General features: G+C 35.9%; 56 protein-coding genes and 1 pseudogene (1 of these 57 running past the window's edge). 17 read left to right on the top strand and 40 right to left on the bottom strand.

The features are described 5' to 3' along the window. Positions 1 to 198 precede the first annotated feature (198 nt). The 7 genes from J4P91_RS19770 to J4P91_RS19800 all read right to left on the bottom strand — a co-directional run bounded on the left by J4P91_RS19770 (position 199) and on the right by J4P91_RS19800 (position 6749). A complete protein-coding gene (locus J4P91_RS19770; protein WP_207995507.1) occupies positions 199 to 420 on the bottom strand; it encodes an asparaginase in 222 nt (73 codons plus the stop codon). Positions 421 to 464: 44 nt separating this feature from the next. Then, on the bottom strand, positions 465 to 1373 hold the full coding sequence (locus tag J4P91_RS19775; RefSeq protein ID WP_207995508.1) for an AraC family transcriptional regulator: 909 nt from the start codon (positions 1371 to 1373) through the stop codon (positions 465 to 467). A 155-nt stretch (positions 1374 to 1528) separates the two neighbouring features. After that, positions 1529 to 2638: a metallophosphoesterase gene (locus tag J4P91_RS19780; protein ID WP_207995509.1), complete on the bottom strand. Its 1110-nt coding sequence runs from the start codon at positions 2636 to 2638 to the stop codon at positions 1529 to 1531. A gap of 146 nt (positions 2639 to 2784) precedes the next feature. Next, complete coding sequence (locus tag J4P91_RS19785) at positions 2785 to 3033, bottom strand: hypothetical protein (RefSeq protein ID WP_207995510.1); 249 nt, start codon at positions 3031 to 3033, stop codon at positions 2785 to 2787. Positions 3034 to 3272: 239 nt separating this feature from the next. Further along, positions 3273 to 4805 (bottom strand): fatty acid--CoA ligase family protein, encoded by a 1533-nt coding sequence (locus J4P91_RS19790; protein WP_207995511.1) that lies wholly within the window; start codon positions 4803 to 4805, stop codon positions 3273 to 3275. A gap of 210 nt (positions 4806 to 5015) precedes the next feature. Beyond that, on the bottom strand, positions 5016 to 6005 hold the full coding sequence (gene lplA, locus J4P91_RS19795; RefSeq protein WP_207995512.1) for a lipoate--protein ligase: 990 nt from the start codon (positions 6003 to 6005) through the stop codon (positions 5016 to 5018). 9 nt (positions 6006 to 6014) lie between these two features. Beyond that, positions 6015 to 6749, bottom strand: a complete 735-nt coding sequence (locus tag J4P91_RS19800) for an MBL fold metallo-hydrolase (RefSeq protein ID WP_207995513.1) — start codon at positions 6747 to 6749, stop codon at positions 6015 to 6017. Between the two features lie 200 nt (positions 6750 to 6949). Between J4P91_RS19800 and yhfH the strand changes: the two genes are divergently transcribed. Beyond that, entirely contained in the window at positions 6950 to 7078 is a 129-nt protein-coding gene (yhfH, locus tag J4P91_RS19805) for a protein YhfH (RefSeq protein ID WP_000567010.1), read from the top strand. 40 nt (positions 7079 to 7118) lie between these two features. On the opposite strand, the gene J4P91_RS19810 is transcribed toward yhfH, so the two are convergent. Next, the gene (locus J4P91_RS19810) at positions 7119 to 8132 is read right to left on the bottom strand and encodes a LacI family DNA-binding transcriptional regulator (protein ID WP_207995514.1); all 1014 of its coding nucleotides are present in this window, start codon (positions 8130 to 8132) and stop codon (positions 7119 to 7121) included. A gap of 198 nt (positions 8133 to 8330) precedes the next feature. On the opposite strand from J4P91_RS19810, the gene J4P91_RS19815 reads away from it, so the two are divergent. The 3 genes from J4P91_RS19815 (at position 8331) to J4P91_RS19825 (ending at position 10333) form a co-directional block, all read left to right on the top strand. Further along, entirely contained in the window at positions 8331 to 9272 is a 942-nt protein-coding gene (locus J4P91_RS19815) for a helix-turn-helix transcriptional regulator (RefSeq protein WP_207995515.1), read from the top strand. Between the two features lie 94 nt (positions 9273 to 9366). Next, a complete protein-coding gene (locus J4P91_RS19820) occupies positions 9367 to 9891 on the top strand; it encodes a DinB family protein (RefSeq protein ID WP_207995516.1) in 525 nt (174 codons plus the stop codon). Positions 9892 to 9967: 76 nt separating this feature from the next. Next, on the top strand, positions 9968 to 10333 hold the full coding sequence (locus J4P91_RS19825) for a hypothetical protein (protein ID WP_207995517.1): 366 nt from the start codon (positions 9968 to 9970) through the stop codon (positions 10331 to 10333). A 132-nt stretch (positions 10334 to 10465) separates the two neighbouring features. Here the strand turns inward: J4P91_RS19825 and J4P91_RS19830 are convergent, their stop codons facing one another. The 4 genes from J4P91_RS19830 to J4P91_RS19845 all read right to left on the bottom strand — a co-directional run bounded on the left by J4P91_RS19830 (position 10466) and on the right by J4P91_RS19845 (position 16831). Beyond that, complete coding sequence (locus J4P91_RS19830) at positions 10466 to 13234, bottom strand: YhgE/Pip domain-containing protein (RefSeq protein WP_207995518.1); 2769 nt, start codon at positions 13232 to 13234, stop codon at positions 10466 to 10468. Positions 13235 to 13529: 295 nt separating this feature from the next. Then, a complete protein-coding gene (locus J4P91_RS19835; RefSeq protein WP_017152921.1) occupies positions 13530 to 14102 on the bottom strand; it encodes a TetR/AcrR family transcriptional regulator in 573 nt (190 codons plus the stop codon). A gap of 348 nt (positions 14103 to 14450) precedes the next feature. Beyond that, complete coding sequence (locus J4P91_RS19840; protein ID WP_207995519.1) at positions 14451 to 16427, bottom strand: M56 family metallopeptidase; 1977 nt, start codon at positions 16425 to 16427, stop codon at positions 14451 to 14453. Beyond that, complete coding sequence (locus tag J4P91_RS19845; RefSeq protein ID WP_207995520.1) at positions 16427 to 16831, bottom strand: BlaI/MecI/CopY family transcriptional regulator; 405 nt, start codon at positions 16829 to 16831, stop codon at positions 16427 to 16429. Before J4P91_RS19845 ends, J4P91_RS19840 begins: the two co-directional genes overlap by 1 nt. Before the next feature lie 231 nt (positions 16832 to 17062). Here J4P91_RS19845 and J4P91_RS19850 point away from each other — a divergent pair, with 231 nt between their 5' ends. Next, entirely contained in the window at positions 17063 to 17920 is an 858-nt protein-coding gene (locus J4P91_RS19850) for a hypothetical protein (protein ID WP_207995521.1), read from the top strand. Between the two features lie 42 nt (positions 17921 to 17962). On the opposite strand, the gene J4P91_RS19855 is transcribed toward J4P91_RS19850, so the two are convergent. After that, a complete protein-coding gene (locus tag J4P91_RS19855; protein ID WP_207995522.1) occupies positions 17963 to 20329 on the bottom strand; it encodes a DUF6359 domain-containing protein in 2367 nt (788 codons plus the stop codon). Between the two features lie 480 nt (positions 20330 to 20809). Continuing rightward, positions 20810 to 21550, bottom strand: a complete 741-nt coding sequence (locus J4P91_RS19860; protein WP_207995523.1) for an SDR family NAD(P)-dependent oxidoreductase — start codon at positions 21548 to 21550, stop codon at positions 20810 to 20812. Between the two features lie 120 nt (positions 21551 to 21670). On the opposite strand from J4P91_RS19860, the gene J4P91_RS19865 reads away from it, so the two are divergent. Then, a complete protein-coding gene (locus J4P91_RS19865) occupies positions 21671 to 22504 on the top strand; it encodes a LysR family transcriptional regulator (RefSeq protein ID WP_207995524.1) in 834 nt (277 codons plus the stop codon). 101 nt (positions 22505 to 22605) lie between these two features. On the opposite strand, the gene J4P91_RS19870 is transcribed toward J4P91_RS19865, so the two are convergent. After that, a complete protein-coding gene (locus J4P91_RS19870) occupies positions 22606 to 23481 on the bottom strand; it encodes a LysR family transcriptional regulator (RefSeq protein WP_207995525.1) in 876 nt (291 codons plus the stop codon). Between the two features lie 109 nt (positions 23482 to 23590). Between J4P91_RS19870 and J4P91_RS19875 the strand changes: the two genes are divergently transcribed. Together J4P91_RS19875 and J4P91_RS19880 are read left to right on the top strand one after the other, a co-directional pair. After that, positions 23591 to 24010 carry a tautomerase family protein gene (locus J4P91_RS19875; RefSeq protein WP_207995526.1) on the top strand — a complete coding sequence of 140 codons (420 nt, stop codon included), beginning with the start codon at positions 23591 to 23593 and terminating at the stop codon, positions 24008 to 24010. Beyond that, complete coding sequence (locus tag J4P91_RS19880) at positions 24003 to 24311, top strand: carboxymuconolactone decarboxylase family protein (protein WP_207995527.1); 309 nt, start codon at positions 24003 to 24005, stop codon at positions 24309 to 24311. Before J4P91_RS19875 ends, J4P91_RS19880 begins: the two co-directional genes overlap by 8 nt. A gap of 151 nt (positions 24312 to 24462) precedes the next feature. Here J4P91_RS19880 and hemY read toward each other — a convergent pair whose 3' ends face one another. The 4 genes from hemY to J4P91_RS19900 all read right to left on the bottom strand — a co-directional run bounded on the left by hemY (position 24463) and on the right by J4P91_RS19900 (position 30205). Continuing rightward, entirely contained in the window at positions 24463 to 25884 is a 1422-nt protein-coding gene (gene hemY / locus J4P91_RS19885) for a protoporphyrinogen oxidase (protein WP_207995528.1), read from the bottom strand. A gap of 24 nt (positions 25885 to 25908) precedes the next feature. Further along, entirely contained in the window at positions 25909 to 26844 is a 936-nt protein-coding gene (gene hemH, locus J4P91_RS19890; RefSeq protein ID WP_207995529.1) for a ferrochelatase, read from the bottom strand. A gap of 14 nt (positions 26845 to 26858) precedes the next feature. Next, on the bottom strand, positions 26859 to 27905 hold the full coding sequence (hemE, locus tag J4P91_RS19895) for a uroporphyrinogen decarboxylase (protein WP_207995530.1): 1047 nt from the start codon (positions 27903 to 27905) through the stop codon (positions 26859 to 26861). Between the two features lie 182 nt (positions 27906 to 28087). Continuing rightward, positions 28088 to 30205, bottom strand: coding sequence for a transglycosylase domain-containing protein (locus J4P91_RS19900; RefSeq protein ID WP_207995531.1), 2118 nt, complete (start codon positions 30203 to 30205; stop codon positions 28088 to 28090). A gap of 129 nt (positions 30206 to 30334) precedes the next feature. Between J4P91_RS19900 and J4P91_RS19905 the strand changes: the two genes are divergently transcribed. Then, on the top strand, positions 30335 to 30808 hold the full coding sequence (locus J4P91_RS19905; RefSeq protein ID WP_207995532.1) for an antibiotic biosynthesis monooxygenase family protein: 474 nt from the start codon (positions 30335 to 30337) through the stop codon (positions 30806 to 30808). Between the two features lie 10 nt (positions 30809 to 30818). Here J4P91_RS19905 and J4P91_RS19910 read toward each other — a convergent pair. Further along, positions 30819 to 31550 (bottom strand): annotated as a pseudogene (locus J4P91_RS19910) (PH domain-containing protein); the annotation flags it as partial. 138 nt (positions 31551 to 31688) lie between these two features. Between J4P91_RS19910 and J4P91_RS19915 the strand changes: the two are divergent. Continuing rightward, positions 31689 to 32036, top strand: a complete 348-nt coding sequence (locus J4P91_RS19915) for a PadR family transcriptional regulator (protein ID WP_207995533.1) — start codon at positions 31689 to 31691, stop codon at positions 32034 to 32036. Beyond that, positions 32023 to 33021, top strand: a complete 999-nt coding sequence (locus J4P91_RS19920) for an HAAS signaling domain-containing protein (protein WP_207995534.1) — start codon at positions 32023 to 32025, stop codon at positions 33019 to 33021. The genes J4P91_RS19915 and J4P91_RS19920 overlap by 14 nt, the downstream gene beginning before the upstream one ends. A gap of 416 nt (positions 33022 to 33437) precedes the next feature. Here the strand turns inward: J4P91_RS19920 and J4P91_RS19925 are convergent, their stop codons facing one another. From J4P91_RS19925 to ecsA, 9 genes are all read right to left on the bottom strand, one after another. Then, entirely contained in the window at positions 33438 to 33659 is a 222-nt protein-coding gene (locus J4P91_RS19925; RefSeq protein WP_207995535.1) for a helix-turn-helix domain-containing protein, read from the bottom strand. 9 nt (positions 33660 to 33668) lie between these two features. After that, a complete protein-coding gene (locus tag J4P91_RS19930; RefSeq protein ID WP_207995536.1) occupies positions 33669 to 34148 on the bottom strand; it encodes a DUF2975 domain-containing protein in 480 nt (159 codons plus the stop codon). A gap of 243 nt (positions 34149 to 34391) precedes the next feature. After that, positions 34392 to 35801, bottom strand: coding sequence for a PH domain-containing protein (locus J4P91_RS19935; protein ID WP_207995537.1), 1410 nt, complete (start codon positions 35799 to 35801; stop codon positions 34392 to 34394). Beyond that, positions 35794 to 36270, bottom strand: a complete 477-nt coding sequence (locus tag J4P91_RS19940) for a PH domain-containing protein (RefSeq protein ID WP_207995538.1) — start codon at positions 36268 to 36270, stop codon at positions 35794 to 35796. The genes J4P91_RS19935 and J4P91_RS19940 overlap by 8 nt, the downstream gene beginning before the upstream one ends. An 84-nt stretch (positions 36271 to 36354) precedes the next feature. Next, entirely contained in the window at positions 36355 to 36537 is a 183-nt protein-coding gene (locus J4P91_RS19945) for a hypothetical protein (RefSeq protein WP_207995539.1), read from the bottom strand. Positions 36538 to 36752: 215 nt separating this feature from the next. Continuing rightward, positions 36753 to 37334, bottom strand: a complete 582-nt coding sequence (locus J4P91_RS19950; RefSeq protein WP_207995540.1) for a TetR/AcrR family transcriptional regulator — start codon at positions 37332 to 37334, stop codon at positions 36753 to 36755. 292 nt (positions 37335 to 37626) lie between these two features. After that, the gene (locus J4P91_RS19955) at positions 37627 to 38346 is read right to left on the bottom strand and encodes an EcsC family protein (protein WP_207995541.1); all 720 of its coding nucleotides are present in this window, start codon (positions 38344 to 38346) and stop codon (positions 37627 to 37629) included. Between the two features lie 13 nt (positions 38347 to 38359). After that, positions 38360 to 39571, bottom strand: coding sequence for an ABC transporter permease (locus tag J4P91_RS19960; protein ID WP_207995542.1), 1212 nt, complete (start codon positions 39569 to 39571; stop codon positions 38360 to 38362). Then, positions 39564 to 40307 carry an ABC transporter ATP-binding protein EcsA gene (ecsA, locus tag J4P91_RS19965; RefSeq protein WP_017152947.1) on the bottom strand — a complete coding sequence of 248 codons (744 nt, stop codon included), beginning with the start codon at positions 40305 to 40307 and terminating at the stop codon, positions 39564 to 39566. Before ecsA ends, J4P91_RS19960 begins: the two co-directional genes overlap by 8 nt. A gap of 589 nt (positions 40308 to 40896) precedes the next feature. On the opposite strand from ecsA, the gene J4P91_RS19970 reads away from it, so the two are divergent. After that, positions 40897 to 41331, top strand: a complete 435-nt coding sequence (locus J4P91_RS19970; RefSeq protein ID WP_017152948.1) for an HIT family protein — start codon at positions 40897 to 40899, stop codon at positions 41329 to 41331. A 42-nt stretch (positions 41332 to 41373) separates the two neighbouring features. Here J4P91_RS19970 and yhzF read toward each other — a convergent pair whose 3' ends face one another. Then, positions 41374 to 41565, bottom strand: coding sequence for a membrane protein YhzF (gene yhzF, locus J4P91_RS19975; protein ID WP_017152949.1), 192 nt, complete (start codon positions 41563 to 41565; stop codon positions 41374 to 41376). Between the two features lie 80 nt (positions 41566 to 41645). Between yhzF and J4P91_RS19980 the strand changes: the two genes are divergently transcribed. Next, complete coding sequence (locus J4P91_RS19980; protein WP_207995543.1) at positions 41646 to 42008, top strand: YtxH domain-containing protein; 363 nt, start codon at positions 41646 to 41648, stop codon at positions 42006 to 42008. Positions 42009 to 42307: 299 nt separating this feature from the next. Next, entirely contained in the window at positions 42308 to 42865 is a 558-nt protein-coding gene (locus tag J4P91_RS19985) for an HTH-type transcriptional regulator Hpr (protein ID WP_017152951.1), read from the top strand. A gap of 6 nt (positions 42866 to 42871) precedes the next feature. On the opposite strand, the gene J4P91_RS19990 is transcribed toward J4P91_RS19985, so the two are convergent. Next, on the bottom strand, positions 42872 to 43207 hold the full coding sequence (locus J4P91_RS19990) for a DUF1878 family protein (RefSeq protein WP_207995544.1): 336 nt from the start codon (positions 43205 to 43207) through the stop codon (positions 42872 to 42874). Between the two features lie 119 nt (positions 43208 to 43326). On the opposite strand from J4P91_RS19990, the gene J4P91_RS19995 reads away from it, so the two are divergent. Then, positions 43327 to 43521, top strand: a complete 195-nt coding sequence (locus tag J4P91_RS19995; RefSeq protein WP_017152953.1) for a hypothetical protein — start codon at positions 43327 to 43329, stop codon at positions 43519 to 43521. A 677-nt stretch (positions 43522 to 44198) separates the two neighbouring features. After that, positions 44199 to 45047 (top strand): peptidylprolyl isomerase PrsA, encoded by an 849-nt coding sequence (prsA, locus tag J4P91_RS20000; RefSeq protein WP_207995545.1) that lies wholly within the window; start codon positions 44199 to 44201, stop codon positions 45045 to 45047. Between the two features lie 165 nt (positions 45048 to 45212). Here the strand turns inward: prsA and glpD are convergent, their stop codons facing one another. The 8 genes from glpD to lhgO all read right to left on the bottom strand — a co-directional run bounded on the left by glpD (position 45213) and on the right by lhgO (position 55279). Beyond that, the gene (glpD, locus tag J4P91_RS20005) at positions 45213 to 46895 is read right to left on the bottom strand and encodes an aerobic glycerol-3-phosphate dehydrogenase (RefSeq protein WP_207995546.1); all 1683 of its coding nucleotides are present in this window, start codon (positions 46893 to 46895) and stop codon (positions 45213 to 45215) included. Between the two features lie 132 nt (positions 46896 to 47027). Then, positions 47028 to 48518, bottom strand: a complete 1491-nt coding sequence (gene glpK, locus J4P91_RS20010) for a glycerol kinase GlpK (RefSeq protein ID WP_207995547.1) — start codon at positions 48516 to 48518, stop codon at positions 47028 to 47030. A gap of 13 nt (positions 48519 to 48531) precedes the next feature. Continuing rightward, complete coding sequence (gene glpF, locus J4P91_RS20015; protein WP_207995548.1) at positions 48532 to 49353, bottom strand: glycerol uptake facilitator protein GlpF; 822 nt, start codon at positions 49351 to 49353, stop codon at positions 48532 to 48534. 224 nt (positions 49354 to 49577) lie between these two features. Continuing rightward, complete coding sequence (gene glpP, locus J4P91_RS20020) at positions 49578 to 50138, bottom strand: glycerol uptake operon antiterminator GlpP (RefSeq protein WP_017152959.1); 561 nt, start codon at positions 50136 to 50138, stop codon at positions 49578 to 49580. A gap of 189 nt (positions 50139 to 50327) precedes the next feature. Next, positions 50328 to 50528: a sporulation YhaL family protein gene (locus J4P91_RS20025; protein WP_207995549.1), complete on the bottom strand. Its 201-nt coding sequence runs from the start codon at positions 50526 to 50528 to the stop codon at positions 50328 to 50330. A 144-nt stretch (positions 50529 to 50672) separates the two neighbouring features. Next, positions 50673 to 53060, bottom strand: coding sequence for an immune inhibitor A domain-containing protein (locus J4P91_RS20030; RefSeq protein ID WP_207995550.1), 2388 nt, complete (start codon positions 53058 to 53060; stop codon positions 50673 to 50675). A gap of 277 nt (positions 53061 to 53337) precedes the next feature. Then, positions 53338 to 54045 carry a FadR/GntR family transcriptional regulator gene (locus J4P91_RS20035; RefSeq protein WP_017152963.1) on the bottom strand — a complete coding sequence of 236 codons (708 nt, stop codon included), beginning with the start codon at positions 54043 to 54045 and terminating at the stop codon, positions 53338 to 53340. Positions 54046 to 54049: 4 nt separating this feature from the next. Next, positions 54050 to 55279, bottom strand: coding sequence for an L-2-hydroxyglutarate oxidase (gene lhgO / locus J4P91_RS20040; RefSeq protein ID WP_207995551.1), 1230 nt, complete (start codon positions 55277 to 55279; stop codon positions 54050 to 54052). Between the two features lie 230 nt (positions 55280 to 55509). Here lhgO and J4P91_RS20045 point away from each other — a divergent pair, with 230 nt between their 5' ends. Continuing rightward, the gene (locus tag J4P91_RS20045; RefSeq protein WP_207995552.1) at positions 55510 to 56775 is read left to right on the top strand and encodes a cation:dicarboxylate symporter family transporter; all 1266 of its coding nucleotides are present in this window, start codon (positions 55510 to 55512) and stop codon (positions 56773 to 56775) included. A 136-nt stretch (positions 56776 to 56911) separates the two neighbouring features. Here J4P91_RS20045 and J4P91_RS20050 read toward each other — a convergent pair whose 3' ends face one another. Continuing rightward, positions 56912 to 57671 carry the 3' portion of an alpha/beta fold hydrolase gene (locus J4P91_RS20050; protein ID WP_207995553.1) on the bottom strand. It continues 119 nt past the right edge of the window, so 760 of the gene's 879 nt are visible here — the last part of the coding sequence; its start codon lies off the right edge, out of view — the gene reads right to left on this strand; it ends in the stop codon at positions 56912 to 56914.

Genomic DNA, 57671 nt, shown 5'->3' on the forward strand with positions numbered 1-57671 from the left:
ATTGAGCCCTGTGGAATACAGAATCCAATCCTTATTAGCTGCTTAGAATATTTGTCTAACTTTTTGGGTTCACTTCATTTCTACAAAAAGAATGGCGTTTTTTTCATTATTTAGATACAAATTTATCTCAGCATAATATATAGTTGACTTTCTAGCTCCCTACCATACAGAACTCCTCACTCTGTTCTCTCACTTCTTTTATTTCTCTTTCATAATATGGACTATCGTTTCTTTATTTTCATAATGGTTTTGTTCCAGGATGGAAGCAACGATATGAGACCAAACATCTTCTAAACCATCTAATACTTTTAAAGCAAAACCACGCTTCTCTTCTTTCAAGCCAAAGCAGTAAACTCCTTTTGCTACAATATTCGAGTCTTCTAACAAAGCTGAACAATTGAAGTTTTCAGAAGCAACCATTACGAAAAAAAGTTTCCTAGAATCTAGGAAACTTTCTTCTCTTCTTATTGTTGTTTCTTCTGCACCGGCAACCAAATCTCAACTTGCGCAAATTCACTCTTATCTTCATGACAACGTTCATCGTATAATTCAAACTCTGTAACTCCAGCATGCTCATAGCCTGAATGTGGGAACCATTCTGAGAAAATTGCATTCCATGTTTGGTGAATGGAAGACACCATATCTTTGTGTGGTACTTTTGGTGTTGTAAATACAGCGTACGTTGCTTCTGGGAATGTGCGCCGCGTTAATTCATTTGGTAATCCATCAAAGTTTGTTACTTCCATTCCAATAATATATGTGAAGTCTCCTGTCTCCAAATTAAAATCTGTACACATTCCAAGCTCTACATATTGATCCGTATGTTTACGGTTTAAAATGCGATCTGCAAGATTGTTTTTTAAATATTGATCCCAGAATGTTGGAATATCTTTATGATTTTTTCCTTCTTTACTAGTTGTCTTCATTTCATATCCCGCTACATGAAACGCTGGCTTTTTTTCAATACGAAATTCCATTTGTATTCCCCCTAAATATGGATTGAACTTCCGCTGCCTCACATTTGCTTTATAATACATCGGCGTCTTAATTCCTTGCTTTCGGTAGCTACTTGGTGTCATCTGAAACAGCTTTTTAAAAGCCCGGGTGAACGTTTCATGAGATTGAAAGCCATGTTCTAATGCGATATCCAGAATTTTTTCTTCTGAATGAGAAAGCTGATAAGCTGCCCGGGCGAGCCTTCTCTTACGAACATACTCCATTACAGAATCACCAACCATCGCTTGAAAAACGCGGTGGAAATGATACTCCGAGAATCCTGAAATACGAGCTAAATTACTTAATGTTTGTTTCTCCATTACATCTTCTTCAATATAATCAATTGCTTTTTGAATTTGTGTTTCATAGCTTTCCATCTCTGTTCACCCGCCTTATATGTATTATGATAAAAGAGAATACAATTCTTTTCTTGACGTTTTTTGCTTTTATTTTAAAGATACTATTAGAACATCCAATTGGGAACGAAAGTATATGAAAAAGCAACTACCAACACGGTAGCTGCTTTCCTTAATCACTCAAAAGTAACCTCTATCTGAATAATCTCTGACCGGCTCCCAATTCTTAATGGCGGCCCCCAAAATCCAAATCCAGAAGAAACAATTGCATGGAATGCTTCTTTCTGTACGTATCCCCAGTCCAATTCATACATTCTTCTCGTAATAAGATGATTCGGTGCCATTTGTCCTCTATGCGTATGACCCGATAATAGTAAATCAACACCAGACGCCTCTGCCTGCTTTAATTCGAATGGCTGATGATCCATCGCTATAACAGGAAGTGATTTATCTACTGTGCTCATTAGCTCTTCGAAACTTTGACGATCTCGCTCTGTTTTATCTCTTCTTCCAACAAGGTAAAAACTATCTTCAATTTTAATCACTTCATCTAACATGATATGGATATCAATCTTGTTCATCTCTTGCAGAAACTCCGGAATTGCCCTTCCATAATATTCATGATTTCCGAGCACTCCATACACACCAAGAGGCGCCTGCATTTGTTTCATAACTTGTCCCATGTTCTTCTTAATAAACGCTCCTGGATGATCGTCAATGATATCTCCTGGCAGCAAGATGATATCGGGATTCATTTCATTTACATGATGCACTAACCTTTTTAAGTGAGACATGCCTGATAATTTACCAAAATGCATATCAGAAGCCATTGCAATGCGAAGGGTTTTACGCCCTTTCACTTCTTTCGGTATATGAATCTCATACTTTCGAACAACCGGACTATAAGCATTAAATGTCCCATAACCAAAAATAAAAATAAACATACTAAGAGTAACAATTCCTGTCCAAATAATAGCTGTATCTATCGGTACTGATAACAGTTGTAAGATAAACACTGTTACATCAGCTAGTGGTAACAATATAAGTGCATATTGTATAACGGCAAACCAATAGGAGCCGATTGTCCTTAAGAAAGGGATGAATTTAAAAACTTGGACGATCAAATATGCATATGAAAGCAATCCAACTAACAATGCATAATATCCCCAAGATTGCCAACCAAAAGTCGTTCGAAACCAAACCCAGCCATTCCATCCGATGTAAAACATCAGTAATGTGTATATGATAAAAATAGTAACTATATTAAAATATCGACGCTTTTTCACAGTATGCCTCCTCTTGTATTTCTTTCATTATAACCTGCAACCTGTTCATACTGTGAATATTACGCATTACGAAATATTTGATAATAGTAATAGTAAAAGTAAAAACACTAAACAGATTTTGCTTAGTGTTTTTACTTTCCCCACATCTAATAATGCAATTGTACTTTCTTCTTGTTTTTAAATAATAAATCATGCGCACTATTAACTTTTTTCTCTAAATAATCTAATGAATACGTCCCTGAAGGATCCGCTAAATCACCAATTGCTCCTGAGAGATGATCAATTACCTTTTGTAAAGTTTCTAGATCCCTCGCTTCATTTTTCACATGCATTTCATCCATAATGTCACAAACAAGATGTTGTACTTTGCGCAAGCGCATTTCTTTCCTCTTCACAAAAAGCCTCCCCCTCGTTCATATACAATTTATACGGTTTAAATATATGGCTTTACAGCTTAACCAATTCATGTTAAGTACAAAATATAACAAGAGTTACTAATTTTATTTTCTGCTAACAAAATGAAGTGAGCGCTGTTCATCATACAAATAAAACCATACATTCCTAAATAATGAATGTATGGTTTTATAGAAACATATATTATCTTGTTAAAAACTTTATTTTCCGCAAACTATTATTATACCTGCATTGCCTTCTCTCTTAATGCTCTTCTAAGCAGTTTTCCAGTTGTATTCTTCGGCAACTCCTCCAAAAACTCTATGCTCTTTGGTACCTTATACTTTGCAAGATGTAAAGAACAGTAATGCGTTAATTCCTCTTCTGTAACTGCCCCATTCTTCAGAACAACATAAGCGCGTACAGCTTCTCCTAAATTTTCATCTGGAACGCCAATTACAACAACTTCTGCAACTGCCTCATGTTGATATAATACCTCTTCTACTTCACGAGGATATACGTTATATCCACCTACAAGTACAATATCTTTTTTTCGGTCAACGATATAAAAGTAACCTTCATCATCCATTTTTGCTAAGTCCCCTGTATATAGCCATCCATTACGAAGCGTTGCCGCTGTATCTTCCGGTGCATTATAATATCCTTTCATAACATTTGGCCCGCGAACAATTAATTCGCCTACTTCGCCTACGGGAACTTCTTCCCCAAGCTCATTCACAATTTTATTTTCTACATGCCAAATATTCGTTCCAATTGATCCTGGTTTACGCGGGCGATCTAGTGGGTTAAAACAAGTAACTGGTGAAGCCTCTGATAACCCATATCCTTCTGAAACAATAACACCAAAGCGATTTTCAAAGTTTTTCAGAAGCGCAACAGGCATAGAAGCACCGCCAGAAATACATAACCTGAGCGTCTGAACATCCTCTGCGCTTGCTTCCTCATATAAATATAAATAATTGTACATCGTTGGTACGCCAGCAAATATTGTCGGCTCATACGTACGACAAATACGAAATACTTCTTTCGGACTAAACTTTGGTAACATTAAAATCGTCGCACCGTTAATGATTGGAGCATTCACTGCAACTGTTAAACAAAATACATGGAACATCGGGAGTGCCGCAACAATGCGATCATCCGCAGTGTATTGTAAATACGCCGCTACGTCTCCAGCATTACTATATAAATTTTTATGTGTTAACATAGCCCCTTTTGGTTTTCCGGTTGTGCCTGAAGTGTATAAAATAACCGCTACATCTTCTTCATCTAGCTCTGGACCTTCATAAGATAGGTCACCGGTTCCGACTAGACCAGTAAACGTTTTCATTTTTTCGGTTTCTGAATGATTGAAATCTGATGAGGTTTCACATATGATGATATGTTCGAGAGAAGGAAGTCTTGTTGTAAGAGATTGTATAACAGGTAGAAGAACGTCGAGCGTGATGATTGTTTTTACATCTCCATTTTGTAAAATGTAATGCATTTCGTCTGCCGTATAAATTGGATTAATTGGAATGACAGTTGCTCCCGCTTTCATCGTCCCATATAATCCAACTAAAAAATGTGGTGAATTACCCACAATTAATGCGACATTGTCCCCTTTTCCAATGCCCATTTCTGCTAAATTACTAGAAAACCTCGTGACCATTTTGTTTAATTGGTCATACGAGACCGACTGATCCATAAATATATACGCCGGTTTCTCTCCTTTCTTTTTTGCTGTTTCAGCCAAAGATTGAACGAGATTCACACAAACCCCACCTTTATAAAATTTAGAAATTTTAAAAATTCTAAATACATTATATTAAAAGAAAATTCAAGTAGCAAGTAACATTCAAATAACCGCATATAAATGAGCATTCATTCATTTTTCAATTAGAGACTCTATCCGTTGTTTTTATGCGCTTTTTTGCAACAAAATAAAAAACAGTCATACATACAATATGACTGTTTTTACCATTTAAAAGAATAATGCTAAGAAATCTTCTTTTGTTATATTACCAAAGTAGCGTTTTACGTCCACATCTTCTAGAGCCGCGGCAAACGCTTCTTTATCAAACTGTACGCCTGTTAAACGCTCTTCAATATCATGAACATCTAGGGCGCCGAAGAAATCACCGTATACTTTACATTCAGTCACTGTTCCCTTTGTTACCTCTAGGCGAACATCAACTTGTCCAACTGGGAAACGGTGTGAATGTTGTAAGTTGAATTTAGGAGATTTACCATAGTTCCAATCCCAATTACGGTAACGCTCTTCAGAGATTTTGTAGATTTCTTTCCAATCTTCTTCTGTTAATTCATATGTCGGAACTTCTGTTTCTCCTTCAAAAATCGTCGCAAGAAGAAGCTGTTTAAACTCTTCTGTTGTCATTTTTTCATTTAAAAATTCCGTAATGTTTGCCACGCGGCTACGGATTGACTTAATCCCTTTTGATTGAATCTTATCCATTTTAACTTTTAATGCTGATACAACGTGATCGATTTCAGAATCAAATAATAATGTACCGTGACTGAACATACGACCTTTCGTTGAAAACTGTGCATTACCTGAAATTTTTCTACCTTCTGCTAAAATATCATTACGCCCACTTAATTCTGCATTTACACCTAATTTTCCAAGTGCTTTCGTAACAGGTTCTGTGAACTTTTTAAAGTTATGAAAACTATCTCCATCATCTTTCGTAATAAAGCTAAAGTTTAAGTTTCCTAAATCATGATATACAGCGCCGCCACCAGACAAGCGTCTTACGACATGAATCCCTTTTTCATTTACATAATCAGCATTAATTTCTTCCACCGTGTTTTGGTTTTTCCCAATGATAATGGAAGGCTCATTAATATAGAACAATAAGTACGTTTCGTTAATATCTAAATTTTTTACACAGTATTCTTCAATTGCTAAGTTAATTGTAGGATCTGTAATCCCTTTATTATCAATAAATAACATTCTATCACCTCATGAATTCCAAACGTAACCGCTATGCGCAAGCGTAATGCGGCCATCGAAAATTTGTTTTGCTTCTTCTACTAAATCAGATGTGTTTCCTGCGTGCGGCAGATGCGTTAACAGTAATTCCTTTACATTTGCATGTTTTGCAATGTCTGCTACTTCTGTACTATTCATATGCCCTGCTTTTGCAGCTTCCTGATGTGCATACATATTGCACTCACAAATAAATAAATCCGCATCTTTTGTAAATGGAATAAATTCAGGAATGTAGCTGGAATCAGCACTATATACGATTACTTCATCTCCCGCTGTAATACGCATCGCATAGCATATAACAGGATGTACTGTTTTTAAAAATGAAATCGAGAACGGCCCAATCTGAAGTAGTTCTTCCGGATTGTACACAATTCCTTTCGTATGCGGTTCATGCGTTAAGGAAGCAAATCCTTGTACATCAAACCCATGTCCATAAATCGGTAGTTCTGGTAATTGTCCTTTTGTCGCACTCGTAATTAACCTTGCATATTGCAATACCCCAATATCAGCAATATGATCGTGATGATAGTGTGACAGCAGAACTGCATCTATATCAGATGGTGTTATATATTTTTGAAGCTGTGCTAGTACACCGCTACCACAGTCAACAAGTAAACGAAAACCATCGTGTTCAAACAAATACCCCGACGTTGCTTCTCCCGCTTCTGGAAAGCCCCCCCAAAAGCCAACAACAGTCATTTTCATATGTATCCATCCTTTCTAAACCGCTAGAAATGCAGTATTCCTCCTCTAATGAGAAAGATTTTTACTTACACTCTACATTGTTAACTATAATTCATTTCCTAAACTTTTTCATTATTTTTCACTTTGTTATAAAACAGTTGTTGACATTATCAATTTGTACTAATACAATGTTAGTAAGAAATGGAAATGGAGGGATCTACATGATCGATCAACCGATGGAATTTTTCAGAAATTTACCAACAAAAACTTGTGCACACTGCGGGAAGGAAATTGATGAGCAACACGAAGCATATCATAACAAATGTGACGATTGCGTTCACGAAGAATAGTAGTTTCTAAACATAAGAAAAACCTAGCAGACATCGTCTACTAGGCTAGTAACATCGTATCTTTCATCGTTGAACCTTTCACCAAGAGCTCCAGTTCAAACTCATACAATTCTTTTTTGCGATAATTTTTCGTATGGATTTTATCCATCATTAAATCGACAACTTTTCGGGCCATTTCATCAATTGGCTGTTCAATTGTCGTAATACCTGGCTCTGTAATCTGTGATAAAATTTGATTATCAAAGCCTATTACAGCTAGATCATCTGGAATACTCCAGTCGTGGCGTTTTGCTTCTGCGATAATTCCAGCTGCTACTTCATCGCCTCCTGCCAAAATAGCGGTAGGATTTTTTTTGTCTTTTAACACGTCATGGAATATTCTTTTTCCATCCTCCCAAGAGAAAGCGTTTTCAAGAAAGTCGATTGCTTCTACTTGTCTGCTCTTCTCAGTGATTGCACGTAAAAAGCCCATTTTTCGTTGTTGACTTACTACTTTCGTTTCATTTCCACGGCAAAAAATAAGGTTGCGATAACCTTGTTCTAATACATGTTTTGCAGCTATGTAAGCCCCTTGCGCATGATCAAATTTAACCGTTGGAATATTTGCTTCTTCAATATATTCATTGCATAACACGATTGGACCGTGTTGTAAGTATGGCTCCACGTTCTCCCATGGATTCTCAAGTGAACATAAAATAATACCATCAACTTGTTTTGTTGATAACAGTTGTAAGTATTCCATCTCTTTTTCCGGTAAGTATCTTGTTTGGCAAATAATCAGTTTATATTTATGTTCAGAAGCAGCAATCTCAATCGCTTCAATAAATCTACTGAAAAAAGGATTTGTAATCCTTGGAACAAGAACTGCAATTGTTTCTGTTTTCTGTTTACGAAGTCTCCTTGCTGCAGAATTAGGAACGAATCCTAAATGTTTCATCGCCAATTGAACCCTCTTTTTCTTCTCATCTGATACGTACGGATGGTTGTTAATCACCCGAGAAACCGTTGTTCTTGATAACCCCGCTAATTTCGCCACGTCCTCGATCGTTGACACGAAATTCTCCCCCTTTGTATGAAAACGTTTTCTTAGTTAGATTATATAGTATATTATTGGAAACTGCAATATGAGTTCTTATAATTTTACTATATTAATATTATTCATAGGAAAAAGTCTGTATTTGCAGGAGAAATAATTGTGACTTTCGAACACTTCATGATTGAGTATTTATTACATGAATAAGGATGATACATAATGAATCGAACTGATCGTTTACTTGCTATACTCATAGAATTGCAGAGAAAACAAATTGTCACAGCCAAAAGTTTAGCTGAAAAATTCGAAATATGCAAAAGAACAATATACAGAGATATGCAAGCACTTAGTGAATCAGGTGTTCCGATATTTTCAATGCCTGGACAAGGTTATTCTTTAATGGATGGGTATTTCTTGCCGCCTATTCAATTAAAACCAGAAGAAGCTGTATCTCTTTTATTAGGGAGCGATTATGTTGAGAAAAATTTCGATTCAGCTTTTTCTATGCACGCAAAGTCTGCGAAAGAAAAATTAGAGGCCATTCTCCCTCAAGAACAGAAAAAGAAAGTTAAGGAACTAAAAGGAACTTTCCGCTTCCTCTCTGGTACTTTCTCTCATCAAAAATTTAATCAAAAACAACTCGAAAAACAGCTGTTTCTTTTACAAGAAGCCATTCAAAAACAGCAATGTGTTTCTTTTTCTTATCGTAAACCGAATCAAAGTAATAAAACAAAACGCACCGTGAATCCTTATGGTTTAGTCAATATTTCAGGAATTTGGTACATTGTTTCCCATTGTCTTCTTCGTCAACAAATACGGCACTTCCGTTTAGATCGTATGAGCGACTTACAACAAGAACAGAAATTCTTTCAAAAGCCAGAAGCATTTTATTTACCAGACTATCAACCGACAAATAATCGGACCATTACCATCCATTTACTATTTCCATCTACGATTGCTCACAAAGTTATTGAATCTCGCTACTTTTATTTAGATTCATATGAACAAAAAGATGATAGATTTCATGTACTTTTAAAATCAAGAAACATAGATGAAGTAGTTCCATGGGTGCTAAGCTGGGGAAGTCAAGTAAAGGTACTAGAACCAACTATTCTTTCTGAAAAAATTCGAGAAGAAGCAAAGAAAATGCTACAAATTTAATTCTTTCTTTTCCTACTGACATAATGGTGTCAACATTACCTGTTTATAATCATCCTTAAGAACGAAATCTTATATAAGAAAAGGAGTTAACACGATGAATACAAATGTCATTTTAAAGAAATTCGAAAGTTTAGCAATGGATTACGTGAATGAATTAGAAAAATACTCACTTGAACAATTTACAAAGAAACCTTCCGAAGAAGAATGGTCTCTCGGACAAATGTATAATCATTTACTTGCAGCTACATCTAGGCAGTTAGATGCCATTGCAAAGTGTACAACTGATTCTGCAACTATGGATGGTAAGAAAACAGAAATGGGTGAAAAAGTATATAAGGTGGGTGCTTTTCCTCCGATACAAATAAAACTACCTAATCGTCCAGGATTAACACCTGAAAATCCCACAGATAAAGAAGAGATTAAACAAGCATTGTTACAGCTTATTGAGAAAATGAAAGAGGTTGAGCCAAAACTCTCTTCGATTCCAAACAATTATAAGGTAGAGCACCCAGGACTTGGGTATTTAAATGCTGTAGAGTGGTTTCAGTTGATTTATATGCATTTTGCACATCATCTTCGTCAAAAGGAGAGACTAGAGAACATTCTTCTAATCAAATAAAATTCACTTAAATGTCCATATTCAAAAATTAAAAGCATTGTCACAGTATTTCCCCTACTTCCAGTGTAGAAATACTGTGACTTTTTTGTATATAATTAACAAAGAAAACGGCTCTTATTTTTACAAAAAGGGTAAATGTACATCTATACATATCATCGCTCCCTTTTTATTTTTAATGGAACCACTTATCTTTTCTACATCAGACATTACTGCAATTAATTACAAATTTGAGAGCAATGACACACTATTAGTTATTGATAGAGAAGGATTTCGTTATAAAGGCATCGAGACTCGAGAAGAAGCTCTTATCTTTGGGTTTAAAAAAGGTGATGCTCTTAAAGGGTATGGGGGAGAAAAAATTTTAATTGGAACATCTAAAGAAGAAATGATTAAAATGCTGCAAGGAGATGTATCCACAGAGAAATATGGACCTACTGTTTGAGGAATTAGTACTGTTCTCCTCATTTTGTATGGCATCTATCGTTTTCGTAAAAAAAACAAAGTGAAATTAGATAATAAATATAAAAACTCTTAGTGGATACAATCCACTAAGAGTTCTTTGTTTATTACTCCTCTAGGCTTCTATTGATTTTTCCTCTACTACATTACGAAATTGTCTCTTATGCATCCAAGTTAATGAACCAATTGTTCCAAGTGACAATAGAACAATAAAGATCATTAATATACCTGCATTTTGCCACATAAAGCTGAAGTCTCCGCTTGATACAACTGCTTTAAATCCGGATACAGAATATGTCATTGGTAACCAAGCGTTAAAATATTGTAAGAACTTCGGAATTAATTCAAGTGGGAATGTTCCTGCACTTGTTGTTAATTGCAGAATTAATGTTAAGATCGCAATAAATCGTCCTGCATCTCCAAATGCTGTTACTAAACATTGAATTAATGCAATAAATGATAGACTCGTAAGAACACTGAACAGGATGAAATACGGAACGCTCTGTACTTCAACGCCTAATCCTAATAGTAATACCAGGTCAGCTACTAAAGCTTGAATAATTCCTACTGATAATAAAACACCAAATTTACTAATAAACCAGCTAAATCCTGATTTCGGAACTCCAACTGTATCACGTAATGGATATACAATGGATAAAAGAAGTGCCCCGACGAATAGACCAAGAGATAAGAAATATGGTGTAAATCCTGTTCCATAGTTTGGAACTTCTGACATCTTCTCAGTTTGTACTTTCACCGGATCTGCAAACATGTCATATGTTTTATCCGTTCCTTTTACCTCGCCTGTTTTTTCAGCACCTTCGCCAAGTTTTTCAGCTAGTTCACCATTTCCGTCTGTTACTTTTCCGGAACCGTCTGCTAATTTGTTTACTCCGTCGATTAATTGATCAGAGCCGTCTGACATTTTACCTAAACCGCCATTTAATGAACCTAAGCCATTTGTTACTTGGTTTGATCCATCTGCTAACTGGCCTACTCCTCCTGCCATTTGGTTTGCTCCAGTAGATAAAGTTCCTAATCCGCCTGTTACTTGGTTTGAACCGTCTGCTAACTTGTTAACACCATCAATTAATTGACTTGAACCGGCAGATAATGTTCCTAAACCACCATTTAATTTACCGGCTCCATCCGTTAATTTATTAACACCCTCAACTAATTGTGGACTGCCACCTGCTAATTCGCTTACACCAATATTTAATTGTTTACTTCCTCCTGCTAATTCACTAGCACCATTCTTCGCTTCTCCTAATTTTTCACCGAATGTTTGAAAGCCAGCAACAAAACCAGTTTTTGGATCTGATAATCCGTTTGCCAGTTTGTTTGCTCCCTCAGCAAGCTGTTGTTGACCACCTTTTAGCTTCTCAACACCATTTTCCATTGAAGCTTGACCATTTTGAAGTTCATTTGCACCATCAGCAAGTTTTTTTGCACCTGCTTGAATTTTCTCAGCACCCTCTGAACCTGCAAGTCCTTTTGTTCCTTCTACAACTCTACCTGTACCATCTACAACTTTTTTACTACCCGCAGTTAGATCGTTCATAACAGGTTCTAATTGTTTTTTATATTCTTCAGGTAAATTTTTAATTTTTTCATTTAACACCGCTAAGCCATCGTCCACTTGTTTGGCTCCATCGGCAGTTTGACTCGCCCCAATATTTAAGTTATCTGCTTTTGCTTTCCACTGTGATACACCTTGTGCGAGTTCATTGGCCTTATTACCTATTTGTTCAGATCCTTTTGTTAGCTCCGGTAATTTTTTTTGCATTTCTGTTACACCAGCTAACGATTCCTGTAAACCACCATTTAAATCATTCGCACCTTTTTGAATACCTTGTATGCCTGCAGTTAACTTTCCGTGACCATCTTGAAGCTGACCAAGACCTGCTGCTAACTTATCTGTTCCTTTTTGTAACTCAGCAGCTCCATCAGAAGCCTTTTGTAAGCCGTTATTAAATACAACCGACTTACCAGCTAGCACTTGTAAGTTTTGATATATTTGCGAAGAACCTTTTGACAGTTCTCCAATACCATATTGCATTTCACCTGACTTACTGGCTAAAGTATTTAAACCGTTTGTTACTTGGCCGGATCCATCTAGTAACTTTCCAATTCCAATTTGCATTTCACCGGTTTTTCCATTTAACGTATTTAAACCATTCGCTACTTGGCCGGATCCATCTAGTAATTTGCCAGCTCCATCTACTAACTGGCTGACACCATTCTTCATCTCACCAGACTTCTCTTGCAACGTATGCAAACCATCTGTTACTTGGCTAGAGCCGTCATGTAGCTTATTTGCTCCATCTTTTGCATCAGCAAATCCTTGTGAAACATCTTTTAATGAATCAAACATTTTCTCTGCATACGTTTTTGTTAACGTATTCGATACTTCACTTTTAATTTTTTCGATAGCTGTTCCACCAATTTGTGAAGATAAGAAGTTTAAGCTTTCATTTGGAATATATTCTAAGTTTAATGGTTTCGGATTATCCTTTAACAGCGTTGTTGCATTGTTTGAGAAGTTTTCTGGAATACGAACTAACATATAATATTTTCGATTTTCCATTCCTTCTTTTGCTGTTTTTTCACTAACAAATTCCCATTTAAAACTTTCATTATCTTTTAGTTCATCAACTAACCCTTTGCCAACCTCAATTGGTTTTCCGTCAAAAACAGCACCTTTATCTAAATTGACTACCGCAACTGGCAAATCATCTAACTGTTTATATGGATCCCAAAATGCCCATAAAAACATACCCGCATATAAAATCGGGACAAATAAAACTGCAATAATTGGAATTAAAATTTTTTTACTTTTTATAAGTGCTGTAAACTCTTTACCAAGCAACGTGAATCCTCTCATTATCTCTCCTCCTTTTTGATTCTGACCATTTTATTCATTTAGTCATTTTAAAGCAAATAAAAAGGCTATATGTTATACATATTACCTAACCCTAACTTTTATAATCTTCTCTATATACTATGCACCCTTTTATTCTAAATGACTATATAGTTTACTTGGTCAATGCGAACAGATTAAAAAGATTATCTTTTGACAATCTCACATACGTAATTAGTTATTGTCCTATATCCTCCTCCTTTATAAATATGACCACTTTATTCATTTGGTCATATTTTATTATAATAAAAGGATTATCTTAATTTGACAATCCTTTTAATAAATAAAGTTCAAAAAGTTCTGCGATTCGTTCTTTATCTAGTGGTTCATGATTTTTTTCCCAATCAAAAATAAGTGATACGTATAGACGAAGCATGATAAAAGCTGTAATTTCTGGGTCACATTTACTAATCTCGCCCTTTTCAATAGCGATTTCTAAATAAGATTGAATAACAGATACAATTTCAGCCTCCACTTGCTGCATGCCATCTTGTACTTCTTTCGTGCCCATATCTCTTTCTTCTTGAATGAGTTTAATCATCAGTTGATGTTCTTTTCTGAATTCTAAAATACTATATAATGCTTTATGTACATTTTCAAAAAATGAAACATCTGGACGGATTGCATCTTTTGCAACTTGTCTCATTTCAGTAATTAAGTTAGAAATAATTTCTCCAAACAATTCTTCTTTATTTTTGAAAAAAGTATATATCGTTCCTTTTCCAACGTTTGCTAATTTCGCAACTTGATCCATTGTTGTTGCTTTATAGCCAAACGCTGAGAAAGATTTTGTTGCAGCTTCAATAATAGAACGTTTTCGATCTACTGCCACATCTCCACCTCCAAAATGACCATTTGGATAATATAGTCAATTAGTACATTTTTGATATTATCACGGTTTTCCCTTGTTTACAAGTTCTCTTTTTATTTATTTCCTAGTATAAAAAATTCCAATCTATACACCGACCTTTATTTAAGATTCTACTGTCATAGTGTATCAAAAAAAGGGAGGAAATGAAAAGGTCAAGAAACTTAGTAAAATACATTAGCAATATTAAGTAATTTTATTCACTTGAAATTGGAACAATACTTTTACTTCCTTTGCAATCGGGCTCTTCCTCTACTATCTATTCGTATCAAAAAAGTGTTCTTGAGATATGTATCTCAAGAACACTTTTTCCTATTTCAACATAGAAAGCAGGATTTTCTCCATTTCTTTCTTCGTTAAATCATCATCAATTCTTTCTTTGTATTCAGCTTCACCTCTAGTAAAGATATCATTAACAATGACAATTTGATACTCACTATTCTTCTCACTTGCAGGGACAAACACCTTCATACCTTTTAATCTACTATTACTGTAAGAAGGTGGTGCAACAAAGACAATTTGATTCCCCTCTAAATCATAGGTTTCCATATTTTCTTTCCAAGGAAGCATGTAATGAAGTGGGTCCTTATTATCTGCATAAACCCTCGATTGATAAATCGTATACCCATATTGTCCTTTCGTATATTCTGATTTAACTACTAATTCTATATCTCTTCCAAAATATGAATCTGCCCCTTCTTTCTGCAGTTCATAGCCATCACTCGTATAAGACGGTTTCTTAATTGGAAACTTAACATGATTTTGTGCTTCCTCTACAGTGAACGTTAAAGATTCAGCTACTCTATCTTCAAATGGTTTGGATTTTTTCTCAATACTAGCTAATTTTTCATTATCAGCTTGACTCAAGCGCTCCTGTTTAAATTCTTTTGTATCTCCTTCATAATTCTCGCCTACATTTTTCTTGATCATTGCTTTTTTCTGAATCTCGCGAGCTTCCTTGAATAATTGAACATACTGCTTAAATTCCTCTTTTGTTAAACATTTTTCAGCCAAATACAAAAAATCCGTATCCCTTTTATACGACTTTATTGACATACCCCACTCTCTACTTGCATTTTCTGGTGTCCCTAATATTGTTTCTATAGCATCTTCAAAAGCTTCTTTCGATTGCTGTTTTTTTTCTACCGCTTGTCCTTTCTGTCTTTCATCCACTTCCGTTGCACGTGCATTTAGTAGAGAAATAGACGCTACAGCCACTATCGCTATAACTCCAAGTAAAGACCAACGATATGATTTCTTTTGGAATTTCTTAATCATAAGAATTCTCCTTTTTAGTGTTCGTTTATTTCTGCTTAAGTTTGCTAGACTCGGTGCTTGATAGTAAATTGAATAATGTTCTAGAAGTGTAATAATTGTGTGACCATATGCAATTTGTTCCTCTGAATCTATAAAGGTAAGAGCAAATGCATCACATGCTAGTTCTTGATCTTCTCGCATACAGGAATAGGCATACCAAAGAATTGGATTAAACCAATTTAAAATAAGTAAACCGTACATAAGCCAATTCATAGCGACATCTCTTCGTTTAATATGAGATAACTCATGATAGAAAATATATTGTAGCTGCTTCTCATCCAATACTTTCATATGTCTCGTTGACAATAGTACTGTTGGGCGAAAGAACCCAAAAACAGTTGGACTTGAAATTTTCCCCGCTAACCGTAATGGAATTTGCTGTTTAATAGCTAGCGACTTTCTGCAGTTCTCAAAAATCCTAACAGTTTTTTCGTCCGTAATACTAGGTTGTTTTTTTATGTATAAGAGTAACCGTCCATTCGTAATGCAAGTTATACTCGCTAACATAATAGCTCCCAACAACCAAATATATACAGCAATTTTATAAAATGAGAATGTAGTATCTGTTTCCGTTTTCTTACTGTATATTTCTTTATTTTCTTTCTCTGTATGTACTGCGTTAGATACCAAACTATCCTCTTTTGTATTGAATGTAGTAGCATCTATATTTTTATTTTCCTGCACAAATTCTTGTGACGTTTCAGGAGAATCATTCTTTTGAAAAATCTCAGAAACACCAGAGCTATATGACATAAGCGAATAAATACTATAAGAACTATCCGGTGACCACGGCAAGAGAAGCCTTACAATCAGTATTATCCATAACATATATTGCCATCTAGGAGTTAACTTATTTCTAAGCACAACTTTCACACATAAAATTATGCCAACTAATACACTTGCCATCAGCGATGTTTCTATCAGCCAATCAAAAAAGGGAGAGAGATAGGTATTTACAACTATATCTATCATCATAATCTACCTTTTCTCTCATTCTCTTCTGTCTTTTCATCCAAAATCCGTTTCAGCTCATTAATATCTTCTGAAGATAATTTTTCTTCTTTTAAGAAATTTACAAGTAATGGTTTGAATGCTGCACCACAGAAACGTTTCAGTAAAGATTTTGTTTCCACTTGTAAGTAATTATCTTGTGATACTAATGGATAATATGCATACATACGTCCTTTATCTTGATGATAAGAAACCGCTTCCTTTTGAACTAATCGATTAATAAGTGTTCGAATTGTCTTCGGTTTCCAATCCATTGTTGTCTCTAGTTCCTCAATTATTTCATTTGCTGTTTGGGGAGATTTTGACCAAAGGACTTTCATAATTTCTAATTCAGCTTCAGATATTTTGGGTAATTTGTTTGCCATATTCAGTTTCACCTCTTGTATTACATTTGTAATCTTAATAATAGATTACAAATGTAATACTTGATTGTCAACCATATTTTAGAAATTTTTATATAGTGAATAAAACCAATTCCTTTCATGAATTTTCCCTCTTTTTTTAATTATCAATTGAAAAACCAAGAATTTTTTTACAATTGATAGTAATATAGAACATAGACATATTTATTAAAAATAGTGGAGGCTCTTTCAATCATGATGCGCGCACTTAGCTTACATATAAAACAAGCCTTTTTAAGTAAGATTTCTCTCACGCTCTTGTTTAGTTGGCTGATTCTTGTTTCAGTTTATCATTATTTCTATGTTTTACAATATTTGGGTGGTGTACCCGACGAGCTTTTAGCAACGGCTTATAAATGGATCGGCTTTCGTGATAACGAAATGGATGTGTATTTACTTTTAATGCCTGTACTAGCATCACTCCCTTTTAGTACCAGCTATAACTCTGATAAAGCTGATAAATTCAAATCATTTGTAAGTAAGGAGATTCCCTTTTTTCCCTATGTATGTACGAAATATATCGTTACCTTCCTAATTGGGGGGCTTCTTTATATTCTCCCATTCGCATTTTCATTGCTGCTTTGTAAGCTGACAATCCAAGATGGCACTCCTACACCCGCCTTAGGTATTATTAAGGACAATAGCATGTTTGCATCATTATATTTCTCTTCTCCAATTACTTATATTTCTCTATATATTGGGATTAATTTTTTGTTTGCTGGTCTTATGGCGGTATTGGGTCTCTCTGCATCCATATGGTCTAGAAAAGATTACATGGCAATTCTATTCCCTTTTGCTATAGCCTCTCTACCATATGTTATTTTAAATATCGTATTTCCTACGATTGGAGGAGCACCTATTCATTTATACGACCCAAAACAGCCGCTCCAAGGAATGTCGCCTTACATTTTAATCATGCAATGCACCTTATTTTTTGGAATTAGCTTATTTATGTATATGAAAGGCGTACAGAAAGATCGGAAGAAATATATGCGGAGACTTCAAAAAAGAATGCGATGTAAAAAATCGATTCAAAAATCAGTTAGTATATAATGTAAAATATCCCTCAGCAATTATGCTGAGGGATATTTATACTTAGGAAGCTTTTTTCAAATCAATTTGTGCAAGAACTGGATCATGGTCACTTACACGGCCATGTTCCTTCATAATGTTTGAATTTAAATGTACCGGATCTACAACTGTGTGCGGTGCAATATTATTTGTTACTAAAATATGATCTAATACTTGTGCATTTCCGTCATGAATATATGTGTAACGATTTTCTTTCGAAACCGTTTCTAACATATCTTGCATTGTATTTCCTTTTAATGCTTGCAATGGTTTAGAGAATTCAAAGTCATTCATATCACCAACTACAACAACGGGTGCATTCGTATCTCGTTTTTGAATACCTTTTACAAAGCTATTTACTTCTTGCGCAAGTTGAACGCGTTTCTCTTCACTCTTTAATACAAGAGGTTGAATTTTCCCAAACGGCGTCGCATCACCGAGTTTTGAATTTAAATGACTTGAAATAACAACAATATTTTGCCCTTGGAATTTAAACTCCGCAGCTAGCGGTTTACGAGTATTATCAAATAACGGATTATCTTGTCCAATGCGCATCGGGTTTGTTTCTAACAGCTTTGGATTCTTTTCTAATTTCACACGTGATGGATTATAGAAAAAACCAACGCGAATGTTCGCTCCCGGTGCCCCGCCGTCTTGATTGTTCCCAGGTGCAACTTCTACATATTCATACTTGGGTCCACGAATTTCTTGTACAGCGTCAATAATGCGCTTTGCACTTAATGAAGCATCTGTTGTTCCATCATTCGTTGATCCATTATTATCTTGCATTTCTTGTACACCAATTATATCTGGCATCTTTAAATTATATTTAATAGAATATGCAATTGCTTTTACCTTTTCATCAGACGTTTCTTTTGCATTCGCTGAAAAGTTTTCGATATTATATGTTGCTACTGTTAATTTTCCAAGTCGCGGCTGAATGTTTGCCCCTACTTGTTTAAATCCGCCATCTGTTACAGATGGTAGTTCTGTTACCGGTGAAATACGATATGCACCATAATCATACCCTACTACGCCTATGATATCTCCATTAAACGTATCTCCTGCTTTCGCTACATAATCACGAGGTACTTTTAAAGATAGACGCTCAGGATTGAATTGGTTCTCGTCTAATAACGGCGTTCCATATTTCGTAGTTACTTTATCTCCACCATTTGCAACTGTTACATATAAATTCCCATTTTTCTGCGGTCCAATAATTTGAGGAGTCGGCATTGTAACACGCATACCTTCTAGACTTTCATAAAAATCAATTGCATCTTCATTTGGATCAAATACACCAAACGCATCATTATCAATGATTTGATCAAGAATCTTTACACCGTTTTCACCCAATACAGTTGCTTCTGGCAATTGTTGATTACTTGCTTTCACAGCGATATTGCTCGCTTTAATTTCTGTGATGGATAAATCTGTATCGAACCTATCAGCATATCCCGCTCCAATATATTCTTCAACCTCTCCATCAATTTGAACAAGATCTCCGACATTTACATTCGCTTCTTTTTTATAAACATAAATCCCTTCTGAAGTTGCCGGTTCTTCATCAGGCTGCATGTCTTGCATATAAAAACCATTCTTATCTAATGCCGTTACAACACCTTCTACACTTCGTACTTTCTTCCCATCGTAAGGAGAAATATGTGATTTTCCTTGAATATCATGGATACGAACTTGCTCACTTTTTACAACCGTAAAAGAAAAAGTAGAAACTGCTGAAGATTCAAGACCTTCTTTCACTGCGATCGCTTTTATAACACTATTTTCATTTAACACAATCGGTTCATTATAATGAATACTTTTATCTGTTGGGACTGATCCATCTAACGTATAGTAGATTGTTGCTCCTTCTGTACTGGTTGTTAATGTCACTGCTGTTCCTTTTTCAATTTCTCTACCGTTTGGTGATGCAGTCACATCGCTCACACGGTTTTCTGTTTCCCCTTGAAACTTATATGCTGTTACGGATTTTAGCCCAGGGCTACTAAAATATAACTCAAGTGTTCCTGTTAATTGAACTTTCTTCCCAACATTTTCAGGATGGTCTTTTACATTCACTGCCGTTCTCACGTCACCTTTTGGTAATTGAATAGGCATGATTTTCTCAGGATTTGTCTCATTTGGAGAATCGGCAATGGCAACATTCGTATCTCCAAACTTCGCTGGATCTTTCGTGTATGTAGAAGGACTTTGCGTATATCCAACAATATACCCCTCCACTACCCCTTTGCTGCTTCCTTGCTGCTGAAACATTTGAATGGCAGCAAGCACTGATAACGGAGTATTTTCTTCCGCTTTTGTTACCGTACCAGTAAATGAAACCAGTAGTATCAATGATAGAAAGATACTCATTAATTTCTTCAAATTCATCTTCCTCCCCTAATTTTATATTCTCTCAGCATGTACTATCATAACAAAAAATTCTTTATAAAGAACTTAAAATTCGACAAATTTTACAAAAAATTAACCTCATACTTCCGTATGAGATTTCTATTACGATTCCCCCACTATTTTCTTACAATACTTCCGCGCTTTTTATGGATTTTATTTACATTTATTTTTCTTACACTATAAGTAAGAACCATACAGAAAGAAGTGAAGTGAAATGTTAATTTATATATTATGTAGCGTTTTAATCTTATCTTTTCTCTACGACCTTATCTTTGATGCAAATTTATTACCAGCTCTTGCACTGAATGATCAACCTACGAGGCAACCTCGTGAATATGAGCGAGATTATTACAATATAAAAAGCACTCTTATGCGTTAAGAGTGCTTTTCATCATTCCGCCTCTTATGAATACAACTTTCTAATAAGCTAATAAATTCACTGCACAATGCTCCATAATATTAAAGCGTCTGTCCATTATCAATTGTAAAAATTTGTCCCGTAATAGACTCCTGAGTCAATTGAAAAAGAATCGCCTCTGCAATATCATCTGGTGTTGAAATTCTTTGAAGTGGTAGATTTCCAGCAAGCTGGTACATTTTATCCTCATTACCTAACCACCATCTCGTATGAACTGCACCAGGAGAAATACTATTTACTCTGATTTCAGGTGCCAATGCAATTGCTAACGATTTTGTCATCGTATGAATTGCTGATTTTGTTGCTGCATACGGCACAGATGATCCGAGTCCCGTTATCCCTGCAACACTTCCCATATTCACGATAGCACCCGATTTTTGCTTCTTCATATAAGGAACAACAGCTTTTATACAATGAAACATTCCTTTCACATTTACGCTAAAAAGCGAATCCCACACTTGATCAGTTACAGATTCTAAGTCATCCATAGGTATTTGAGCTGTTATACTCGCATTATTCACTAAACAATCGACTGTTCCAAAAAAGTTAACTGTTTGAGATACCATCGCCTCAACTTCTTCTTTTTTTGCTACATTTGCTTTAACGGCGATTGCCGTACCTCCTCGCGGTTTAATTTCATTAACAGTTTCTAATGCTTCTTTTTCTGAACGACTATAATTAATCACAACTTTTGCTCCTACACTAGCTAACTTCAAAGCAGCTGCCTTTCCAATACCAGTGCCACCACCTGTTATAATGACTACTTTATCTTTTACATCCATTTTAAAATCTCCTCACTTTACCTGATCTGATTTCATTTTATCTTCGTTCATTTAAGGAGTATAATACTGAATAATGAAGCCGATATCACTTTAAATGATACCTAGTGGAGGGATCTATTCTTGGAAAGCCATGACTTATGGATTTTTAAACATGTTGCAGAACTACAATCAATATCTAGAGCTGCTGAGAAATTAGGATATGTACAACCGAATATAAGCCAGCGAATAAAAAATTTAGAAGATGAACTAGGCGTTAAAATATTAAAGCGTAATAACAGAGGAGTAACCTTAACTGAACAAGGAAAAGTGTTATTAGATTACACAAACCAAATTCTATTTTTAATGAATGAAGCGAAATCCAAAATAAACCCTGAAAAATGGAGAGAACCTTTAACTATTGGAGCATCTCAAACGATTTCTGCAGTGAAAGTTCCTCAGCTCTTCTCTTCTTTTTTGGAATCATATAAAAATATTGATATGAAGATCAGAACGAATAATAACGTAAAGTTACAAGAAATGCTTTTGTATGGGGAACTTGATGGAGTCTTTTTAAGTGGCTCATATAGTCATTCACAATTCGAAACTGTGTACAGTTATTTTGAAAATATCATACTCATCTCATCAAAGCATAATCCTCTCGAAAATCAAACTTTACTCGTGAACAGTGATCCAAATTGTATATATAGAAAAAAACTATTAGATTATTGTAGTAAAAACGACTTTAATCAGAAAACGATAATGGAGTTTGATTCACTTGAGTCTATTATGCAAGCTGCTCATGATGGACTTGGTATTACGATCGTACCAGCTAATGTTGCATATAGCCGAAACAAGCCAAAAACAATTCATTATGAAGAACTGCCCGAAACAGTCAAAATTGGCTTCGTGATTAAACGTAGAAAACAGCAACCGCAAGGCTTACAGAAATTCGTTCGTTTTTTAAAAGAGTTATAAAATTCAAACAAAGTCCCTTTAGTTTTTCAAAAGAGACTTTGTTTGAAACCTCGCTTGAACAGAAGATACGTTTTTTCCTTCTCCTAAATCAATATATGTATTTATAGCAACACCGATTCAATTCGTTTCATAAGTTGTTGTTTTGTTTGACTCAAATAGTTTCTTTTTTTAGAAGAAATTAATAATCCTATAGGCACTTTAGGATCAAATTCTTTAATCTTAAATGATATATTACTTTGTTTTAAGACCGTTCCCTTAGGGATAATACCTATGGCATTTTCAAAAACCATTTGTGGAATGAGATGTACCGCACTGCAATTGTAGACTCTTTGAAAGGATACATTGTTTTCTTCTAAGAAAGAGTTTACAGCTTTATAATAATTACAACTATTTTCTCCAATCAAGATTGGATAATGAATGATATCAGATATTTCAACTGACTCTTTTTGTAATACTGGATGATTCGGGTTATTAACTATAAATTCGATTTGTTCTTTGCTAAGTGGAGTGAAATTTAGATTGGAAATATTTTCGTTGTTTGCACAAACAGCAAAATCAATCTTATTTTGCTCCATCATTTGTGATAAAAGCGCTGTATTTCCTACAACAAAATCACAATGTATGTACGGTTTCTCCTCGTTTAAATATTTTAATATGGGAGGCATTAATTTTTCTGCAACAGATTCTAATAACCCGATTCTTACTGTTCCTTTCTCTTCATTGCTTATACGCTGCGCTTGAGATATTGAATAATCCCAATGCATTAACAAGTTATCTACTTCCTCTTCAAATAAAATACCTTCATCTGTTAACCTGGCATCCCAACCTCTTTCAAATAAAAGAAATCCAAGTTCCTTCTCTAGTTTTTTTATATGTGTTGTTACAGTTGACTGAGCATAGTTTAATTTTTGGGCTGCAAGTGAAAAAGTTCCTTCCTGGACAATCATTTTGAACGTTTTTAACTCTTTTATTTCCATTTTCACACCTAATCTCTATCGGTTTTATTGATAATTATATAATGTTTTTTCAATTATACAAATCAAAATCACCAGAGTAAAATAAATCCATACGAAAGGGAGTGAAGATATGCCATTTGTTACTGTTTATTACCCAGAAAGTCAATCGAATAGAGAAGAGTTAAAAAAGGTAAGTACTGGTATTCATCTTGCATTAATTGAACATTTTCAAATTCCAAAAGATGATTACTTTCACCTGTTTTTACCCTATCCATCTCATCAATTTTTCTATAATTCGTATTATCTTTTAGAAGAGGAGAAAAAGAGGTCCGAGAAAATGATACATGTTTCTATTACATGTGGACCTGGGAGAACAATAGATCAAAAAAGGAATTTGTATCAATCCATCTCAGAATCTTTTTATAACCATTTAAATATCTCTACAACCGATATTTTTATTACATTAAACGAAACACCTGCTGAAAACTGGTCATTTGGTCAAGGAATAGCACAAATGGTTACTATAGAGAAGGAGAAAATTCATGAATGACCGTATCGAATGCAATATACCACAGAAAATGAGAGATATTGCTCCAGATTTTGTTGATTATAGCGAAAATGTGTTATTCGAAAAGGTATGGAGAGACCCTGCTTTAACACCAAAAGAAAGGAGTTTCATTACACTTTCTGCTTTAATTAGTATCGGTAATACGGAACAACTACCATTTCATCTACAACTAGCTGAAAAACATGGAATGAACCAACAAGAAATAATTGCTTTAATAACCCATCTAGCCTTTTACATTGGATGGCCAAAAGCGGCTGCGACGCTAAACGTAATACTCAGTTAAAAATGCGTCTGCTGTGGAATTGAGTAGAATGAAGTATTTAAGCAAGAACCTGTATTATGAGAATATAAAAATAACAGCTTGGTCAATCGCCAAGCTGTTTCCCTTTTGAAAATAAATTATCTATCATTTCCTCTATGCAGTATCACTTTCATTATTGCGCAATTAATTCCGTTTCATCTCTTTTTTCTAAATAAGACAACACACGCTTTACAGCCGCCTCACCTTGATCAATACAATCAGGAAGACCAGATCCAGCATAAGAACTACCTGCTAAATAAACACCCGGTAATTCTTGCTCCATAAATGTTGTTAGTTTTTTCATTCGCTCTTTATGTCCCACTGTATATTGCGGCATCGCATCTTTCCAGCGGCTTACAACAGTAAAGTCTGGATGTGCCTTAATATCCATTGTTTTTTGCAAATCTTCTAATATAAATTGAACAATTTCTTCATCTGTTTGTTCCACGATTGCTTCATCACCAGGACGCCCAACGTAACAACGAAGCAATACTTTTCCTTCCGGCGTTGTATGTGGCCACTTCTTATGTGTCCATGTACATGCTGTAATAGAAAAATCACTATTGCGAGATACAACGAAACCTGTACCATCAATATCACGCTGAACCGCTTCTTTCGGAAAAGCTAATGCAACATTCGCAACTGATGTCGATGGAATATTGCGGAAGAAGCGGAACTCTTTATACTGCGCAAACATAGCTGGCAATACTTTATGAGACGCAGCAACCACAATAGAGTCCGCCTCAATTTCTTTTCCATTGCTCAGTGTAATCGTATAACCGTCGCCTATTTTTGCGACTTTTTCAATACGAGTTCCCTTCACAACTGTTCCCGCATCCAACCGCTCTTCTATCGTGTCCACAATAGATTGCAAACCTGTTTTTAATGTTAAAAAGATTCCTTTCGGTACTGCATCTTTTGCTTTTTTCGGAGCCAAATTACGCATACCGAGTGAAATACTACGATATTTTTGCTCTACTTGATAAAATTGCGGGAATGTCGCCATTAGACTCATTTGATCAATATCCCCTGCATAAATTCCAGATAACAATGGTTCGATTAAATTTTCAACCACTTCATTTCCTAAACGACGACGGAAAAACTCACCAAGTGATTGATCAGAAACATGCTTCGAACGTGGTAAGACAAAATCAAAACCTGCTCTTAATTTACCAATCGGAGAGAACAATCCTGAAAATAGAAACGGGGCAATTTGCGTTGGAATTCCCATCATTGATCCGCTCGGCATCTTATGTAATCGATTGTTCACTAGAACAAATGATTGACCAGTTGTATTGTTTACAAGCTCATCTCCCAGTCCAAGTTCTCTTGCTAGTCTAGCTGCACTCTCTTTTCTTTCTAAGAAAGAATCTGGACCACGCTCAATTGTAAACCCATTTTTTCGAACGGTTTGAATTTTCCCTCCAAGCTTGCCCGATGCTTCTATTAACAATGTATCAATCGGTAATCCTTTTTCGCGAATTTCTTTTTGTAAGTAATACGCTGTTGTTAAACCTGTAATTCCACCACCGATGATAACAACTTTCTTTTTCAAAAAGGCTCCTCCTCTCCTATGGTCTTACGAAACTTCTGTTTGTTTCTTTAACACGACATCTACTAAACAAGAAATAAATGCATCTGATGCATTTGGCATTTCCGGACGATAATACTTCGCTCCAATTTCTTCTGTAACGACTTTACATTCAATATCGTTGTCATATAACACTTCTAAATGTTCAGCTACAAATCCAACCGGTGCATATACAAATGAAGTGTAACCATATTTTTCGTTTAATTCTCTCGTTAAATCTTGTACATCTGGCCCAATCCATGGATCCGGTGTATTGCCGGCACTTTGCCAACCAACCGCATAATTTCGAACTTCCGCACCTCTTGCGATATAATCAGCTGTTTCATTTAACTGTTCTGGATAAGGATCACCTAAAGCGATGATTTTTTCTGGTAAACTATGCGCAGATACAATTAAAACTGCTTTTTCACGTTCTTCTTCTGACATAGTGCTATATACTTTTTTCACTTCATCTACCCAGTACTGGATAAACTTCAGCTCTTTATACCAACTATCAATCCCATAAATAGTTAAGTTTCCAAGCTTACTTGCTTCTTCTTGTGCTCTGCCGACATATGATTTTACGCTGAACGTAGAATAATGCGGAGCAAGAACAAGGGCAATTGCCTCTTCAATCCCATCGTTATGCATAGCTTGCACAGCATCCTCAATGAAAGGTTCAATATGTTTTAAACCAAGATACATGTGGAATTCCACATGATCTTGTACTTCATTTAAACGCTTTTCTAGTTTTTTCGCTTGTTCTAATGTAATTGTAGCTAAAGGAGAAATACCACCAATCGCACGGTAACGTTCCGCCAAGTCCTCTAACATTTCTGGACTTGGCTTTCGTCCTCTTCGAATATGCGTATAGTACCGTTCAATATCTTCTTCTTTATACGGTGTGCCGTATGCCATTACAAGCAAACCAATCTTCTTTTTCATACCCGTATTCTCCTTTACTTCGTTAATTGCCCTTTAGAATAATCATGAATAAATGTCGTCAAGCGCTTTAATGTGTCTGGATTTACTTCTGGGAATACACCGTGCCCTAAGTTAAATACATAACCTGGCTGCTTCATTCCTTGGTCAAGAATTGCTTTTACATGTTCTTCAATAACATCCCATGGCGCAAGTAAGAAAGAAGGATCCATATTACCTTGTACTGCTTTATGAATACCGCGCCCGCGCGCTTCTTCAATTGACAGGCGCCAGTCAAGTCCGACTACATCAAGAGGCAATTCATTCCATTCATTTGCTAAATGTCCTGCTCCAACGCCGTGCATAATCATCGGAACGCCCATCGTGCGAACTTCCGTGAAAATACGCTCCATTGCAGGTTTAATAAATAAACGATAATCTGCTACATTCACCGTTCCTACCCAAGAATCAAAGACTTGTACTGCTTTTGCTCCTGCTTTGATCTGTGCCTTCAAATATGTAATTACCATATCTGCAAGCTTATCCATTAACGCAAACCAAGCTTTCGGCTCTGCATACATAAATGCTTTTGTTTTATGATAATTACGAGAAGGTCCTCCTTCAATCATGTAACTCGCTAATGTAAATGGTGCCCCCGAAAAACCAATTAGCGGAACATCTAACATCTCGTTTGTTAATAAGCGAATTGTATCTAATATGTATGGAACATCCTCTTCCGGATGAATTTCACCAAGCTTCTCTACGTCTTGTAAAGAACGAATTGGGTTATCAATAACCGGTCCAATACCCGATTTAATTTCTACATCAACACCAATTGCTGGAAGCGGTGACATAATATCTTTATAAAGAATCGCCGCGTCTACATTATATTGATCAACTGGAAGCTTTGTAACATACGCACATAGCTCTGGATTATGTGTAATTTCAAATAGAGAATACTTCTCTTTTATCTTTCTATATTCAGGTTGTGAACGACCTGCTTGTCTCATATACCATGCTGGTACATATTCTGTTTTTTCCCCTCTACATGCTTTTAAAAATGTCTCATTTATATTTCTTACCAAGACCCTTGCTCCCTTCCTTACCAATGCTTCTAACGAATCCTATCCGATATTTATCTTTTTTTACTATACAGCTTGTAAAAACAAAATGCATACCATTATGTACGTTGTTCATGAAATTGACACAAACGTTCGTAAAATCGCTTGTTATTTTCGCAACATTCTTATTATATCATAAGCAAAAACTACGGTTTAGCTACTTTTGTCTTTTCACCTTCTCGATTTGTTTGTGGATTATACGGAACAACATAAAAGCTTGGTTTAGCGAATATATTAGTAAACTTTTCTTCATACTCACCAGTACCTTTTACTGTTCCAACATGAGTATGGATTCCGTTCTCAACCTTATAGATGCGATATATAACCCTTTTATCTTGAAGTGGTTTCCAGCTCAATTTCGTAGTAAATAAACCAAATGGATTAAAGGATAATTTCGCCTCTATATTTTCAATTTTACTTAGATGAATTGGTCTCCCAATTGTCTCGACACCTTTTGGCTGCTTAAACTTCGTTTTATCTTGTACATTCGCTTTCGTTAAAATCTTTTTAAACAATTCTGTTGCAGACGCACTTCCATCTTGTAATTGATGTTCTTTATCCGTACGATCATATCCGATCCATACCGCGCCTACTAAACTTGGAGTATATCCAACAAACCAAACATCCCTAGCACCTTCACTTTGATTAGGGAGTGACGTTGTACCTGTTTTCCCTGCTAGTGCGCCTTTATATTCTCCCGCTTTTGCTGTTCCTTCTTTTACAACCCCTTCTAACATTTTTGTCATATACCATGCTGTTTGTTTTGAAAAAACTTTCGTTTCATTTTTAGGTGATTCGCCAATCACCTTTCCGTGTCGATCGAGTACCATTTCAATCACATGTGGCTCAATAATTTTTCCATTCGCTAAGAACGCACGGTACATCTTTACAAGTTCAAATGGAGAGACTCCGTCTTTCAGTCCACCAAGTGCCGTACTTAAACCAGCATCTGCAATATGAATATTTCCCTTCTCTAAATATTGCTTTCCCTCTTCTACTCCCATTTCATGCAATAAAGATACAGCTGGTACATTCGACGATTCTAAGAGCGCATCATACATCGTTACTTCTTTTGAATACCGATGATTATAATTTCGTGGTTCATACCCTTCAAAAGAGACTCGCTCATTTGTTAATAAAGAATACGGATTATATTTTTTCGTTTCTAGCGCTGGTGCATACACAATGAGCGGCTTTAAAACAGACCCTGGCTGCCTTTTCGCAAACACTCTATTAAATCCTCTTGGCACATACTCTCGTCCGCCAATTGCTGCTTTAATTCCTCCCGTCGCATTATCCATTAATAAAAAGGCCCCTTGTGCCCCGTCCTCTTTACCTGGAAAATTCCGCGCATCTTGAAATTGATCATAGGCTACTTTTTGAATTTTTTCATCCAGCGAGACAACAAATGTATAACCTCCGCGCAGAACTTCCTGATGTGACAGTCCATATAAACGTGCCGCCTCTTCTACTACCATATCTACATAGGGCATATAAGCTAGTTCTCGCTCATCTAAATTTTTATAAAGCGCGATTGTTTTCCCTTGATAGCGAACGCTTTCCTCCGCTGATACATAGCCTTGTTTATGCATAAGCGACAATACTAAATCACGGCGTTCCTTGCTTTTTTCTGGATATAAAAAGGGCGAATATCCATTTGGTGCTTTCGGAAGCCCTGCAAGCATCGCGCCTTCTTCTACCGTCAATCCCTCTACATCTTTATTAAAATACAATTTTGCCGCCGCTTGAATTCCGTAGGCACCATGACCGAAATAAATATGATTCATATACATTTCAAGAAGCTGCTCTTTCGTGTATTTTTGTTCTAATTGGAGTGCTATCGCTACTTCTTTTAATTTACGTGTAAACGTTTTTTCATGAGTTAAAAAAACATTCTTGACGAGTTGTTGTGTAATGGTGCTACCGCCTTGGGCTTTTTCTCTTGCTAAAATATCTTTATACAATGCCCGAAATACAGAAGGGTAGTCAATTCCATGATGGTCATAAAACCGCGCGTCCTCTACAGCAATAAATGCTTGCTGCACATGTTTCGGAATTTGTTCAATCGGTACAAGATCTCTATTTTCTACATATAATTTTGTAATCTCTTTCCCTCGCTGATCAACGATACGTGATGAAGAGTGGAAAACAAGTTTTTTTTCATCCATCATATAACCACCAGCTAACACAATGAGTTTATAGAGTACAATCGCAACTACAAACACTGCCACGCCGCTTATTAAAGTCCACTTTACTTTCTTCATACATCGTCCTTCTTTCCAAATGATGGTACATTTATTATTTGAAAAAGAATTATCTTTATGTATATAATCTTCGAAGTTTTTTCTAAGAGTTGCTATAATGAAGTCAAACTCATAAAGGAGGCATTACAAATGAAAGCGATTATTTCATACGAAACACCTCTAGAACAACCACATTTCACTGCAAAAAATAATGAAAAAGATATGTTTTATAAAGAAAATACGGAAGAAACTGTAGAAGGATCACTTCAATATGACGTGCTAGACGCTGTCGGGGAATTTAAAGGACAAACTGGCTTTATTGTTTGCAACAACATTTCTGTTACAGACGAAGGTCGCCCTGTTTTTGAAAATCGTTTTAAGAACCGTGCAGGGCTTATTGAAAATGAACCTGGCTTCCAAGCAATCCGCGTTCTTCGCCCATTAAGTAACGATACATATGTCATTATGACAATGTGGGAAAATGAGCAAAACTTTAAAGATTGGACAGAATCACGTTCTTTCGAAAATGCACATAAAAAACGCCCTGCACAAGCAAATGCAGAGCCGCAAAAAAGTATTTTTTCAAGACCATCTTTTGTGACGACGTTTGATGTGTTAGTGTAAAAAAAACGCCCTATCCTTGGGCGTTTCCTTTTTTCTTATACCAATCCCGTATGTAATTAGCATCCTCTTCACGCATATGCTTCAATTCATAATGACGTCCAATAGCGCTGCAAGCTATCGCTACGATATACGTATACAAGCGATCTTTCCGCTGAAAGTATGATTGCGTTTTTGTCATTGCTTGTACATGTCTTCTTCTCACAAATCCTGTATACTTTGCAATACCTCGTTACACAAACGTTAACTGATCGGATTTTATCGCGTATCCTCCCGTTTTATACTTGCCATATCCAAGAATCGTAAAGAACAAAAATAATGGCGCTCGTACAAATAAAGCATCATACTGCTTAAAATATACAATCGCCCCTATAATCGGTACCGATGCAATCACAAAAGTAATCCAGCCCATAATTAAATAGCGACGCAGCGCTGCTTTTGGCAAATGTACAATTTCCTCTTCCATTTCATAAGGCAACTCTAAATATGTCAGCAACTCTTACACATCCTTTTTCTTCATAAGCGGATGCAAGAGGACATTCATATTATTGGTGTCTATGCTTTGAATGACTTCCACTTCAATGGAACAATACCCGAACGGCTGACGAAGAATTCCTTCTTTCATTGTCAACGCCTGAATCCGGTGCAATTTTAACACAATCTCTTTCTTTTCAAATAACCCTTGTAAAATACGAATTTCATTTCCGTTACGTTGCACTGTAAAATTTGCATACTTGAAAGCATAACGATTCGAAAAAATGTTGTATTTTTATGTGCTTCTTAACGAATTATTTTTTTACATTGATGTTGGAACAATAATGGTGTATGACGCATAGTATAAAACATATACTGTATAACATACAGCAAGGAAAGGGGTGGATGAATGAGTACTTTATTGAATTCATTAACGACAGAGCTTAGGAGAGGAACTTTGACGTTAGCTGTTTTAAGTCAATTACGAAAGCCCCAGTACGGATATTCACTTGTTCAATTGTTGGAACAGTCAGGCATTAATATTGATCAAAGTACTTTATATCCATTGCTGCGCCGCTTAGAAAAACAAGAGTTAGTAACAAGTAGTTGGGATACATCTGAGAGCAGACCGCGTAAGTACTATGTTCTAAGTGAATATGGTTTAGAGGTTTTTTTACAGTTAAAAAGGGAATGGATGGACAATTCTAAAAAACTATTAGAAGTGTTAAAAGGGGAGGAAAATGATGAATCTAATTGATATTTATATACAAGAAGTGACTCGAAGACTGCCTGAAAACAGTCGTGAAGATATTGCTCTCGAGTTAAGATCAACCATTGAAGATATGTTACTTGACGATTACAGTGAAGAAAATATAAAAGCGGTCCTTGAAACATTAGGGAATCCCTCTATATTAGCTAGTAAATACCGCGATCGACCCATGCATCTTATCGGTCCTCACTATTTTGAGACATATGTTACGTTATTAAAAATGATTTTACCGATTGCTGCTACTATTTCTTTAATCTCAATCATTGCCGAATATTTTATAGGGTATCGCGGCGAAGAAGCAGTAATAAATATAGTTTTAGATATTATTAGTTTTGGTATATGGAAAATCATTGAAGTAGGTATGCAAGTCTTTTTCTGGCTTACACTTGTTTTCGCGCTTATAGAACGAGTCGATCATTCAAAAGGAAGTCACCCATTTACAACAAGGTTTACCAAATGGACTGCGGATAATTTGAAAAATATATCTTATATTCCCAAGAAAAAAGCCATTACGAAGTGTGAAGTATTTGGAAGCTTATTATGGACTGCTATTTGGGCAACCGTTTATTTTTACGCAAATCATCTTGTAGGTATATATCGAGGTAGTAAACAAGGACTTGATTTTGTGGCTCCAGCTATTAATCAAGATGTATTGCTTCAGTATTGGCCAATCGTTCTTGTAGTGATCGGTTTGGAAATAGCATTGTCTATTTATAAATTAATCAAGAGACAATGGACAAAAGGAATAGCAATATTTAATACAGCTTTCCAGCTTATTGGAACCATTGTATTCATAGTGATAATAACGAATCCAAATGTAATGAACCCAGATTTTATTACGTATACAGCTAATTTATTCACCATTACTACTAAACAACTTGAATCATGGATAGTTGGCGGTGGAATTTTCATCTTTATGCTATCTGCAGCAATCAGTGTATTTGATGGTATCCGCAGGGCTAAAGTTCATTAATAAAGTGAAACTTTAATCAGTGGGGTTTTTCTCCATCCCCACTGATTATTAGCCCTCACCAATCGGGCTTTTACGGGTAGTTTATCTCCCAGCTAACTTCTTTAGAAAAGCGGAAGCGGCTCGCTCAGAATCGCAGGACGTTGGAGCACCCGACAGAGAGGCGCTTTTTGCCTCGTCCGAAGGGGCGAAACGACCGGAGATTCTAGCCACTAGAGCTGGACAATGCTTTCGCCGAATTTTGAGGTGGGAGTATTACTGCCCTAGAATAGCGGGATAAATGAAAAGAAAACCATTATGTATATATCACCAGTAAACATAATGGTGTTTATCAAAAGACAACTATAACAAAAAGAACAGCTGTTTACTCCTAGACAGCTGTTCTTCTGGCTCCACCAAATAGCAAGAAGCATTGAGTATTATTCTTGAGTGTCTTCGTCATTTTTATACTCTAAAATATCTCCAGGCTGACATTCTAAAGCTTTACAAATCGCCTCTAATGTGGAGAAGCGAATCGCTTTTGCCTTTCCGTTCTTCAATATAGAAAGATTCGCCATGGTAATTCCAACCTTCTCCGAAAGTTCTGTGACGCTCATTTTCCTTTTAGCCAACATTACATCAAGATTGATTATTATTGCCATATTATCACCTCAGATCGTTAAATCATTTTCTGATTTAATATCAATAGCTTCTTGTAAAAGCCTTTGAAGAACAGCTGCAAAGGTTGCAATGACACTTGAAGCAAACGTACCTATTAACCCCAACATAATAATACCTGCTCTGTCACCCTCAATAAAGAAAATGACAAATAGAATCCCTAATACAATGAAGATACTGATTATGATTGCACAGTATTTTATATACTTCAAAGCCCTTACAGATAATTCCGAGAAAGCTTTGTGTTTATCTATATAGATTAATAGTTTAAATGCTTGATATAACGCAATAAAAAGTGGAATAGACAATACATATGTACATACTAAAAATGGATATTGTAAGTACGAAGTCTCTGGATTCGCTGACGCATCTCTACTGGCTATCTCAGGTACGGCAAATATACACAAAGCAAGTACTGCGATGCCAATAATAAGAAGGACTACCTTTAAGAAAGTTGTCGATCCTCGTTTCATAATAACACCTCATTTGTTCGTTAATTAATTTATTGATTTCAATTTAACACACGATTTATCGTTTTACAATAAAACATTGTTGTTTTTCATCTCTTTTTTATTGTTAACAATTAACTTTTTTTATTCTATACAAAGATAAAAAGCATTTCTTCTTACAAAGAAATGCTCTATAACTTTAAACTGTAGATTTGAAATGAAGTCGAGAAGTTTGTAAAAAAGTTTGTCTTTTTTCAACTTTGGTCTCTACTTATTCTTATACCAATCTAACATTCGCTCTGCATCTTCTAAGCGCGTATGCTCTAATTTATAATTTGTGGATGCACTAGAGAAAGTATAGGAACATAAATGAGCTCCCCGCTGAAAATAAGACTGCGTTTTCTCTATTGACTGTACATGTCTTCTTCTCACTAAACCTGTATATTTAGCAATATTACGATACACCATCGTTAACTGCTCCCCTTCTACTCTATAGCCACCTACACGGAACGTTGCATATCCGAGTGACAAAAGTAATACAAACAAGGGTAACAGTGTCCAAATCATAAAGTATTTTTCAAAATATATACTTGCGCCTGTAATCGGAACTGCTAATATACAAAAGAAAATAAAACTCTCTAACAAATAGCGGCGCAGTGCCGTTTTTGGCAAGGCTGTAACAGTCGGATTTAGTTCATATGGCAACTGTAAATGTGCAAGCAATTCTGCAACTCGGTCCTTCCGAATGACTGGATGCAAGATAACATTTTCCTCACCTTTTTCATGATTTTGAATCACTTCTACATGAACAGAGCAGTAGCCAAATGGTTGACGGAATATCCCTTCTTTTATCGTAATCCCTTGAATGCGGTGCAGCTTTAACACAAGTTCTTTTCTTTCAAGAAGTCCTTGTGAAATGCGAATTTCATCACTTTTACGATGAACGGTAAAGTTCGCATGCTTTAAGGCGTACCCAATCGTTGATACGATCCAAGAAACAACAAGCAAGATCGCAACCATATAAATCCACCCATACACATCATTATCCATCACATATGTTTCTACCCTTTTTTCAATCCATTTTGGGATATATTCATCTACTTGGGAATAAACAAAAAACAATAGAGAAAATAACAAGCCAAATTGACCGGATGTAACGGATGCTAATAAAATCTCTTTCCAAGTCAGCTTATATTCCGTTTTATTTTCCTCTTCCAAACTAATATTTGAAGAACCCTCTTGCATTTCCACAGGTTCCTCTGAAGATTCATTTAACATTGCAATTAATGCTTTTGCTTCATCAGCCGTAATACCAGCTAAGCTAACCTCGGGCTCACCACCACCGCCAGCTGTTTCAATTTTGAGCTTCGTTAAACCTAATATTTGATATAACATACTTGAACTTGTATTAATCGTCTGTACACGTTCTTTATTCAAGTAACTTTCTTTTTTCACAAATAGTCCTTGTTTAATGTGTAATACATTATTTTCTATCCAATATACTTTATAGTACCAGCCAACAATAACAGAGACGACTGAAATTCCTAAAAAACCTAAAGGTACCAAATACCAAAACGGAAACTTTCCTTTTAGACTAAAAAGAAAAATAATGAATGGTATAAAGTCTGTTATCTTTAATTCCAATAACATGGTGATGGGATGCTGCCTCTTATACATCCTCATCACTCACCTTCGCAAGTTCTCCAATTTGTCGCTTCAATTGTTCTGCTTCTCTCATCTTTAAACCTGGAATACTATGAGATGTAGCGGCAGTTGAAATTTGTAATTCTGCTAAATCGTATTTCCTCATAATTGGACCTTGCTCAATTGTAACGTGTTGCACACGAATCATCGGAACTAATACACGTTTAACCGTAAACATTCCGTGTTGAACCTCTAATTCTTCTTCATTTAAGCGATAGCTGTAATAACGCTGACGTAATTTCGGAAATATAAAGTAGTCAAACGGTGTATACACAACCGTCAACCCAATAAGTACATAAAAAAGCCACTCCCACCAATTAAACTTAATCATGAAAAAGAGATAAGCTAGGATGACTAACACACTTATGCCCAGTTCAATTAAAACTCGAGTTTGCCAAACTTTGACCATATCGGGATGAATTTCTTTTTCCAATGGCTGCATTTTATCACTCCAAATCTAGAAATCTAATATATATAAATTCTCGTATTATATATTCTATAAGATTTTACAAAAAATAGAAATATTTTAATGATTCTTCTTTTCTTCCTCTTTCTTCTCCGGAATGAAATAACCGAACCAAATAAACCAAATGAGGCTAATCAATGCCGTCCATTCCTTTTCACCTTGAAATGCATCGATTACGTTCGGAAATTTATAAACTCCAATAAACCCGAGGAAACCGAGCCACCAGTCTTTTCGAAATTTCATATTTTCCTCTCCTCTCTACCAACTACTTCATTCGATACATCTGATTTTTCAACACATCAGTCGCGGCTATGAAAACAAGAAGAGACCTCCACTCATTTTCTCCTTCTGTTCTCACTCGGCATGGGGCGAAAAAAGACCCTGACCGCTTCTATCCATGATCGGACGCTCCCTTCCACCCAAAAAGAGTGGTTTTATGTCGTTTTTTCAATTTGTTCTTATCTGCTTACTCGCACACTCTTTACACTTTCAATCCATATGTCTTTATAATTTAATTTGAATCCCATCAACATCGAATTACTCATATTATCAATAACTAACGCTAACATGTGGGCCTTCTCTTCCGTTTTTTCTTGTGAAACAACACCTAAGTCTGCGCCTTTCTTTAATAAATCTGCGAAACCATTTAAGAAATCTTCCTGCACTTCAAATAACCTCTTCTGATACTTTTCATTTCGTACTGCTGTCAAAATGAATTCATTTAGTACGCGAAGTGCCCCCGGGTCTTCTTCATATTCTGATAACATACGCAGACCATCTTCTATTAATCGCTCTTCAAAATTCTCCTTTTTGTACTGCTCTTTTGCAAAGTACGCTGAAAAATAATAATCCGCAAAGATTTCTTCAAATAAAAAATCAATTAACGCTTCTTTAGATGAGAAGTGATAATAAATAGCTGGCTTTGATATTCCAACCTCTTTTGCAATCATAGATAGACTCATCTTTTCAATACCATGCTCTGCCATCAATTTGAAAGCCGCTTCTACTATATTTTTTGATGTTTGCATATTTTTTGTCATATGTACTCCTTTTTTACTTAACGGTCGGTAAGTAAATTATAAAATAAAAAAATATAATTTGCAAAGAAAGAAAAGCTTCCACAAAATGTGAAAGCTTTTCTTCAAATAGATATATTCATTTCGATTTGCAGACATGTGAGTCGCTGCTATGAAAACAAAACTAGATTTCCACTCATTTTCCCCTTTTGTTTTCACACGGCATGGAGCTAAGAAAGCACTGACCGCTTCTATCCACGATCGGACGCTCTCTCCCACCTACAAAAAAGGTTTTCTATCGTTTTTCAATTTGAATTTATATAGATACTCCCTTTTGCTGAAGCAACCGCAAACGATAACAATTCATCGTCACTTCTCCGAGCCGTTGCAACAATTGATAATTCGCATATGCTCCAACTGGCGCTCCAATCACTGGTACAAGCTGGAGCATCTTTGCTAAATCGATATAATCACGATATTCCTGCTGAAATTTCTCCCAGTCAATATGATTTTCTTTCTGCGTATCCCACGTTTCAATTGCTTTCCATATTTCTTTTCGATGATCATCACTTGAGAAAGCAAGCTGAAATACATGAAGAATAAAGAAACGCTCTTCTTCTTTGCTCGTATCAAATCCATAAACAGTCGCTGCATCAAATAAAAATTTAATTTTAATGCTGAGTAAGAGCGGAAAATCTGCAAGTCCTAAGAGAAAGCCACCCGCTCCTGTTCCGGCACCTTCTGCTGCCGCAACCTTTTTATACTCATCCATTTTCTTTAACACTTCTTCATCTCTTCGCTGCAGTGACCAAGCTGTTTCTTTTAACTTCGGTTTTATAAAATGAGATCCTGCACTAATACCTTGCACCATCTTTTTTATGGTTTCTGTTAATACATTTTGCACTTTTTCTGGGATTAGCTGTTGCACTTTCGTTTGTACCTTTTTCGAAAACCTGGTCATCATAGAAGAATCTTTCATGATTGTATTTTTCCATTGCTGCAATTCTTTTATGACTTTCTCTTCATATTCAGTCATAGGTTCATTCCTTTCAGCTTAAACGCTCGATGCGCTTTGCACCGTATTGATAAACAAAACCAACACTAAAAGCTATGCTAGCCGCGAATAAAATACAAGTCATGATGATATCTTTTGTTGCCAAAACAAATATGATTGTAAATACAATACTGCCTATACATAGAATTGCATTTAACAGGCGAAGAAAATCCTTTTTCTTTTCTTCTACGGTCACTGGATATAAATCAAGCCATAGTTTTAAACGATGGTGTTTCCAAAGGCTTAATAACTGATAACCAATTAAGTATAAAAACACAATACTTACAATAAAACGACCATATAAAAATGGTATAAAGTAAAGAATGACCCCGCCAATGGCAAGTAAACGAATATATAAACCAAAATAGTTACCCGATCTTAAAAATGTACGAGTATATAGATATAAATATGTACGTTTTTCACCAATCATGGAAAGTACAAAATCAAGCCATTTCCGGCGTGACACCCGTTCCTTTAACGCCGGTACATCGACAAACATGTTCGCAATGCGGTACAGGAGCATCATTTTCTTGCCTTCTTCTGCAATTAAGTATTCCCAGTTTAACGGTTTTCCTTTTACCTTTTGATACATGAATGCAAGGTATATAACCATTACAAATAGAATTACTCCTATGTAAATCACCGAAGTGCGCTCTACAAGGAAGTAGACAAATAATCCGTTACATATAAAGCGAATGAACCAATCCGCGCGCTGCATACTTTGATCTGTTAAAAATGATTTTTCCCATGCTACAAATAAATTCCATGCTTTTACTAAAATAAGCGCGGCCACAATCCATATGTAAGTCCCTCCTGTTTGCTTCATTTGCTGGAAATATAGTGGAGCAAGTGCGGCCGCTGCAATTGCTATCACATACAGCTGAATCATAAACGTAAAGAGAAACGCTTTTGTAAAATACGGCTTTAATTTCTCTTCAACTGGAAGCAAATACACAAGATCTGCTTCTTTTAATAACGTTTGGATGGATCCTGCTGTTAATACAAGTCCAAGTAAAACCGCCATAACAAGCGCGGCCGGAAATGAAGGAGTCAATGTTTGTAACCATTGCTGGTAATAATACGCACCGGCTCCAATAATAAATACGAAAATAAATTTTAAATGATCGTTAAAAACATATTTACTATATGTACGAACTTCTTTTAAAAAATGCCTGAATCGTTCTTTCCACAATGCTCTGCTATTCATAATCTTCTTCCTTTGTTAATGCAATATAGATATCATCTAGCGTCGCTCCAGGCATATTAAATTGCGACTGCAACTCAGATAGTGTTCCCTTCGCCCGAACTTCACCTTGATGTAAAATAATGAAGGAATCACAGTAACGCTCTGCTGTCGCTAAAATATGGGTACTCATTAAAATACCGGCGCCACTCTTTTTCATTTTGTTCATCATTTGCAGTAGTGATTGAATCGCTAGCGGATCGAGTCCAACGAAAGGTTCATCCACAATATAAAGTGATGGTTCAACAAGAAACGCACTCATAATCATCACTTTCTGTTTCATCCCTTTTGAAAAATGAGCTGGGAACCATTTTAAACGATTTGTCATTCGAAATTCCTTTAACAGCTGCTGCACACGTTCTTCATATTGTTTCTCATCTACACCATACGCCATCGCTGTTAACTTTAAATGTTCTTCTAGAGTTAACTCATCATATAATACAGGTGTTTCCGGAATAAATGAAAAGCTAGAGCGATACGCTGTCATATCTTCTCGAATTGTTTTTCCGTTAATTGTTACAGTACCTTTTTTTGGTTCCATTAAACCGATAATATGTTTAATCGTTGTACTTTTACCTGCTCCATTTAAACCGATTAAGCCAACAAGCTCACCCTTATTAACAGAAAATGAAACATCTTGCAGCACCGGCCGCTTCGTATATCCTCCTGTGACATTTTCCACACGTAATAACTGTCCCATATGACACCACTTTCTTCGTTATATTCATCCGCTTGTATAAGCGTATCTTTTATTAAAATGTATATATTCATCTTACCAAAAAATAAAAGATACTACATAGTACCGAATTTCTTCAAAAAAAAAATAATTTCTTTACATATCTTTTACACAACGGGACATCATAATTAGTGAAGAAGGAACAAATTGAAAAAGCAACCACCAAATTGATGAATACAACTAAGTAAAATCATCATGAAATGGGGTGTCCATAATGGACAAAGAAAATTTACACGAAACCAGATAGTTTGTTTTATTTTAGAAACGGGGTGTCTCGAGGAGAGTATATACTGTTTTATAAAATAAACAATTTCATTTCATAAAGGATTGCAATATCATTTTATTGTAAATGAGGTGTCTACGGCAGAATACTAGCCGAATTACCACACATTCCTAAATAAATGAGGTGTCTGTGAACGGTAGATTAAATTAAATGCTTTTTCAATCCCTCTTCAGAAAACAGGAAGCTGAGTCAGCTTCCTGTTTTTCGTGTTTGTTCTCCTATGTAATTATGGTAAAATACGGCTAAGACCTACTTGAAAGGATGAGAACCATGAATCATACAGCGGATAATTGTATTTTTTGTAAAATCATTGAGGGACAAATTCCTTGCTCAAAAGTATATGAAGATGAACATGTACTTGCATTTCTAGATATTAGCCAAGTGACAAAAGGACATACACTTGTAATTCCAAAAGTGCACAAACAAGATATCTTTGCTTTAACGCCAGAAATTGCATCACATATATTTTCTGTCGTTCCTAAAATCTCAAATGCGATTAAATCTGAATTTAATCCAGTCGGCTTTAACCTATTAAATAACAACGGTGAAAAAGCTGGACAAACTGTATTCCACTTCCACCTTCATTTAATTCCACGCTACGGTGAAAACGATGGTTTTGGTGCTGTCTGGAAATCACACCAAAATGAATATACGACGGAAAATTTACAAAACATCGCAAGTACCATTGCAAATGGTGTAAAATAAGAGTAAGAATACGATTTATCATATGCTGGAACGTAAAATGTACTATAGCAGCATATAAAGTAAGATTGTACATAACAAGCCTACTCCTCCAAAAGACATATACTGCATGGCTTGTTTTTTCACCCAAAATGCTGGAGGATATGATCTTTTTTGTTTTACAAATAACAGTAAATGCATAGCACGTACAAGAAAGAAAAGACTTACGATAAAACAAATGGTTGTCACAAGTTTCACTTTTCTCCCCCCTTGTCTTAAGCATATGCATGTTTTTATACATCATGAATAAGAGCAAAAAAATAAGGAGGTTTCCTTTTATGTCAAAAGCTAAATCCTTTGTAACAGGTGTAATTTGCGGCGGTGCTGTCGCTGGACTAGCCGTTCTTTTTTCCACTCCTTCTTCCGGTAAAGATATGCGGAGTAAACTAAAAGAAAAAGGAAATGATATTAAAAAGACTTTAGCTGATATTACAGCTGATACAAAATTATTAAAACGTCAAATTGTTGAAACAGCTTCAGAAGGTAAAGAAGTTTTTCAAGAATTGAAAGATGATATGCAAGATACACTTTCCACATGGAAACAAGATATTTCTCAAAACAAACGTCATATTGAACAAGAAATTTTAGACATTCAAAAATCAATTGAAAAATTGCAACAAACAGTTCCAGAAAAAGCGTAAACAATGTTCCATTCTTAGTTTTTGCATATAACAAATATTTTTTATAAATATTTCTCTTATCGCGACATATCACATAGATATGTCGTGTTTTTATGCATTTACAATATATGTTATCCTCTACTACGTGGGGATAACATATATAGTTATGACATCTAAAACGCTTCCACAATTATGCATGATCTGTTAAGATTATGATTTTTCCGAAAAATTTTCACAATTCTCACAAAAAGACTTTATTAATTTTTATTTTACTGGCATAATAGATACTAATGAATAAGAATGTAAAAGTGGGTGAGTACATGAAAAGTGGAGAAAAAGATTATTCGGTCAAAGAAGCAATGATTTTCAGCCAACGCATTGCTCAATTATCGAAGGCATTATGGAAATGTGTAGAAAAAGATTGGCAACAGTGGATCAAACCATATGATCTAAACATTAATGAGCACCATATTTTATCCATTGCTTATCATTTAAAAGGGGCTTCTATTTCTGAGATTGCAAAGTTTGGCGTGATGCACGTATCAACGGCATTTAACTTTTCGAAAAAACTTGAAGAGCGCGGCTATCTTGTATTCTCAAAAAAAGAAGATGATAAGCGAAATACGTATATTGAAATTACACCAAAAGGGGAAGAATTGCTGCTGCAATTAATGGAGGAGTATGACCCTGAAAATAATTCTGTCTTTAATGGCGCTCTTGCTCTTCGCAATTTTTATGGTAAGTTCCCAGAAAATATCGAATTAATCGCGATTTTAAGAAATATTTATGGACAAGATTTTATCGATATTTTTGAGAAATCACTAGAAAATATTGAGGAAAATTTTACGGAACACGATCAAAAATTAGTAAAAAAATAATACCGATTATTTTTTCGTTGTTATGCGTAAAAATTCTTGCATAATTGGCTGAAATAAGCCTTGTTTATGTAGCGCTTCTGCAGTCTCGTTTACTTCGAGCTGATGTGGAAGCGCTTTTTCAAATTGCTCTAAAAGAGCATCAAACAAAAGTAAGCCTTCTTGCTTTTCTGCTATGTATTGTTTGTTCAACTGTTCACATAAAGCTAATATACGTTCTATGTCTTTTTTTCGAGCTTTTTTCTTTATAATTAAAGAATAAAATGGACACTTATCTTCGTCGATCATTTGAAAAAGTAATTCTACATAATATTCCGCTTGCTCTAGTCGTTTTACAACGTCCATTTTCTCCCTCACTTTCTAACGCAATGTCTTCTATTTCTGAATTTTATAACACGAACAAAATATCGTATGATACAATATATAAAAGTATATGTATTTTGGCCAAAAGGAGGTATCTCCTCGTGACTCTTATAGAAATTGTTTTTGTCACATTTGCACTTATTGTTCTATTCTACACGAATTTCTTGACTCATACACTGTGTGAGCGGAAACAACTATCCGAGAGACGCCAAACGAGCGCTTTTCGAGTCATTAATGTATGTATTACGATTCTATTAATTTCTAGTTATATAGAAATTATATTTCATGGAAAGTGAGGAAGGGAAGCCCCTTCCTCACTTTTTTCCTCTATAAACAAATTATACCTATTATAACTAATAAAATAAACAGTACAAGCAATAAAATAATAAGTGATGAATTCATTCGCCCATCTCATCCCTTCTCCTCTTTTCTATATAAATACAGATTGAAAGACCGACATAAAACCATTCCTTTTAGGTGGAAGAGAAAATCCGCTCATGGATAGAAGCGGTCAGTACCCTTTTAAGCCCCATACCATGCGAAAACAGAAGGAAAAAATGAGAGGAAGTCTCCTTCTATTCTTCATAGCCGCAATTTATATGTTGAAAAATCAAATTGGATATATATATATGCACATTCGCCTAATATGGTACTCTCTCTTTAATCTGACAATCTTTATAAACAAATCGGCAATTTTTCTTTATCAATAGGAAAAGACGTCGAAATATGATATATTAAATTTTGTACATATTGCTTATACTAAAGAATAAAATTACCTTCAGCTAAATTTTATCCTCAGCCTCGGTAAGCCCTGTTAAGCAGGCTTTTCACTTTATAAGAAAAGCGTCGGGCTTTTACGGACAGTTGTCCCCTACCTATCTTCCTTGCTTCTCTCTGAATCTTGAGATGGGGACTTACTGCCCGAGAATAGCGGGATAAATTAAAAATACATAATAGTAGGAGTGTTTATTGAATGAAGAAAGCTATGCTTGCCTTAGCAGCAACAAGTGTAATTGCCTTATCAGCATGTGGATCAGCTGATAAAATCGTAACATCTAAAGCTGGTGACATAACAAAAGATGAGCTTTATACAGCATTGAAACAACAAGGTGGTAAACAAGTTTTACGTAACATGGTTGTAGAGGAAGTATTTATTAAAAACTATAAAGTAGATGACAAAGAAGTCGATAAAAAATACGATGAATTCAAAAAACAATACGGCGATCAATTCGACACTCTATTAAAGCAACAAGGTATTAAAGAAGAAACATTAAAAAATAGCGTTCGTGCTCAATTAGCTCAAGAAAAAGCTGTTGAAAAATCAATTAGTGATGATGAAGCGAAAAAGAGTTACCGTGATAAAAAAGTATTCGCAAAACATATTCTTGTAAAAGAAGAAGAAACTGCGAAGAAAGTAAAAGAAGAACTTGCTCAAGGCAAATCTTTTGAAGACTTAGCGAAGCAATACTCTGAAGATCCAGGATCAAAAGAAAAAGGTGGAGACCTTGGTGAATTAAAACCAGGTACTCTTGTAAAAGAGTTTGAAGATGCTGCTTTCAAACTGAAAAAAGATGAGATAAGTGAGCCTGTAAAATCTAACTTTGGTTACCACATCATTAAAGTTACAGACATTAAAGATGCAAAACCATTTGATGAAGAGAAAAAAGAAATTAAGAAAGAAATTGCTCAGCAAAAATTACAGGACGCTCAATTCCTTAATGACTTCCAAAACAAAGAAGTGAAAAAAGCTGACGTGAAAATTGAAGATAAAGACTTAAAAGATATCTTTGAAACTCCAAAAGCAGAAAATGAAACAAAATAATTCATAACAAATAAGCTGTCAGGTCTTTCCTGACAGCTTATTTTAGTTTCTTACAAAGGCATCATGTATTTTCTATGCAAGAGGATATTCTTTGAATATTATACAAGCTGAAAAAGCGCCTAAAGGTTCTCTCTTCCCTTTAGGCGCTTTTTACTGTTGATTTGTTTATGCTAATGCTGCTGCTTGCTCCTGCTGATCTACAGGTACTACAGCGTCCTGTAATGCTTTCTCTAATTCAGCTGTGTATTTCATTTGTTCTTCTTTACTCCAGCCTAATTTCGCTGCCATATACGCAATTACGTTTTCTTTCCAATCGTATACCCAGTGAATGTTGAAGAATACAGCCCCTCTGCGGCGTACGAAGAAGTCAACAGGTTTTGCTGTCATTTCATAGTCCATTGCGTATACAAGCGGTACAAGCACGTCTAACGGCATGTTATACTCTTTTGCATCTGCTTTTAGCCCTTTTGCTAAGTTAAAGAGAATATCAACGTTAGAGCCATAGAATTTCGCAAACTCTTCCGCTTGTTTTGCTGTTAAACCATATTTTGTTCCCTCTTGCGCTTTTTTCGCAACGAATGTTGGGAATTGTTTTGATCCACTTACATGACCGCCTGAAATTGGCATATGTTTCGTTTCACTTTTCGGATACGCACTATGTCCTTCTTTTTGTAATAGAGATGTTACATAATCAACTACCATTTCTGCCATTTTGCGATATCCTGTTAATTTCCCACCAGCAATTGTAATTAAACCAGATTCAGAAGTCCAAATTTCATCTTTACGAGAAATTTCAGATGCACTCTTTCCTTCTTCGTAAATTAATGGACGTACACCAGCCCAGCTTGATTCAATATCTTTTTCTGTAATCTTCACAGTTGGGAACATATAGTTGATCGCATTAATGATGTAAGTGCGATCTTCTGTTGTCATTTGTGGTACTGCCGCATCTTTATCATAGAACGTATCTGTTGTACCTACATATGTTTTCCCTCCGCGCGGAATCGCAAAGACCATACGGCCATCTGGTGTATCAAAATAGATTGCTTGCCCAAGTGGGAAACGTTTTTGATCAATTACTAAGTGAACACCTTTTGATAATTGTAGTACTTTCCCTTTTTTCGAGTTATCTTTTTCACGAAGTGTATCTACCCAAGGTCCAGCTGCATTTACAATTTTCTTACCGTATACTTCATATACTTCTCCATCTAATAAATCAATAACGCGTACACCGCATACTTTTCCATCTTTATATAAGAAACCGTCTACTTTTGCATAGTTAACTGCTTTTGCGCCGTGTTCGATTGCTTCTTTCATAACTTCGATTGTTAAACGAGCATCATCTGTACGATACTCTACGTAGTAACCGCCGCCTTTTAATCCTTCTTGCTTCACAAGCGGTTCTTTTTTCATTGTTTCTTCACGATTAAACATCTTTCTGCGTTCGCTTCGTTTTACCCCTGCTAGGAAGTCGTATACACGAAGACCAATTGATGTACTGAATGAACCAAATGTACCACCTTTATGGAATGGAAGTAACATCCACTCTGGTGTTGTTACATGGGGACCGTTCTCATATACGATCGCACGCTCTTTCCCAACCTCTGCTACCATCTTCACTTCAAGTTGTTTTAAATAACGTAAACCACCGTGTACAAGCTTCGTTGAACGACTTGATGTACCTGCTGCAAAGTCTTGCATTTCAAACACAATTGTTGATAAACCACGTGTTGCCCCATCTAATGCAATACCAGAACCAGTAATACCTCCACCAATTACGATCACATCTAACTCTTGTTTATTTACTCCGTTTAATACGTCTTTACGTTGTTTACTTGAAAATTTCATGGTAATTCCTCCCTTTGATACGAAAAAAGAGACCACAAACATCACTATAGAAATCGCTTCTATAGCGTGTTGTGGTCTCTCCATATCTCCTACCGAATTATTAACTTATCATCATTATAACACTGTTTATGATTATTTAAAAGCTTTTGTTGCTTCAATTGCCTTTTTCCAACCAGCATATAGCTCTTCACTTGTTTCCGTTTCCATTGCTGGTGTAAAGCTTTTATCCATATTCCACTGCGCCTTAATTTCTTCTTGGTTTTCCCAATATCCAACTGCAAGACCTGCTAAATATGCTGCTCCTAAAGCTGTTGTTTCATTTACTTCTGGACGCTCTACTGGCACATCTAACATATCGCTTTGGAACTGCATTAAGAAGTTGTTCTTAACTGCTCCGCCATCAACGCGTAATGTTTTCAGTTTAATACCTGAATCTGCTTCCATTGCGCATAGTACATCTTTCGTTTGGTATGCTAATGACTCTAGCGTTGCACGAATAAAGTGTTCTTTCGTTGTACCGCGAGTTACACCAAATACAGCTCCGCGTACTTCACTATCCCAATATGGTGTTCCAAGTCCTACGAACGCTGGAACAACGTAAACGCCATCTGTTGATTCAACGCGAGATGCGTATTCTTCGCTCTCACTCGCATCTTTAAACATGCGCATTCCGTCACGTAGCCATTGAATTGCAGATCCTGCTACGAAAATACTTCCTTCTAATGCATATTCAACTTTACCATTTAAACCCCATGCAATTGTTGTTAATAAACCATGTTCAGAAGCAACTGCTTTTTCACCAGTATTCATTAACATGAAGCAACCAGTTCCGTATGTGTTCTTCGCCATACCTTCCCCGAAGCAAGCTTGTCCAAATAACGCTGCTTGTTGGTCACCAGCCACACCTGCAATCGGTATGTTTTGGTTAAAGAAATGGTAATCAACTGTATGACCATATACTTCAGAAGATTGACGTACTTCTGGAAGCATGCTTTTTGGCACTGTTAACATTTCTAGAAGCTCATCATCCCACTGTAAATCATGAATATTAAACATTAATGTACGTGATGCATTTGAATAGTCTGTTACGTGCGCTTTACCACCAGACAATTTCCATACAAGCCATGTATCAATTGTTCCGAATAATAATTCGCCGCGTTCTGCTTTTTCTCTTGCACCTTCAACGTTATCTAAAATCCATTTCACTTTCGTACCAGAGAAGTATGCGTCAATTAAAAGACCTGTTTTTTCACGAACCATTTCACTATAGCCTTTTTCTTTTAATTCATCGCAAATTTCAGCTGTTTGACGAGATTGCCATACGATTGCGTTATAAACTGGCTTACCAGTTTCTTTATCCCATACAACTGCTGTTTCACGTTGGTTTGTAATCCCGATACCAGCGATTTGCTCTGGTTTTACATCCGCTTCACTTAAGCAAGTTGCAATAACAGCTAGAATAGATCCCCAAATTTCTTGTGCGTTATGTTCTACCCAACCTGGCTTTGGAAAATGTTGTGTAAATTCTTTTTGAGCTACATGAACAATTTTACCTTCTTTATTAAAAAGAATGGCGCGTGAACTTGTAGTTCCTTGGTCTAATGAAAGAATATATTTTTTCATATTCGGTTCCCCCTTATGCTACTTTTCTACTATTTGTATCGTTTCCGCTCTTTTTGCTTGTCATATAGGAGATTGCTAGTACAATCACAGTTGCAATTATCACATAAATAAGTGCTGCATTTTGTTTTCCTTCAAATACAACTTGATGGAATAAACCTGCAAGTGATCCGCCTAAAATCGGTCCTACAACCGGTATCCATGCATACTTCCAATTTGATCCGCCCTTCCCTGCAATCGGAAGAAAGAAGTGTGCAATACGTGGACCTAAATCACGAGCTGGATTAATTGCATATCCTGTTGTCCCACCTAATGATAAACCAATACTTACAATTAAGAAACCTACGATAAATGGATTTAAACCATCTGCAAATTTATTTGCACCAATTGCTAATATACCAAATACTAAAACGAATGTTCCAATCATTTCACTTAAAAGGTTTGCAAATGTATTCGGAATTGCTGGTCCTGTTGCAAAAACACCTAATTTTGCAGATGGATCTTCTGTTTCTTTCCAATGAGGTAAGTAATGTAAATATACGATAATTGCACCGATGATTGCCCCAATCATTTGCGCTACAATATAACCTGGTACATCGCTCCATGGGAACGCTCCCTTAAATGCTAGTCCAATTGTTAAAGCTGGATTTAAATGTGCTCCACTAATTGATCCAACTGCATATGCTGCGATGGCAACGGCTAAGCCCCATCCCATCGTAATTACGATCCAACCTGAATCCTTTGCAAACGACTTCTTTAAACTTACACCAGCACAAACGCCGCCACCAAGAACGATTAACAACGCTGTCCCTATTAACTCACCTAAAAATGCTGACATAAAATCCCTCCACAATCAGTTTAAACGCTTTCAATGTGATAGAGATAAAATGAATGGCCATTCGTTTTTTTCAAAAGAAAAAGACCCACAGCTAGCACGTTTCTATATAATAATATAGAAACAATGAAATGTGGATCTCTACTTTTCTCCGTCACGTTTATTAACTTGTCTATAATGTTAACCTCAAATGAAAGCGGTGTCAACAGAATTCTTTCACATTTTTGTCACTTTTTTTGGTAATGTTTCCAGAGTTCTTTTTTCGATGTTGTAATCGCTGTCGCACCAGCTGCTAACGCTCTTTCTACATCCTCAACTGTACGAATAAAACCACCTGCTAAAATCGGTACACCCGTCCGTTCTTTCACTTCGGCAATCACACCTGTTAAAGCGCCTGGAAGCACTTCAATATAATCAGGTTTTGTCTTCTCTAAAAGATTACAACTTTTCTCCATTGCACTAGAATCAATTAAAAAGATACGTTGAATTGCAACAACACCCTTTTGCTTCGCCTTCATAATGACACTTGCCTTTGTTGACAATAACCCGTATGGCTTAAACTCTTGGCATAAAAACTCTGTCGCATGACCATCACTTTGCAAACCATGAATAAGATCAACATGTAAGAACACTTTTTTACAATGCTGCTTCGCAAGTGCGACCACACTCTTCAATTGACCGATATGAATATCTAAAATAACGATATACTCATACGAACTATGTAGTAACTTTTCTAAGTCTTTTATTTGCCGAACAGCTGGCAAAATCTTTTGTTCATGAAATTCCATTCAAAAAGTCCCCTTCTTTACGTCATCCTACCCTTTATAGTACACAATTTAGGCAAAAAGAACAGCTAGTAAGAGAAATTTTTAGTTCTCTTCACTGTCGCGCCTTGCCGAACGGTCGATATATTTGAAAAATCGCCGATATAAATAAAAAAGGTGAATAACCGACTCGTTATTCACCCCTTACCCCAATTAAAGAAGTACAGAATCCTTATCACTTTCTTGATTACGTCTCTCACGCTCTTCTTCTAAACGCTTCATATATACTTCGCCTTCTTTTTCAATAAACTCATTATCCATCTCTTGCTCTTGTTTAGAAGTGTATAACACCATATAACCGCTCACAACAATACCGATAATAACGAGATACACCCACCATGGCAAAGTTTCCAATTGATTCCCTTCCTTTCCTAAGACAAGCCTTGTTAGTTTCACTGTATGAGAGGAAGGACAAGATTATGACTCTTTTCCATTCATTCTTTTTCCCATCATAAAAGCAGTACCCATTCAGAGTACTGCTCTTAGTTTCATCTTATTCTATCGATGAATCCAAACTGCACCTGCAGAATTGTCTTCAGCTTGTCCTACTACTTCGAACTTTAATCCTAGTTTCGGCAACTTACGTCCTGCATCTGGAATGATGCTGTTTATATACTGCTTAGAATCATCAAATTTCGCAACCCCTGGTAACCCTTTATAATCAAAGATACCGCGCGTTGGTGAATCAACTTTCCATGCTGGCGTTTGATCAAATGAGAACGCAGCATCTGCAATTTGGTAACGCGTACTGCTCTTCACAGTTGGTTGTCCGTTTAATGTCCCTACGATTGCCTCTGGATGAGAATCTACTACGCCCAAGAATCCTTCACCCGGATGAACTCCTACCCAGTTATCTGTAAAGCTTTGATCCGCATACCATACAACCATTCCTGTATTAAATACTGGGCCACGTGCATTTTTTAACGCCATGTCAGAACCAGCATAATTTCTCCACTCTAAATAGTAGTTATGTTTTTTCTGTTCAAATCCGTTAGATACAGTAAATCCTTTTAACGTCATTGCTGATTGTCCTTCTGCATCATCAGAAAAAGCAACTTTACCATCTACAGTTAAAACTGCATTGTCTAAAGCAAACCCTTTGTAAGCTACTGCAATATCTGTTACATATTCAAACTGTAGTTTTACTTTCTTCCCTTTGAATTGACTTAAATCATACGACTTATCAACCCAATTACCATCTGTTGTATCCATACCGCCTTTTACATCTTTTTCGCCAATTCTATCAATGCGCACTTTCGTTCCATCTTCTGTAACCGCATTTACTTCAAGGAAATCATACTTCGCTTCAAGCTCATAGAATGCCTTGTAATCAAACTTAGCACTCTCAGCTTTCGTTAAATCAAATACTGGTGTCTCAAGTGTTGTATGCATGTCATTCCCTTTTGTACTGTAATAAAACTTCTTACCAAATGCTGATTCAATATTTTTAATATCTTTGTCCGGCAAGTTAACGCGAACAATTCCTGGTCGTTTTGACTTTGTAACACTTTGGTCTATATATGTTGCAGCACCGATTCCATTGCGAAGTTTATCATAATCTACCTCAACGATATTCGCCCAATTTCCGCCCATATTCTTTTTGAAAAACTCTTTATTTTGTGGTGAGAAACTTGTTGGCTCTGTTCCTGCAATTTTTCCAGCCCAGCTACCGCCGCTCATAAGAGACCATGATTCAACTGGTTCACCTTGCCCTGTATACTTTGTATCGTACTCATCTGGTAAACCTAAATCATGACCATATTCATGGGCGAACACACCAACAGCTCCGTCTTCAGGCTCGATTGTATAATCATATGCAGCCATCTTTCCGCCCCAATTCGAAACAGAGGATTTTGTTCCATCAATTGCATATGGTTTTGATCCAAGTTTTGAACGATGAGACCAAATCGCATCATCTTTCAATTTACCGCCGCCAGCTTCTTGCCCCACGCCAGCATGTACAACCATTAAATGATCAATAATGCCATCTGGCTCATTTTTATTTCCATCCCCATCTTGATCGTACTGATCAAATTGGTCAAAATCAGCTAAGTTTATCCCTTTTGCTACTGCTGCTTTTAATGCTTCCTTCACAAAATCACGCGGTCCTAAAGGTCCTTTATTATCATGACCAGTGCCCGCATCCGCACCATAATCAGAAGCTTTGCCTGGAACAGTCAACCATTCCGTTACAGTTCCATCAACTGTATAGCTACCACCTGATTGCTCTTCATAATATTGCTTAAATGTATTAATTTTTGATCCATCAAATAGCGTAAATGGTTCATCACCAAATAACATTTTTTGATAATGCTCACGATTAAAGTCATTAGAATACATATATCCTGGCGCTTGATCAACATTATTATGTTTAAAATCACTAAATTCTACGAGTAAAACAAGCACTTTATCTTTTCGAACAGCTCCATTGTACTCTTCTTGCTTCGCTGGTGTAGTAGGTACTTTCCCATTTAATTTCCTAGTATTCAATCCTGAATCTTGTCCAGCCACCGGCCCTACTGTTGGCTGCTGTGCCTGTTCATTTTCCTTCATTTTCGCATCTTTTACTTTTTTCATAAAATCAGAAGCTTCTTGCGTAAGACTATCTTCTGTAATAATTTCTTTCCCAGGGTTTTCCCCTTTCTTTTTCTCAACATACTTTTCAACAGCCTTTGATGTCTCAGCTTGTGATGCAGATTTATCAATGACTCCACGTTGTTTTAGCGCTTCTGCCAAACGCTCCTCCGGTATTAAATGCTCATCAATCGGTAGAGATGATGATGGCGCCCCCGCATATGCTGCATGATTTCCAAATGCAAAAGTACTACTTAATACTGCCGCTGTTGCTAATACTGACAAAGGTTTTAACTTTCCATTCTTTTTCAAAGCATTTCCTCCCTATGTTTGCGAATTATCAGTTTTTTTGTCGATAACAAAATATTATTCGTATTATGATGAATATTCAATATTTTTCAACAAATGAAATGTTGAGAAATATTTTTTGGGGCAGGGTAAAATGCACAATATAGGAAAATCCACAAAGGATTTTTGTTTTTCATCACAACCTTTCTCTTTTTCTCATAAAAAAAGATCCTGCCATGATGGCAGAATCTTTTTTTAACACGCTTCTTAGTTATGGAAAGTTGAGTTATAAAACAAATGATTATGAAATTGATTCGTTTAAAAATAAATTGAATTTCTTTTCTACATTTTTCAGATGAATTAGAGATTGTACTTTTGCAAGCTCTGGTTCTTCTGCTTCAATAGCTAGAAAAATATTTTCATGTTCTTTATAAACAATCTCTCTTTTTCTTTCCAACCCTACGTTTTGCTTGAGGGTAATCTCTAATGCCTTATTGTAAAGAGAAGATAAATTTTCCAGCATAAGAACCATCACTGAATTATGTGTAGCCTGTATAATAGTTCGATGAAATTCAAAATCAGCTTCTCTACCTGTCTTGTCCTTAAAAGTAAAATCGTGTTCCATCCACTTTAACACTTCTCGAATCCGCTCTAATTCATCAGGAGTTCGCCTACATGCAGCAAGGTAAGCCGCCTCTGGTTCTAAGATTTTTCGCATTTCAAATAAATGTCGAATACTCTCTTCATCTGCTTTTTGAATATGAAAATGTTGACTTAAAGAGGTTGGAATTACTTCTTCTACATAGCTCCCTCCACCTTGCTGAGATGAAATAAGGCCCATAGCTCGTAAAACACTTAAAGCCTCCCGAATTGGCATTCGGCTAACACCGAATAATTCAGCTAATTCCATCTCTGTAGGTAGTTTTGAACCTGGTGAAAACTTTCCGTTCTCAATCATCACTAGCAACTCACGAGATATTTTTTGTGAGATTTTCTCTTTTTGTGTCAATTTTTTATCTTCCTTTTTCAATATATTTAGGATAATTATTTAAATATGGCGGCTGCGGAACTTGTTCACTGACAGCTCGGCCAATAGAAATCGAAGCAGTTGCCGCAGGCGAAGGTGCATTTAATACATGAATGGAACGTTGATTAGAATCAATTAAAAAATCATCAACCATGCTTCCATCTTGCATAAGCGCTTGCGCTCTCACACCTGCATGAGTTGGTACGATATCACGCTCAGTTAATTCCGGGATAAGTCGCTGCAAACTACGTAAAAACGCTTGTTTACTGAAAGAACGAATGATCTCATTCATACCTTCCTTCATATTTGGCATCGCCATTTTCCAAAAACCTGAGTACGTCATCACTTCAAAAAAGTCTTTTAGATTAAAATCGGTTTTCTTATAACCTTCTCGTTTAAAGCTAAGCACTGCATTAGGCCCTGCGTGAACCTCACCATTAATCATACGCGTAAAATGAACACCAAGGAACGGAAAATCCGGGTTCGGCACCGGATAAATAAGGTGTTTAACAAGATTTCGTTTCTCTGGTACCAATTCATAATATTCCCCGCGAAATGGTACAATTTTTGCTTTCGTGCGTAATCCACTCATTTCAGCAACTCGGTCACTATGTAATCCAGCACAATTAATAAGAAAATGAGATTGAAATGTACCTTGATTGGTCTCAACTGTAATACCGTCACTTCTCTCGTCTATTTTTTCTACTTTCGTCGCAAGGTGCACATCTCCTCCTCTTTCTTGAATAAGACGGGCAAACGTTTGAGAAACCTCTTTGTAATTAACAATTCCACAACTTGAAACACGTATTGCACCAAGTCCACTTACATGTGGTTCAATTTCTTTCAGTTCTTCAACCCCAATTTTCTCCACATTTAATTCATTTTGTAAACCACGCTTATACAAATTATCCATAAATGGAAGTTCTTTCGAATCTGTTGCAACGATCACCTTACCGCACATCTCATAAGAAATTCCATGTTTCTTACAAAAAGAAATCATAGCTTCATTTCCTTCACGTGCAAACTTAGCTTTAAAACTACCAGGTTTATAATAAATACCAGAATGAATCACTCCGCTATTATGTCCGGTTTGATGATGGGCAAGTGTACATTCTTTCTCAATAATAGCGATTTTTGCATGTGGATAACACTCAGTAAGTGCGTAACCAGTAGACAAACCTACAATTCCCCCACCAATAATTATATAATCATACATTGTTTTTATCTCCCCTCGAACTTGTAATACAAATCAAACAAAAAACAAAAAAGTGTAGACAAAATGAAAGCGTTTTTGTATGCTAAATCCAATTAGTTTTTCGAATTATCTAAAATTTTATACTTTAACATCTAGAAAATCAAGAAAATACGTCATATTTGTATTACAAGAACAAAAATAGTTGTGTTACAAATTGTAGCTCAATCGTACATTCACAAAGGAGGAACAAAATGAAAAAGTTCGGATTACCTCTCCAAATTTTAACTGGTCTTTTTTTAGGTATTATCGTTGGTGCTATTTTCTATAAAAATCCTGAAGTTGAAACGTATTTAAAACCACTAGGTGATATCTTTTTACACTTAATTAAAATGGTTGTTGTTCCTATTGTTATTTCTAGTATTGTTGTAGGGGTAGCTGGATTAGGTAATGCTAAGAAACTTGGAACACTTGGTTTTAAGACTATACTCTATTTTGAAATCGTTACAACTTTAGCTATTGTTCTCGGAATACTGATTGCAAACATCTTTCAACCTGGAACAGGAGTTAATTTAAGTGAGCTTACAAAAGGTGATATTTCAAGTTATGTAGAAACTGAACAGGAAATTGAACAAGGTGGACATTTAGACTTTATCGTGAATATCGTTCCAACTAATATTTTTGAATCCATGGCAAATGGACAATTATTGTCTATTATCTTCTTTTCCGTTCTTTTCGGATTGGGAGTCGCAGCTATCGGCGAAAAGGGACAACCAATCTTACAATTCTTTACAAGCGTTTCACATGCAATGTTTTACGTAGTAGGTCTTATCATGAAAGTAGCTCCATTTGGAGTATTTGGACTAATAGGTGTAACTGTTTCTAAATTCGGTCTCAATTCTCTTATCCCCTTAGGAAAATTAATTCTTGTTACTTACGGTGCCATGTTCTTCTTCGTTGTAGTATGCTTAGGTTCAATAGCAAAACTATTTAAAGTTGATTTTATTAAAATGTTAAAACTTCTTAAGGACGAATTAATTCTAGTATTCTCTACTGCTACTTCTGAAACTGTTCTTCCAAAATTAATGGAGAAACTGGAAAGATTCGGATGCCCAAAATCCATTGTTTCTTTCGTTATCCCAATCGGATACTCATTTAATTTAGACGGCTCTACTTTATATCAAGCAATTGCTGCAATATTTATTTCTCAACTCTATGGAATTGATATGTCCTTGACTGAACAAATTACATTGGTTTTAATTCTTATGTTAACTTCTAAAGGAATTGCTGGAGTAGCTGGTGCATCTTTTGTTGTACTTTTAGCTACTTTAGGATCTGCCGGTCTTCCACTTGAAGGTTTGGCATTTATCGCAGGGGTGGATTTTCTATTAAACATGGGCCGTGCCACTGTTAATGTAGTAGGCAATGCGCTGGCTGCAGTAGTAATAACGAAATCGGAGAACCAATTTGACTACAAAAAAAATCAACACTTAGTATTAACAAACAAAGAAGTTATCTAGTGCAATTGATTTATAATAAAAAATGTGTTCGAAAGTTAGCTAAATCACTACTCTCGAACACATTTATTGTTAATTATACGCGCAAAAAACATTCTGTATATTCACCTTGTTTTATGCGACTTAAACTTATTTTTTCTTATTTAGAAAACGGATGTTGTTCAAAAAAGTCTTGGACATACCCCATAAACTCTTCCGGTTCTTGACGAAACGGAGCATGATACCCTTTTTCAATAATATGGAATGTACTGTTTTTAAATAATTGATGATATGTTTCACCATTTTTCCATGAAACACTTTTATCATTTCTGCCCCAAATGATTAAGGTTGGCACCTTGATTTCATTTGCATCCATCGCAATACGGCGCTCTCTCATTTTCGTCAGTTCACTATAATGTTCTTTATCATCTCGTCTATTTTTCACTTCATTTTCACGATATTCCGTAACTGCAGATACCGTACTTAAATCTGTTGATACATTAGGAGTTGTGAAGCTTTCTTTTTGTTGGAAGGATTCGATCCCTGTCGCATCTGTCAAAACAAGATGTGTAACCACCCCAGGATATAAATATGTTAAATTAAGAGACATCTCTCCCCCCATTGAATGACCGAGTACCGCAAACTTATCATAACCTAACTTTTTCATTAACTTATAATATAAATTTACTTGGTTCGGAAAGGAATACTCAAAATCCACCGGCTTAGAAGAACGGCCAAACCCTAAAATATCAACCGCAATGATTGTATGATCTTTCGCTAATTCTGGATAAATATCACGGAATCCATCAGAAGAACCGCCAAAGCCATGCAGCATAAGTAACGGCGGCTTCCCTTCACCAATTTGTTTAAAATATATCGTTTGTCCATCTATTTCTACCATTTTTTCTTCTGTATTTAGT

The organism is Bacillus sp. XF8 (assembly GCF_017498755.1).
In the GTDB taxonomy this organism is placed as follows: Bacteria; Bacillota; Bacilli; order Bacillales; family Bacillaceae_G; genus Bacillus_A; species Bacillus_A bingmayongensis.

Coding starts and splice junctions, on each gene's coding strand:
- J4P91_RS19770 (WP_207995507.1), bottom strand. CDS start 420: ATGGTTGCTTCTGAAAACTTCAATTGTTCAGCTTTGTTAGAAGACTCG.
- J4P91_RS19775 (WP_207995508.1), bottom strand. CDS start 1,373: ATGGAAAGCTATGAAACACAAATTCAAAAAGCAATTGATTATATTGAA.
- lplA (WP_207995512.1), bottom strand. CDS start 6,005: ATGTTATTTATTGATAATAAAGGGATTACAGATCCTACAATTAACTTA.
- J4P91_RS19800 (WP_207995513.1), bottom strand. CDS start 6,749: ATGAAAATGACTGTTGTTGGCTTTTGGGGGGGCTTTCCAGAAGCGGGA.
- yhfH (WP_000567010.1), top strand. CDS start 6,950: ATGATCGATCAACCGATGGAATTTTTCAGAAATTTACCAACAAAAACT.
- J4P91_RS19815 (WP_207995515.1), top strand. CDS start 8,331: ATGAATCGAACTGATCGTTTACTTGCTATACTCATAGAATTGCAGAGA.
- J4P91_RS19820 (WP_207995516.1), top strand. CDS start 9,367: ATGAATACAAATGTCATTTTAAAGAAATTCGAAAGTTTAGCAATGGAT.
- J4P91_RS19830 (WP_207995518.1), bottom strand. CDS start 13,234: ATGAGAGGATTCACGTTGCTTGGTAAAGAGTTTACAGCACTTATAAAA.
- J4P91_RS19840 (WP_207995519.1), bottom strand. CDS start 16,427: ATGATAGATATAGTTGTAAATACCTATCTCTCTCCCTTTTTTGATTGG.
- J4P91_RS19845 (WP_207995520.1), bottom strand. CDS start 16,831: ATGGCAAACAAATTACCCAAAATATCTGAAGCTGAATTAGAAATTATG.
- J4P91_RS19850 (WP_207995521.1), top strand. CDS start 17,063: ATGATGCGCGCACTTAGCTTACATATAAAACAAGCCTTTTTAAGTAAG.
- J4P91_RS19855 (WP_207995522.1), bottom strand. CDS start 20,329: ATGAATTTGAAGAAATTAATGAGTATCTTTCTATCATTGATACTACTG.
- J4P91_RS19860 (WP_207995523.1), bottom strand. CDS start 21,550: ATGGATGTAAAAGATAAAGTAGTCATTATAACAGGTGGTGGCACTGGT.
- J4P91_RS19870 (WP_207995525.1), bottom strand. CDS start 23,481: ATGGAAATAAAAGAGTTAAAAACGTTCAAAATGATTGTCCAGGAAGGA.
- J4P91_RS19875 (WP_207995526.1), top strand. CDS start 23,591: ATGCCATTTGTTACTGTTTATTACCCAGAAAGTCAATCGAATAGAGAA.
- J4P91_RS19880 (WP_207995527.1), top strand. CDS start 24,003: ATGAATGACCGTATCGAATGCAATATACCACAGAAAATGAGAGATATT.
- hemH (WP_207995529.1), bottom strand. CDS start 26,844: ATGAAAAAGAAGATTGGTTTGCTTGTAATGGCATACGGCACACCGTAT.
- J4P91_RS19900 (WP_207995531.1), bottom strand. CDS start 30,205: ATGAAGAAAGTAAAGTGGACTTTAATAAGCGGCGTGGCAGTGTTTGTA.
- J4P91_RS19905 (WP_207995532.1), top strand. CDS start 30,335: ATGAAAGCGATTATTTCATACGAAACACCTCTAGAACAACCACATTTC.
- J4P91_RS19915 (WP_207995533.1), top strand. CDS start 31,689: ATGAGTACTTTATTGAATTCATTAACGACAGAGCTTAGGAGAGGAACT.
- J4P91_RS19920 (WP_207995534.1), top strand. CDS start 32,023: ATGAATCTAATTGATATTTATATACAAGAAGTGACTCGAAGACTGCCT.
- J4P91_RS19925 (WP_207995535.1), bottom strand. CDS start 33,659: ATGGCAATAATAATCAATCTTGATGTAATGTTGGCTAAAAGGAAAATG.
- J4P91_RS19930 (WP_207995536.1), bottom strand. CDS start 34,148: ATGAAACGAGGATCGACAACTTTCTTAAAGGTAGTCCTTCTTATTATT.
- J4P91_RS19935 (WP_207995537.1), bottom strand. CDS start 35,801: ATGTATAAGAGGCAGCATCCCATCACCATGTTATTGGAATTAAAGATA.
- J4P91_RS19940 (WP_207995538.1), bottom strand. CDS start 36,270: ATGCAGCCATTGGAAAAAGAAATTCATCCCGATATGGTCAAAGTTTGG.
- J4P91_RS19945 (WP_207995539.1), bottom strand. CDS start 36,537: ATGAAATTTCGAAAAGACTGGTGGCTCGGTTTCCTCGGGTTTATTGGA.
- J4P91_RS19950 (WP_207995540.1), bottom strand. CDS start 37,334: ATGACAAAAAATATGCAAACATCAAAAAATATAGTAGAAGCGGCTTTC.
- J4P91_RS19955 (WP_207995541.1), bottom strand. CDS start 38,346: ATGACTGAATATGAAGAGAAAGTCATAAAAGAATTGCAGCAATGGAAA.
- J4P91_RS19960 (WP_207995542.1), bottom strand. CDS start 39,571: ATGAATAGCAGAGCATTGTGGAAAGAACGATTCAGGCATTTTTTAAAA.
- ecsA (WP_017152947.1), bottom strand. CDS start 40,307: ATGGGACAGTTATTACGTGTGGAAAATGTCACAGGAGGATATACGAAG.
- J4P91_RS19970 (WP_017152948.1), top strand. CDS start 40,897: ATGAATCATACAGCGGATAATTGTATTTTTTGTAAAATCATTGAGGGA.
- J4P91_RS19980 (WP_207995543.1), top strand. CDS start 41,646: ATGTCAAAAGCTAAATCCTTTGTAACAGGTGTAATTTGCGGCGGTGCT.
- J4P91_RS19985 (WP_017152951.1), top strand. CDS start 42,308: ATGAAAAGTGGAGAAAAAGATTATTCGGTCAAAGAAGCAATGATTTTC.
- J4P91_RS19990 (WP_207995544.1), bottom strand. CDS start 43,207: ATGGACGTTGTAAAACGACTAGAGCAAGCGGAATATTATGTAGAATTA.
- prsA (WP_207995545.1), top strand. CDS start 44,199: ATGAAGAAAGCTATGCTTGCCTTAGCAGCAACAAGTGTAATTGCCTTA.
- glpD (WP_207995546.1), bottom strand. CDS start 46,895: ATGAAATTTTCAAGTAAACAACGTAAAGACGTATTAAACGGAGTAAAT.
- glpK (WP_207995547.1), bottom strand. CDS start 48,518: ATGAAAAAATATATTCTTTCATTAGACCAAGGAACTACAAGTTCACGC.
- glpF (WP_207995548.1), bottom strand. CDS start 49,353: ATGTCAGCATTTTTAGGTGAGTTAATAGGGACAGCGTTGTTAATCGTT.
- glpP (WP_017152959.1), bottom strand. CDS start 50,138: ATGGAATTTCATGAACAAAAGATTTTGCCAGCTGTTCGGCAAATAAAA.
- lhgO (WP_207995551.1), bottom strand. CDS start 55,279: ATGTATGATTATATAATTATTGGTGGGGGAATTGTAGGTTTGTCTACT.
- J4P91_RS20045 (WP_207995552.1), top strand. CDS start 55,510: ATGAAAAAGTTCGGATTACCTCTCCAAATTTTAACTGGTCTTTTTTTA.